Source organism: Cytobacillus gottheilii (assembly GCF_900166665.1).
Classification (GTDB): domain Bacteria; phylum Bacillota; class Bacilli; order Bacillales; family Cytobacillaceae; genus Cytobacillus; species Cytobacillus gottheilii_A.
On record NZ_LT800494.1, the window covers coordinates 2,855,049 to 2,912,719 of the forward strand.

Sequence of the window (57,671 nt, forward strand, 5' to 3'; positions counted from 1 at the left end):
TAAATGAGCAGAAGTTGATTTCCGCTCCAGGCGCTCGCTTTCCGCGGGTGGGCGCTGAGCCTCCTCGTCACTTACGCTCCTGCGGGGTCTCACCTATCCCACTTCTCCCGCAGGAGTCTCGCACCTTCTGCTCCAATCAACGAGTCTTTTATCCAATAGAAAACTTATCCAAAAACAACAAACTTTTAGAAAAGAGCCTTTTTTAACTATATTTTGATTTACATTTATTCAGAAGTCCATGAAATACTCATTATTATTCATCATGTTATTCAGCTTTGTCAAATTTAACCTTAAAACTGAATAATCATTTCATTGAATATTCACTCTACATTCATCTAATTAAGCATCATATTACAGTCTTTAAGAAAATGAAATCGGTGACAAACATCTGTTGCAAAATGTATAACAGTTTTTATAGAAATTCAAGCTTTTTACACAAATTCCTTTATTTTTGACTGTAATTATTTATAAAAAGTTCTATTTTAGCTAAAAAAGACTATTTGCTCTCAAAGATTTTCACTTGTAATTAAGCTCTTCCAGAATGTCTTCTGCCTTCATAATTAACTTTGCTCCTTTTTGGATTAGCTCGTTTGTTCCCTCGGATTGCGGATCAGCTACATTACCTGGAATTGCAAACACGTCTCTGCCTTCATTCAGTGCGGTACTGGCTGTAATGAGAGAGCCGCTTCGCTTCTTGGCTTGTACAACGAGTGTGGCTGAAGATATTCCGCTTATAATGCGATTCCTTTGCGGAAACTGCCATTTCTCAGGCTTTGAATCTGGGGCATATTCAGAAAGCAAAAGATGGTTTCTCATCATATAGTGTGCAAGTGCAGTATTTTCTTTTGGATAAATATGTGAAAAACCGCCCGCGATAACTCCAATTGTACGCCCGCCTTCTTTTATAGCCGTTTCATGCGCAATGGTATCAATTCCAGCTGCTAAGCCACTGACAATCACAACTTGATTCATAATTAATTTTGGAAAAAGATTGTGGATCACTTTATGACCATAGGAAGTTGCCTGCCTCGAGCCAACCACTGCAAGGCAATGCTTGCTCTTTAACAAAGCTAAATTTCCTTTGGCATACAGAATCCAGGGAGGCTGAAATGTTTCTTGTAACCTTTGAGGATAGCATTCATCTGCAACTGTGATAATTTTGATGTAATTTTTTTCATAATGCATGATTTTTTTGGGAATAGTGTCTGCCTGAAGATCATAATTGGCGCTGTTTAAAAATGCGGGGGATTTAAAAAGAGTAGAGAATTGGTGTAAAAAATTGTGGTCATAAATTTGTGATAGAGTGGGATTTAATTTAAGGATATGATAGATGGTCTTCCAGCCGATGCCTCTGCATTGCTGAAGATGAGTTAATCTTCTTGTAAATTCGTCCATTTTGAACCTCCGATTATGTTTTAATCATGCAGAAATAGTCCCCCATTATTTGGAGGACTATTTCTTATTTACATGTTATTAATGTGTCTTACATTGTTCGTAAAGACCTTTTTCTTTTAGTACTTTGATTAAGGTCTCACCCATAACGGAAGGAGTATCCGCTACTTCAATTCCACACTCATTCATAACACGAATCTTCTCATCTGCTGTTCCTTTTCCGCCAGAAATAATCGCACCAGCATGGCCCATGCGTTTTCCTGGAGGTGCAGTGCGGCCGCCAATAAAGCCGACAACAGGTTTAGTCATATTAGCTTTCACCCATTCAGCAGCTTCTTCTTCAGCAGTACCGCCGATTTCACCAATCATAATTACCGCTTTTGTTTCAGGATCTTCATTGAACGCTTCTAATACGTCAATAAAGTTTGTTCCATTAACAGGGTCTCCGCCGATTCCAACAGCTGTTGATTGGCCAAGACCAGCTTGAGTCAGCTGATGTACCGCTTCATATGTTAACGTTCCAGAACGGGAAACAACACCTACATGGCCTTTTGTATGGATATAACCAGGCATGATACCGATTTTACATTCGTCCGGAGTGATAACACCTGGGCAGTTTGGTCCAACTAGACGTGTTTTCTTACCTTCCATATAACGTTCAACCTTGACCATATCCAATACAGGAATATGTTCTGTAATACAGATAGCAAGGTCCAGTTCAGCATCTACCGCTTCTAAAATAGCATCTGCAGCGAAAGGAGCTGGCACATAGATAACAGATGCATTTGCGCCTGTTGCTTTAACTGCTTCACTAACTGTGTTGAAAACAGGTACACCTTCTACTTCAGTGCCACCTTTACCAGGAGTTACACCGCCGACAATTTTTGTACCATATTCAAGCATTTGTTTTGTATGGAAAAGGGCTGTTGAGCCTGTGATTCCTTGAACGATTACTTTTGTATCTTTATTGATAAAAACGCTCACGTTAATTCTCCTTCCTGTTTTCCGGGTTATCTTTTATCACATTTTAATAGTGTATAAGTGTTGTTGGCTAGGCTGTATTCCTAATTCTATTTCATTTAAAATGAAACGAGAAGTAGTTATTTCCACTCCAGGGTGCTCGCTTTCCGCGGGTGGAAGTTGTGCCTCCTCGACGCTTACGCGTCTGCGGGGTCTCAACCTTTCCACTTCTCCCGCAGGAGTCTCGCACCCTTCCGTTCCAATCACTCAGCATATTTTAACCATAAAAAATAATCATTAAGACAGCATTAAAAGAAAGACAGCCTCAGCAGTTTATCCGACTAGGGATACGATTTTTTGTGCTCCGTCAGCCATGGAGTCAGCTGCGATAATATCAATATCTGATTCTGCAAGAATTTTCTTGCCAAGTTCTACGTTTGTTCCTTCTAGACGAACCACTAGAGGTACAGCTAGACCAACTTGTTTTGCAGCTTCCACAACACCTGTTGCGATAATGTCACATTTCATGATTCCGCCGAAAATGTTGACAAAGATACCTTTAACATTTTGATCAGAAAGGATGATTTTGAATGCTTCTGTTACTTTTTCTGCTGTAGCGCCGCCCCCAACATCAAGGAAGTTAGCCGGATCGCCGCCATAATGTTTAACGATATCCATTGTTGCCATTGCAAGGCCGGCTCCATTAACCATACAGCCAATATTTCCATCTAAAGAGATGTAGCTTAGATCGTATTTTGATGCTTCGATTTCTTTCGCATCTTCTTCTTCTAAATCTCTGAAATCCACTACAGCCTTCTGGCGATATAATGCATTTGAATCAAAATTCAGCTTTGCATCTAGAGCCATAACTTTTCCGTCGCCAGTGACAACAAGCGGGTTGATTTCTGCGATCGAACAATCTTTATCAACATAGGCACTGTATAAGCCCATCATAAATTTAACAGCCTGGTTAACTAGTTTAGCAGGAATATTAATATTGAATGCAATTCTGCGCGCCTGATAAGCCGTTAACCCTACAACTGGATCAATTTCTTCTTTGAAAATTTTCTCAGGAGTTTCTTCTGCTACTTCTTCAATCTCAGTACCGCCTTCTTCTGATGCCATTAATGTTACACGAGAAGTAGCGCGGTCTAATACAAGACCGATATAATATTCTTTTTGAATATCGCAGCCTTCTTCAATTAGTAAGCGTTTTACTTCTTTCCCCTCAGGACCTGTTTGATGTGTAACAAGTGTTTTCCCTAAGATCTCGGATGCATATGTACGGACTTCCTCAAGGTTTTTCGCAACCTTAACACCGCCAGCTTTACCCCTTCCGCCAGCATGGATTTGTGCTTTTACCACACAAACGTCTGTGCCAAGTTCTTTCGCCGCTTCAACAGCTTCCTCAACTGTAAAAGCAACCTTTCCATTTGGAACTGCTACCCCGTATTGTCTGAGGACTTCTTTACCTTGATACTCATGTATATTCATTTCCCATCCTCCTATCAAGCTCTTCAAAATTAGACTGCGCTTTCATTTTATAAAATGACACTGGGGTTGTCTAGCATTATAGATGAAATATTTAAATTCTTTACAATTTTAATGCACAAAAGGGGTTTTCCCTTGAAAAATCATTGTTTATGTCCTATAAATAATTTCGCAATATTTTAGTAGAATAAGATTATTCTGTCTTTTTTATTTTTGAAAGTGTTCTCACCTCTCAGTAAAAAGACCCGAACGTTAAGTCAGAAATAAATTCGCTTTTTGTTCGGGTTCATTACTAGCAGACTATTGTCTCAGACTCTTTTTTCCAGCTGCCTTGTCGGCACGATAGATAAATGCAAACACCTCAGCTACAGCCTGATACAGATCCTCTGGGATATTTTCATTGATATTTAGCTTACCGAGCAATTCTACCAATGAGGCGTCCTCCTGAACGGGAATCTCATGTTCTCGTGCTTTTTCTAAAATATTCTCGGCAATATAGCCGCTTCCTTTTGCCGTGATCTTTGGCGCACCTTCATTATTTTGGTCATATGACAATGCAACTGCTGATTTGCGTAGATGTTCATTTTTCATATTCTTATATCCAATCCGCTGAATTTAGGCTGATTCTGTGATAAAAACGATGTTTGCACAGGCTTCTGTGTCTTGTCTGCGCTGGTCTTAAATTCCAGAGCGGAAAGCTTATAGTCATGCTCCATTAACCGCTCTTTTAGAATCGGTATAAAAGGCTGAACTACCGTTTGTAAACCTGGAGTATCATTAATAACAGCCATGTTAATCACTCTTGCCTGCACGCGCAGATCTACAACCGTCTCATGTAATGAATCTAAATTGAGGTAAAATAAAATGCGGCAATGATCTGGGTCGATTTTCCCTTCTGCCGTTTTGCGGCCGCTCCACTGCATCGTCACGTCATTGACTTTCCCTAAAAAAGAAAAAGGAATCTGGTATACATATTGTTGAATAGGTCCAATCTCCTGTGAAAGGAGCTGAAAGCCAGTAATTCTATTAACCACCTTATCTGCTGCATCTCTCAGCGCAGGAGACAGATCGTCATGCAGTTGACTCAGCAGCAGGGATTTAATAGAATCTAAGTTTTTCACACCATCTTCATTAGGCTGCTTTAGAACCTGCATGGCATCATGTTCATGTGATAATCCTAAAAGCTTAATTATGCTCTTCATTTGTTCCCTAAAAAGAGCTGATTCTTCTACAGAGAGAGAGGAATCTTGAACATTGTTCGCTAACAGCGGCAATTCGCCATCAAGCAGCTGCTGACCAATTCGAATGGTGCTATTATTCAGCTGCTGGTTATGAGGTAATAATGCACCAAAATCTTTAACATCAGCTGCAATCTGCTGTAAAACCGGCTGAATTAGTTTTTGCAATGAGTTTGCAGCTATAGGAAGCTGAATGGCATTGGTTCTCACGCTGTTAAGCAGGTTTGTAAGCTCCTGCTGAGGTCCATGCTCTGTCATTAAGTCCTGCAGCTTGGTTAAGTTCATTATGAAATTAGGACGTTCTGAAGGCTGATTACTTCTTAGTACATCACTTAAGGCCGATGCAATCTCGGCTTTACCTGCAGGTAGCTGCTCTGAGATCGTTCGAATGACGCTTGTTAAGGCATTTCCCTCAATGGTGTCTGCCGGCAGAAATCCCAAGGTCTGAAGCTGTTTATAGGCTGCAGAGGATTTATTAAAATCAGCTGAGGTTAGCCATTGTTTCATCAGCTGAGATAACAGCTCCTTCCCCGCTTTTTCCTGAAAGGATTCTGTTAACGTACTTATTGCAGCTGTCAGCTGTGACATTCCCCTTACGGACCCCGTCTGTGATAGCTCTTTTTGCAAATTTTGAAGCAGTGCTGTTATTGAGTCTTGATCGAAAGCAGCTTGTAATGAGGTAAACACTTGCTTTGTAAATGGCAGTTGCCGAGTAAACATTTCTCTTAGTGCTTGGAACCCGTCGGCTTCAGAATGACTGTTTTTCAGCCATTCTGAAGCCTGCTTAAAGGTTTCTGCAGTCAGGGGGAGCTGTTCTTTCGTAAAAAATTGAAGCAGAGAAAGATGCTCTTTAGAAACAGGCAGCTGAAATTGCTGTAAGAGACTTTCCGGAGTAGCTGTGAGCATTCTCCCATTTGCACCTGTACCTTCAAGGACTTTTAAATGAACGGTTCCTTCTCCATTCTGCACTTGAAACCAATAGCGTTCATTGGCTGCAAGCGGTGTTTCCAGCTGGGCGATCACTTTTTGGCCGCCGATTTGCACTTCTGCTGTCTGATTTGGATAATGTTTAATGATTTTTCCACTTACAATCTGACCTGGTCTAAATTGCGCTGCTTTATTTGTGATCGTTTGATCGTTCTTCATAAAAAGGCCTGCAATCCCCATCTGCCCCATTATGTTCACCCTCTTATCTGCTTTTTGCTATATATTCCTTTATCGGAGCAAAACTTTTCCGATGAATATGTAATACGCCGTGCGTTTCAATTCCTTGTAGATGTTCCTTTGTTCCATATCCCATATTGCTTGCAAATCCGTAGCCTGGATATTGTTCATCTAAAGCCTGCATCATGTTGTCTCTTGTTACTTTTGCCACAATGGATGCAGCCGCAATCGAGATTGATCTGCCATCACCCTTAATTATAGCCTCATAAGGATAAGGAACATCCAATTTTACGGCATCAATCAACAGAAAATCCGGCTGTGTCTTTAAAGTGGCTACAGCGGTTATCATCGCTTTTTTTGACGCTTCGTATATATTAATCATATCTATTTCTTCTACCTCTATAACGCCAATACTGACTGCTGCAGCTTGTTCCATGATCGTATGAAAGAAGCACAATCTTTTTTGCTCATTAAGCTTTTTTGAATCATCGATACCTGGGAGATAGAAATCTGCAGGTAAAATGACAGCTGCAGCTACTACAGGACCAGCTAGAGGGCCTCTTCCCACCTCATCAACACCAGCGATGAGCTCATAGCCCTGATTATGGTACTTTTCTTCAAAATGGGTCATTTCTTTAAATTTAGATTGCTCTTTCTTTTCCTGCGCTCTTTTTTTATGCCATGCTGCAAGTAAGGACTGTACCCCTTTGCGCTCATCAGCTGATAACTGCTTTACATATGGGTCGTTCTCATCCTGAACGGTTATTAATTTATTTTTGATTTCCGCTATACTCTGCTTCATATTGCTGCTCCTTTTAAAGCTCTTTCATTTTTTATCGGTTTATACAGCAAAAAATAAAGGCCTTCTTTGTCAGAAGACCCAATTTGCTTTATTCTGATTCTTGATTTAATTCAGATGGCCACTCTAATGAAATCTTACCGAATTTCTCGGAACGAAATTCTCGAATGACAAGTTCGGTCACTTTGTCATAGTCAACAGCGCCGCCGCCCATCAGACAGCCTCTGCGCCTTCCAATTTCATCGAAAAGTTCAACAATGTCTTCCGGAATCTGTTCAAGGCTAAAACGCTCTTTCAGCTTTGCTGGATATTTTTCAGAAAAGAAGCGCAGTGCATAAACCGTTATATCCTGAAGGTTTAAAATGGTGTCTTTGATTGCTCCTGTCAGAGCCAGCTTTAAGCCTACATGTTGATCTTCAAATTTTGGCCATAGAATCCCTGGTGTATCGAGCAATTCCAGCTCTTTTCCTACCTTAATCCATTGCTGTGCCTTTGTGACTCCAGGCATATTCCCTGTCTTTGCAATATTTTTTTTTGCAAGCCGGTTAATGAGCGTCGATTTTCCGGCGTTTGGAATTCCAACGATCATCGCTCTGATTGCCCTAGGTTTAACCCCTTTTGCTTTTAAACGGTCAAATTTTTCCTGCAGAATTTCTTGTGCTGCTGCTGTAATATCCTTCATCCCTTGCCCAGCTTGGGAATTGATCGCGATGGCTTTGATGCCTTTCCCTTTAAAATATTCAATCCACTGCTTTGTTGCATGAGGGTCCGCCATATCCGCTTTGTTTAAGAGAACAAGCCGCGGTTTATGCTGGATAATTTCGTCGATCATCGGATTACGTGATGAATACGGGATACGGGCATCAACAAGTTCAAAAATAATATCCACTAATTTCAGCTTTTCTGTTACTTGTCTGCGCGCTTTTGCCATATGGCCGGGAAACCATTGAATCGTCAATGTGTTCACCTCTTTCTTATAAGCTACCTTCCTCTAGGTGTTAATTCACTAAACGTACATCTTCAATCGGCCAATAAATGACACTTGCTTTTCCAAGTACTTCTTCCATTGGCACTGCACCAATATGTCTGCTGTCTTTGCTGAATCTGCGGTTATCACCCATAACAAATAAATGCCCTTCCGGTACGGTGGTCTCACCGATTTTATCTTCAAGGGTAAACGGCTCTGTTAAAGGACCATCGATAACCTGTGACTTGAATTCGTCCAAATACGGCTCCTCATAGGCTTTGCCGTTCACATATAGGATATCATCCCTATACTCTACCGTGTCGCCTGGCAGACCAATCACGCGTTTAATATAGTCTTTATTTTCCGGTGCATGAAAAACAATAATATCAAAGCGATCAGGTTCACCAACTGTATAGCTGAGTTTATTGACGATCATCCGATCCTGATCCTGCAAAGTCGGCCTCATAGATAAACCATCCACTACGATGGGGGCAAATAAAAAATAGCGGATTACCGCCGCTAAAACAACCGCAATTAATAAAGCCTTCGTCCATTCCCATAATTCATTTTTCTTTTTCGCCATACTCCCACCAGCTTTCAAAAAAATTCTGCTAAAAATAAGTTCAACAAACTTCCTCAAACTTATTGTACAACTGTTTCTCCACATACACACGATGGGAAGCTCTATTTTTTATTATTTAACATTTATGTAATAATATCAAGAAAAGCGGAAGTGGCTTGCTCAGCCCCGACAAGCTTAAGACGAGCTGGCTGAGAGGTTGTTCTTTAACCTCTTAGACAGATTGACTTAAGACCTCGAGGGGCTAGCCACTGCAGCTGGATCAAAGAAAAGCGGAGGGCGTTTGCTCAGGGACGACAAGCTTAAGGCAAGATGGCGTAAAGGTTGTTCTTTAACCTTTAGGACAGATTGACTTAAGACCTCGAGTCCCTAACGCCTGCAGCTGGATCATAGAAAAGCGGAAGTGGCTTGCCCAGCCCCGACAAGCTTAAGACGAGCCTGCTGAGAGGTTGTTCTTTAACCTCTTAGACGGATTGGCTTAAGACCTCGAGGGGCTAGCCACTGCAGCTGGATCATAGAAAAGCGGAAGGCGTTTGCTCAGTCAAACGATTAAGTTTTTCTATTGAAAAAGGAGCTTGATGAACAAGCTCCTTTAGCGTTTTAACATTATCGAATTTCTTTAATACGAGCTTTTTTACCGCGAAGGTTACGCAAGTAGTAAAGCTTAGCACGGCGAACTTTACCGCGACGGATCACTTCAAGCTTCGCGATCTTTGGTGTATGAACAGGGAATGTACGCTCAACGCCTACACCATAAGAGATCTTACGAACTGTGAAAGTTTCACTGATTCCGCCACCACGACGCTTAATCACAACACCTTCGTATACCTGAACACGCTCACGAGTACCCTCAACAATACTTACGTGTACACGTACAGTATCACCAGGACGGAACGCAGGAAGGTCAGAACGAAGTTGTTCTTTTGTGATTTCTTCGATTAATTTTTGCATCGTTTTCAACTCCTCTCGAACAGACGCTCATGCACAACATTTCTATTTGCAGCGGAACATCGTTATAAGACCTCTGCTGAAACTTGTTCAGCCTAAGTCACAAAAAATATCATAGCATATTTACAACGTAACTTCAATGCTATTTATCCTCTTTTTTTATTTCATTCAGCCATTTTTTATGTGTATCTGATAATTCAAGGTCTTCAAGCAAATCAGGTCTTCTTGTATATGTTCTTTTCAGAGACTGCTTTACTCTCCATTCCTCGATATGAGCGTGATTGCCTGATACTAAAACGTCTGGTACTTTCAAGCCTCTAAAATCTGCCGGTCTTGTATAGTGTGGATGCTCAAGCATCCCTGTGCTGAAGGAATCCTTCTGGTGAGACTCTTCATTGCCTAATACGCCTGGAAGAAGCCGGACAACACTATCGATGATCACCATCGCACCAAGCTCGCCGCCTGTTAAAACAAAATCACCGATTGAAATTTCGTCTGTTACAATATGCTCACGGATCCGCTCATCATAGCCCTCATAATGACCACAGATAAAAATCAAATGCTCTTCAGCCGCCAATTCTTCCGCTTTCTTTTGATTGTAGCGTTCACCCTGCGGACATAAAAGGACCACTCTAGGCTTGGCTTCACTGGAAGATTTCACATCCTCCACCGCGTCAAAAATCGGCTGCGGCTTTAAAACCATGCCCGCTCCCCCGCCGTACGGATAATCGTCCACTGTTTTATGTTTATTATCAGCATATTCTCTAAAGTTGACTACGTTGTATTGTGCAGCTTTCTGTTCCGCTGCTTTTTTTAAAATCGAATGGCCAAAAACACCTTCAAACATTTCTGGGAAAAGCGTTAAAACATCAATCTTCATTATGAAAGCAGCCCTTCCATCGGCTCTATAACGATCTGCTTCGTTTTTACATCTACACTTTTCACAACATCCTCGATATAAGGGATTAAAAGTTCTTTACCGCCTTTTCCTTTAATGACCCACACATCATTTGCACCGGGAGAAAGGATCTCTTTAATTTTGCCAATCTCTTCACCGCTTGTTGTTGTCACTTCACAGCCAATAATTTCATGGTAATAGAATTCGTTATCCTCTAAGGCACCAAGCTGATCTTCAGAAACCTTCAGAATGCCGCCTTTCATTTTTTCTATCTCATTAATATTTTCATACCCGTCAAATGTTAAAAGGTCAAAATTTTTGTGTTTTCGATGTGATTTTATAGTAAGCTCAATCGGTTCCTTGGCTTCAGGCATAAATAGGGTAAGATTATTGCCTGGCTTGTAGCGTTCATCTGCAAAGTCCGTTTTCGATATTACCCTTACTTCCCCTTTAATTCCATGAGTATTAACAATTTTTCCGACATTATAATATTTTTGCATCTTGATCACCTCTAGCGAATTTCATCTACAATTCCGTCCTTAATGATAATGGATTTCCTTTCCTGGAACTTATCCCAGGAATCTCCTTCTTTTATCTCCAAGAGTGCTTGTACTTCATCTGATTTTATTTCACTGCCTAAAGGTAGCATATGTAATTGCTGTATTTGAAAATCAAGCAGTTTTTCCTTTTCAGCCCGTTTCTGAATTTCTTTCTCAAACTGATTGCGCAAACTGCTGACTTGATATTTTTTTGTTTTTTCAAGCTTTTTCAACTCGAAATGCAGCTGATCGATTTCTTTTAACAGCTGCTGCCGTTCTGTCTCATATTCTGTTTCCAGCTGATTTTTTGTCGTCTCCGTCAGGACTTGTTTTATGGTCACCGTCTGTATAAGCTTCAATGTGATATCGCCTCCTATTCAAACTAGCTATTCATATTATAACTGAATTTAAAGAGAACTTGTCGATTGGATAGGCCAAGACAGTGACCTGGCTGCACAAATACATACGTCATAAATAACACTGCACCTGAATATTCTTAACCGCTATTTTTTTGAAAACAGAGCTGAAAATTTTATTGTTTCTATAAGAAAAAGGAGGGTTTCCCCTCCTTTTTTCATCTAGCTGCAGTGGCGAGCCACTTCAGCTTTTCTATTATTATTCTCTTATTTCTAAGTAGATTTTCTTTTGTTGTGATGAGCCTGCTGCGTATACAACAGTTCGGATTGCTTTTGCAACCCGCCCTTGCTTTCCGATGACTTTGCCCATGTCATTTTTATTGACAGAAAGCTGGTAGGTTATTCTGTTGTCTTCTTCAAGAACATCTACTTGAACTTCATCCGGAAAATCAACAAGGGGCTTAACAATTGTTTCGATCAGCTCTTTCATCATTCAAGAAATTACTTGCCGTGCTTAGCGTTATGGAATTTCTCCATAATGCCTTCTTTAGAGAATAAGTTACGTACTGTGTCAGATGGCTTAGCACCAGTTTGAAGCCATTTAAGTGCAAGCTCTTCGTTGATATCAACGATTGCAGGCTCTGCAACTGGATTGTAAGTTCCTACTGTTTCAATAAAACGTCCATCACGAGGAGAACGAGAATCTGCTACTACAATACGATAAAAAGGAGACTTTTTTGCTCCCATACGTTTTAAACGAATTTTTACTGCCATTTTAAAATGCACCTCCGAATAGTTTCACACAAGATAGTATATTATCAAGTTCTAATTGGTTTGTAAAGTGTTTTTTCTTTACATAGCTTAAAAAGCTGTTTTTTTTACATTAAAAAGGCTTAAATGGAAGCTTGAAGCCGCCTTTTTTCTTGCCTTTTTGCTGCATTCCTGTCATCTGTTTCATCATTTTTTTCATTTCATCAAACTGTTTCAATAAACGATTCACTTCTGGTACAGTTCTGCCGCTTCCCTTCGCAATCCGCTTGCGTCTGCTCGCGTTGATTGTTTCAGGGTGTTCTTTCTCCGCTTTTGTCATCGATTGAATGATCGCCTCAACATGCGTGATTTGCTTCTCATCGATTTTCATTTTGTCTAATCCCTTGATTTTGCCGGCACCAGGCATCATTTTCAGAAGATCATCGAGCGGTCCCATATTGCGGACCTGTCCAAGCTGTTCAAGAAAATCATCGAGTGTAAATGATGCACTGCGCATTTTCTTTTCAAGCTCTTTTGCTTTTTCTTCATCCACATTGGCCTGCGCCTTTTCAATCAAAGTAAGTACATCGCCCATGCCTAAAATACGGGACGCCATACGTTCAGGATGGAAAGCCTCCAAAGCATCCAGCTTTTCACCTAAACCAACAAACTTAATCGGTGTATTGGTTACAGATCGAATGGAAAGCGCTGCGCCGCCTCGTGTGTCTCCATCCAGCTTTGTTAACACGACACCTGTTAAGCCAAGCAGATCATTAAAGCTTGATGCAACATTTACCGCATCCTGCCCTGTCATTGCGTCAACGACAAGGAAAATTTCATCCGGTTTGGTCAGCTCTTTGATTTGGGTAAGCTCATCCATTAATGCTTCATCGACATGCAGACGGCCTGCTGTATCAATGAGTACATAGTCGTTATGGTCTTCCTTCGCCTTAGCAATAGCCTGTTTAGCAATTTCAACAGGGCTCACTTGATCTCCCAATGAGAAAACAGGCATGCTCAACTGTTTGCCTAGCGTTTCAAGCTGCTTGATCGCTGCTGGACGGTAAATATCTGCCGCAACAAGCATTGGATTTCTGTTATACTTTTTGCGCAACAGGTTGGCCAATTTTCCGGTAGTGGTTGTTTTACCAGCACCCTGCAGACCTACCATCATAATGACGGTTGGCGGCCGGTTGGCAACAGCAATTTTGCTTTGCTCACCGCCCATTAGCTCTGTCAGTTCCTCTTTAACCACTTTAATGACCTGCTGTCCCGGTGTTAAACTTTTCATTACCTCTTGCCCTACAGCACGTTCGCTAACCTTTTTAACAAATTCCTTTACTACTTTAAAGTTAACGTCGGCTTCAAGCAGCGCAAGCCGTACATCACGCATCATTTCTTTGACGTCAGCTTCCCCAATTTTCCCTTTGCCGCGGATTTTCTGAATCGTATTCTGCAGTCGGTCGGCTAAACCTTCAAATGCCATATATGCCGCCTCCTAATCTAATTTCTCAAGCTCTGCAATCGCTTCACCGATTGCTTGCTTTGAAGGATGATCTTCAGCTAAAAGTTCCTTGATTTGTGCAATCAGTTTATTGCGCTCTTGAAATTTTTGCAGCAATAGCAGCTTTTCTTCATATTCTTCAAGCATTGCTTCTGTACGCTTAATGTTATCATAAACCGCCTGGCGGCTAACCTCGTACTCTTCAGCAATTTCACCGAGAGAATAATCATCCAAATAATACAAGGACATGTAGCTTCTTTGCTTTGGAGTTAGCAGCGACTGATAAAAATCATATAAATAATTCATTCTCGTCGTCTTTTCTAACATAAGCATACCCCCTTGTTAAGTGAAAAGCCTTTACATGTTCAGTTTACATAGTTGGAGTAAGTGTGTCAAGAAAAAGCCAAGGAACTGCAGGTTAGATAAGTAAAACGAAAATTCATTTGAAAACAAGAATAATTAACATGTTGTTTAAGCTTCTAAACCAAGCTTTTCACCCTTGCTTGGAATTCAGTTTTTGCAAGGCGATGATAAGCTCGAACTCCTCTTCGCTGCGGATCCTTCCGGTATCATCCTTTCCGCAGAAACACGAAGTTCTCCGCCTCACATCAATCTTGGTTCATCATTTAATTGGAAAGCTGCAATAAAAAACCCAAATGATTATAAATGACTTTCCATAATCATTCGGGCTTGCTGATAGGTTAGAAGCTATGTCCCAGGCTCCAGGGTATCTATTTATTCTTCCTATTTTTCGCATCCAGCAGGCGGTTCATTTTTTCCGCACGTTCTTCGGGTGTCAGCGGCTTTGACTTCGGCTTCTTTGTTTTACTCGTTTTCGCTGATTGAGGCTGTGCGTTCACCTCTGCTTTTGCAGATTTTTCTTCTTTCTTATTCTCTGCCTTTTTAGGTGGTACACCTCTTGGCGGAAGTGAAGCCGTTTGTACATGGTCTCTCTTCTTGGCTCTATTGGCCCATTTTTTCAAAAGAAGAGAATGCCATCCAAACCTCCTGATCGCAATTTCGCAAAAGAAGAGCAGGAAGGCAGCAAGAATAAGCATTTTGCTGAAAGGCTGTATATCATATGAGGTTTCTGCGAGCGGTCGAAAGGCTTCCTCTGGCTGTTCCAGCTTCCTGCCGCCCGTTCCTTCAGCTAGCTTTTCTAACGTCTCTTCATTTGTTCCTTGAATTAAGTATTCATCAGAGTAAGGTATCGTAAAGCCTGTTTGGTACGCATGCAGCTGTCCATTTTCATCTGTTTGTGCAATTGATAAAAAGTACATGCCTGAAGATTCAGGAACAATGATTTCATACTCTCCTGGTGCAACAATATTTGTACTGGCATCAACTTCTTCTCCGTCTTCTGAGATAATCGCCGCTTCAATAGGCAGTGTTTGGCTGGAGTGGGATTCAACTGTTAATACGGTATTTTCAGCTGTTTTATCAACTCTGATACTAAAAGGTTCAGAATCGAATTGAGGCAGCGTTTTTGTCACCATTTCATTTAAAAACTGTGGCCATTTTTCCCATCTCGCCCAATCGCCAGACCACTTGCCGCTAAGATCAGAGGTAAATGCGATCGACTGGCCCATGCCATATCTCCACTGAGCCAAAACAGGATCCTCTTTTTCACTTAAGAGCGGAACCTGCGCCCGGTCTTTAGGTGTTGTAGCAATGTAAGCATTCATTTGCGGCACACCATCAGCCAGCAGTCCCTGCCACTCAGGATAAGGCTGCAGCAGTGGATAAAACGGCTGATCTTCAATATAAGTTCTTGTTGCCATTACCGTCTCACGGGACAAAATACTTGGAATAACAGACGAATCTGTAACATCGTAAAACCGTCCGCTTCCTGATGAAGCCAATTCCTCCAGCAGTGCTCTGTCCGCATCTCCTCCAAGAGCAACAGTAGAAAGAGTAATGTTGCCTTCTTTTCCTTCTTCTATTAAGCTATCATAATCATTGTTTGTCGCAGATTGGCCATCTGTCAGCAGAATAATATGTTTGCGCTGCAGCTTTAAGTCTTCGAGTTCTTCATAGGCCATTTCTAATGAACTATAAATTTCTGTACCGCCTCCAGGTGTGACAGAGCGAATCTTCTCAACTGCTTCTTCTTTATCTTTTAACGGAGCCGTTTCAACAATTTCCCATGGTCTGTCATCAAAGGCAATAAAACCAAGTGTATCTTCCTCACGAAGAAGCTCAACCGATCTTGCTGCCGCTTCCTTGGCAAGTTCGAGTTTATTGCCGCTCATGCTGCCGGAGCGGTCGAGCACGATGATTAAACCAAGCGAAGGCATTTCTTTTTTCCCTTTAATATCCATATCAACAGGCAGCAGCTTTTCAATCGGTGTTTTAAAATAGCCGCCAAGCCCAAAGCTTTCATCTCCGCCAGCCATAACAAATCCGACACCAAATTCTCTGACTGCCTGCTCGATTAGCGTCATTTGCTGCTCGGTAATCGACGTAGCTGCCACATTATTGAACAGGATCGATTGATAAGATAAGTATCCCGATAACGTCGTAGGAAGCTTTTCAGGTGTCAATACATCCGTTTCAAGACCAGAATCTTCAAACACAGACGGCAGCTGTGAGGATTCTTCATTTTGGACAATCAGCAGCTTAGGAGCAGATTGAACCGTTGAGATGGCATGCATGACATTATTTTCAGTAAAGGTATCTCCGGCTGCTGATACTTCCGCCTTAAACACATTCATTCCGCCTTCAGCGGCTTGATATCGAAAGCTATACATATTTGTGCCTTCTTTGACATCCACAGTCTCTTGAATGACTTCCTGATTATTGACAGAAAGACGAATATCCGCTTGTTTTTCTGAATTGCTGTCAATGGTTACCGTAATCGGAACCTCTTCACCTAAATAAATGGACGGTGACAGACTTACATCCGATAAGGCAAGGTCTTCTCCCGTCACACTTGGCAAAGGCATGTAATCAATTTCGATGCCGCGATTGTTCAATAATCGGATCACATCGTTACTCTGACCAATCGTTTCATTTCCATCCGAAAAAACAACGATCCGCCCGCCTGACTTATTCGGAATCATGGAAGAAGCAAACGTAAGTGCGCCTTCCAGATTCGTTTCTGCCATATTAAGCTTTCCATTATATTGCGATATACTGGATGAATCAGCACTGCGATTTTGTTCCAGGGCGATATCTCCGCCAAATGCAGCAATGGCATGGGTATCCTCCGCCCCTTTCTTTGTGACGGCCTCTTCAATCCAGCCTAAAGATACGGAGTCGGCATCCTTTACACTGGCAGAACGATCTGTCACAAATACAACATTTTCCCCTTTTAAAGGAAGCAGCAGCTGAGGGGTGGCTAAGGCGCTAATCAGCAGCACAAACACCAAAGTTCTGATCATGGCAATTACATATGCACCTTGCCTATTGGTTTTCGCCGTTTGTCTTACATATAAATAGATGAAAAGTGCTGCAGGAATCAGTAATACTAAGAGATATGGATACTTAAACTCGATGCCCACGCCTGTACACCTCCCACTCGGCTGCTATGAAGACAAGGGCAATCAGCGTTAGCCAGAACCATAAGGACTCGTTCACATTGGATGCTTCCTTTGCCTCAAGGTTCTTTTCGTTTAACGTAAATGATTGAGCAGCTGAAATTTGTTTTTCTCTTTCATCAAGTGCAACCGCAAAATGATAAATTTGATCTTGAGATACTGCCTGATAGGAACCAGGCTGAACTGGAGCTCGAAAGCTCTCATTTTCTAAATCTAAACTATACAAGTTTTCATCTTCCTGATTAAAAATATCAACAGTTTGCATAACATCGCTGACATTAAGCCATTTTTCTTCACCAGGCTGATAATAGCCAAGAAAATTGGTTTCCTGTGAAAGCATTTCGTATGCATTATATAAAAAGATTGGAAAACCTGGATGCAGCGGCCAATCCGAATCTGCTAAAGAAAAGTTGACTATGATTATAGGCTGTCCATTATGACTTCCTTTTTGGATCAGCGGAATGGTTCCGCTTTGCATAATACTCTCCCAATTTCCTTCAATCGCTTCTGAAGCCTGCATAATATACAGAGAATCATGATCAACATATTGAAGCAACTGATCCTCTTGTACAGTAATCCCTTCGCTCAGCTCTTGTTTATTAGAAGAAGAATGAAAAAAGATCGCTGGCATATTTGGCAGTTCATCTAATGAATCACCTTCTGCGACAATAATTCCCTGCCTATTTCCAGGCTGCCATTCACCATCTGCTGTTTGAATCACCTCGGCTCCAATGGTTTCAAACCCTCGTACAGCAAAAGAATTGATATCTCCCAAACTATAAACCTGTGGCGTTTGATTCGATAAGACAGCTGACAGCTGGTTATCTGCACTGTAAACATCTTCAGTTGAAATGAGTCCTTCATAAAGCGGCAGCTCTTTCAATTCACCAATTTGGATGATTTCTCGTTCACCAGCTTCAATGTCTACCGTCTGTTCAAACAATTGCTGCCCTTCTCCTAAAACAGTGAATCCCGCCTTTTGTTTTTCATCACTTTGATTTTCAATCACAGCGACACCGTTAATGCTGCCGTCCGTTTGGGTTACACCAAATGAAATCAGCGACAGATTCACAGCAGATTCTCCTATATTATGAACCTGTACATAGCGGTCAGAAAGCTCATCGGCGGTCATTTCTTCTTCAACAGTGTCCGAAAAAACATGAATGGCCGATCCCTCTCCTGCCAATGAATTTGCTAAGCGCAAGGCCTCATCCATTGATTCATGGTCATAGGTTAATTCCAGAGAACTTATGACCTCGTTTGCCTTATCTTTATTGCCTTCTTTATTTAACAGGATTTCAGGCTGCTGACCTGCCTGAATAATCGTAACATCCTGCCCCTTCAGCATATCGGTCATTTCAAGCATTTCATTTTTCGCTGCTGAAAAGCGATCGCTCTCCTGAAAATCTGCTGACATTGACGCAGATGAGTCAACGACAAAGATCAGCTCTTCTCCAACAATCATATTCTGCTTAAAAATCGGTCCTGTTAAAGCAAGCATCAGCAAGAAGAGAGCTAGAATCTGCAGCCAAAACAATAGATTATGCTGCATTTTTTTCAGAAATGGCGAAGCCTGCCATTCATTCAGCGTCTGCTGCCAGAGCATATTTGATGAAACCGATTTTTCGGTATATTGCTTGCGGAAAAAATAAAATAAAATGACGGCACCTAAAAACAATGTGAATGAAAAATAAAGCGGACTTATAAACTGCATATCTGACACCTCATCTCATAAGCCCTTTTGCCGGGAGATCTGTAAACAGCACTGACTGCAAATCCCGGTCGTCTGCTGCCAATATGTAATGACCTCCGTACTTTCTGCATAATAGCTCCAACTCTGTATTATGAGCGCGAACTCTATTCTTGTATTCTGTTAAAATGGCAGAATTCATACTCACATTGACAGCAGAATCATTTTCAGCATCCAAAAGCTTTAAGTCCCCGGCATAATCAGGGACCAATTCTTCGATGCTCAAAACCTGCAGCAGCCAGAATTCTTGCTTTAGGGCAGCTAACTTTTGAAAAACCTCCTCCATAACATGAAGAGGTTCAAGCCCATCTGAGATCAGTATGGAAAGCTGCTCCTTCCGGCTGATCACTTGAGGCAATGCTGACCAAAATCCTCCGGCAATTTCGGCTGCCTGCACATGTAATATATCTAAAAACACTTTTCTGCTGTATATCGCTCCTCTTTTTTTCACAGGATGAATATAATCGCCAGATATTACAGCAAAATGCAGCCGGTCATCACTTGAGAGAACGGTGTATGATAGGGCGGCAGCTAATTCACGCGCCATATCCCACTTCTTTACGATCTGCTGCATGGAGGCTGTTCCGTCTAAATAGATGCTGATTGACAATTCCTGTTCATCCAGAAACCGTTTAATATAATGCTTCTGTGTTCTTCCATACACATTCCAATCAATTTGCCTGACATCATCACCAAGCTGATAGGCTCTAAAATCTGAAAACTCGAGGGAAGAGCCAAAACGTGCTGACTGCCTGGTGCCTGCATGCAATCCCCTTTTCTTCGTTTTGACAAGCAGCTTCTTTTTCTGAAGCTTTCCAAGATAGCTGTATGATCTGCTCATTACTGAATCTCTCCAGCTGCCGCCAGAATTTCTTCAATAATTTGATCAGGTGCCACCCCATTTGCTTCTCCTTCAAAATTAAGAATCAGACGATGGCGCAGAACTGGAAATGCAGCTTGTTTCAAATCCCCAATGGATATATGGTAGCGTCCAAGACACAACGCGCGTGCTTTTGCCATTGAAATTAAACTTTGGATACCACGCGGACCACTTCCATACTGCACATATTTCTTAACGCTTTCACTGGCATCCTCTTCATGCGGATGTGTTGCTGAAATGATTCTAACAGCGTATTCAATCATCTCATCCGATACGAGGATTTCTTTCGCTAGCTGCTGAAGCTTGATCACTTCTTCTTTTGCGGCAACGACTTGAAGCTTTTTCGTTTCGGCGCCAGTTGTTCTTTTCACAATTTCCAGCAATTCCTGCTTAGTTGGGTAAGAAACATTTACCTTACACATAAAGCGGTCAGTTTGTGCCTCTGGGAGCGGATACGTTCCTTCCATATCAATTGGGTTTTGTGTGGCTAAAACAAAGAATGGTTTTTCCATTCGTTTTGTTTCCCCCATAATCGTTACAGTTTTTTCCCCCATTGCTTCTAAAAGAGCACTTTGGGTCTTTGGTGTCGCCCGGTTAATTTCATCTGCTAACACGATATTGGCAAAAAGGGGTCCTTTATGAAATGAAAACTGCTGCTTTCCTTCCGCATCTGGCTGAAGCAGCATCGTACCTGTAATATCAGACGGCATAATGTCCGGTGTAAATTGGATACGGGAGAAAGACAGGTCCAAGCATTCTGATATTGTTTTGATCAGCATCGTCTTTCCTAAACCAGGCAAACCCTCTAACAGCACATGCCCGCCTGCAAAAATGCTCCATATGACATGATCAATGACTTCATCCTGTCCAACGATAAAAGATTGAATCTCTTCTTTCACTTTAATATACATTTCACTTGCTTCTGCAAAGCTCTGTGCTTTTTCTTCAATTGCTGACATGTCGTTTCCACTCCTAACTCGGATCAATATTTGTAAAATAATTCTTGACGATATCCTCTAAATCTGCCGGGAGCTTATAGCGATCCGTACTTTCCCGGTATGCCCGCTCATATTCTCCATACACTTCACTGTAAGGACGAATATTCCCCTTTAAAACAGGACCGTCTGCTTCAAATTGCTGTGATGGTGCACCCTGCCCAAGCTTACCATTATCTGTTTCTGTATTGACCTTTCCATCGATATATTCCGGTACGGTAAGCAATTCGCGTGATCCCTGGCCAAGTCCGGCACCATTGCCAGTTCCCGAGCCGGAGCCTGAACCTGAACCTGAACCAGAGCCGGAGCCTGAACCCGAGCCAGAGCCTGAACCAGATCCCGAGCCAGAGCCGGAACCTGAACCTGAACCGGAACCAGATCCTGAGCCGTTTGCTTCACCTTCACCATCACCTTCACCCTCACCATTTGTTTCTTCTCCACCTTGAGAGCTTGAAGCCGAACCTTCTCCGCTGCTTGCATTTGAGGATAAAGCAAGCTGTGACGAAGAAAGACCGCTGGCTGCCAGCTGCTCCTGAAGGGATGTGCCAGCATTTAACAGAGACTCTTGCGCAGCAGCGAGCTGTTCTAAGAACTCTTCTGATTGAAGCAGCTGTTCTAATTGTTCAGCCGCCTTAGCCAGCTCCTCATCAGAAAGCTGGCCAACCTGATCGGTGATGCTTTCCAAAGCCTGCTTTTGTTTATCTGATAGCTTGTCATAATTATCATTTAAATTTTTCATCTCTTTTTTGATTTCTTCTATATCCTTCTGTGCCAGCTTTTCACCGAGGCCCGCCAAATCATTTTGTTTCGCATCTTTTTGGAAATTTTGCAGTGCAGTTTGTTTCTCCTTTGCCTTCAACGCTTGTAATTCCATATTTTTCAGCTGTTTTTGCATTTCCTCCATTGCTTTTTCAGCTGATTTTGTTTCAGCCAGTTTTTCTTTTACCTTTTCAAGCGATTTCTTCACTTCTTTATTTTTTTCTGATTCAATTTTTTCCTCAAGTTCCTTGTTCATTTCGGAAGCAAGTTTGATCTCTTCTTCCCGTTCTTCAGCAGCATTCATTTTGTCGTTCGGGAAGATGTATAAAATGGCTGCACAAGCGAACATAAGCGCAGCTAGCGTGAGCCACTTTGGATAAAATAACATTTTCTTCCTTTTTAAAACGAAGGCTTCTGCTTGCTTCATGTTTCCTACTGCATCAGCAAGCTGAAGCTGTGCCAGCTCTCCAGCATCATTTCGGAAAGAATACGCCGAAATGACTCGGTCATCTGGGACATATTGATTGAATACAAGTGCCGCCTGCTGGTCATCCGGACGTTTTAAAATCACGCGGACCAACAGGGCGAGTATAAACAGAAAAGCTAAACCATAAAGGTAATATCGTAAGAAAGGCAGCGTCACAAATCGTGCAGCTATGAAAAGCAGCAGAACAGCACCTGCCGCAAATATAGACAGCCACTGCAGTTCTTTTAGGGTAAGCAATAGAAATAGCTGGGTTTTTACTGGTTTCAGCAGTTTAGCAAATTGCTGGCGATGATCCATAGCAATCATTCCTTTTCATTTCTTTTCCATTAGCCTTTTTTCATATTTGGACGAAGGTTCTTAATACTAAGGAAAATCGCTCCTGCTGTTATGACTGTGTAGGAAATAAGATAGGCTGCCCATAATGGAAACTCAATGCCCGTCACACTTGTAATTTCTTCAACGATTTCCGGTTCAAAGGTGCCAAAAAGGGCAATAGCCGGATTAAGCATCGCTGTAAAATAAGCAAAAGGCACATGCTGTACGTTAGAAGGATTTCCAGTGTAATTGTAGCCAAGCTGCATCAGCAGCAAAGTCAAAAACGCAGTTCCCCCAGCCAAAAACATCGTTAAACCATAAGCCGTTACCATTGACACAATCGTTTTGCGGATAAGCGTCGAAAATAACACGCCAAGACTGCCAAAAGCCATAATCGTAAACATATAAAAAGCGATTGTCATCAGCATCTGTCCTGGAGAAATTCCTCCGTATAAAAAGACAAAGCTATATAATGGCAAGCTTGCCACAATCAGCAGCAGTAAATACGAAATAGCAGAAACAAGCTTGCTTAAAATGATGCTAGTTGAGCTTTGAGTCGTGGTCAGCATCATATTTAAGGTTTGTCTTTCACGTTCACTGCTGATCACTCCTGCTGTCAAACCAGGTGTAATAAATAAGATCAAAGCAAGCTGCAGCATGCTTAAAAGCATGAACATCATTTTGCTTTCTTCCGGTTTAAATAAGCCAAAGCTATTTGACAGCGATTGAATAAAAACAAAGCCAATAATGATGATTCCTAGTGCCAACAAGTAAAACAATACTCCTAAATAGCTTTTGAATGAGCGGAAGCGCAGCTTGAATTCTTTATTCAAGACTGGATTTATGACGAAGTTTTTCAAGACAGCTCAACCCCCTTTGTAATTTCCATAAAGATATCCTCCAGATCAGCCTCTTCTTCTGCAAAGCTAGTAATCGGCAAATCTTTTAGCATTGCGTTCTTCAGCAGATTCGTCTGTTCCTCTGCACTCCCCTTGTAAATAAAGCGGATCGTGTGGTCATCATCCATTAATTGGACATTAGAGATAAACGGATCATCTTCAAAATAGGACATCGTTTCACGCCTGCTGGATTGCACTTTAACAAAAATAATTTTTTCTCCTCTTAATTTATCTTGAATATCAGCGACCGATCCTTCTGCTACTAGCTTCCCTTGATCGATCACACCGATTTGATCACACATTTCAGCAAGCTCAGGCAAAATATGTGAAGATATTAGAATGGTTTTGCCCATCGTCTTTAATTCTTTTAAAATCTCCCTCATTTCGATGCGGGCACGAGGGTCTAAACCTGATGCTGGTTCGTCTAAAATTAGCACTTCAGGATCATGAATGAGACAGCGTGCCAGGCATAGTCGCTGCTTCATCCCCCGTGATAGCAAGTCAACATATGAATCTCTTTTATGCGATAAATTAACAAGCTCAAGCAGCTGCGGAATCAGCTTTTCTCTTTCCTGATAAGGAATTCCATAGCTCGCTCCGTAAAAATGCAAATATTCATCTGCTTTTAATTGGTCATAGACACCAAAGAAGTCAGGCATATACCCAATTTGCTTTCTCACCTCACGAGGCTCTTTCTGCACATTATAGCCGTTCACATATGCTGTCCCAGAGGAAGGAGCTAAGAGTGTCGCCAGAATGGAAAAGGTTGTGGACTTCCCTGCGCCATTTTGGCCGACAAACCCAAAAACCGTCCCCTTTTCGATCTTTAAATTTAAAGAATCAAGTGCTGTAAACTTTCCATATTCCTTTGTCAAATTCATAATTTCGATCATGGGGCAACTTCTCCTTTGATACTGATATTCGGCATTTGCACATATGGATCTCCGCCAGTGTTTTTCACTAATTTCAGTACAAAAGCGCCTTCTGCAGATATATAGTCATTCACACTTTCACTTTCCTTTAATGTCGCTGTCTTGTCTGATTCAAGCGTCAGCCATTCACCTGTTTTGGCATTTAAGAGTGAATAGTCGATCGTTGGATTTCGAAACGCGAGCTTTAGCTCAGTGAGTGTAATTTCTTTACCTTTCAGCTGCTCTGGCAATTCGAATGTATATTCATACTCGCCATTATCAAGATTCACTTCGTAATTTGATCCGTGTATCATTTCTTCATAAATTTGTCCTGATATTACTTCAAGATCTGTTGTTAAGGCATCCTGCTTTAAGGTAAAGCTGCCGGTAATATTTTGCTGTACATCTGCTGAAGACAGAATCAAATTCATATTATTTTGCTTTTCATTTTTATCGGCTACTGTTATATCGATGACAGGCTGTGTGGTCAGACCTGCAATAACCGGCTTGGCCGTTTTCATATGTTCATTTAGCACATACGTAACAGCAGAATACTCAAGCTGTTCACACTTCACCATGTTGATATCTGTCTGGCCATAATTGATTCCGCCGTATCCATTAGAAGTAGGCTTCATTAGAATGGATTGTTTTAACTGCTTGTTAACCTCCAAGGTCTCTCCGCTTTTTAATGCGCCAAGTTTGACCTTCTGAGAACCAGACCAAATAAAGACCTCTGAAAAGTCATAGTCATAATGATTGGTAATGGTTCCTGTTAGTATTTTGTCTGAAAGTGTTAAATCTGAAGTAAATCCGCCTTCAGTAGGCTGATTCGCTTTTCCATATATCGTTTTGGTGGACCAATAATCTACCTTTGGAAAAATAACCGAATCGGTTTTCACCTGATCAGCGAATATTGCTCCCCTCATCGGATCATAGGTGGAATTGCCTCCGCCTCCGCTTACAGGACGGAATGTTCCGCTAGGATATTCTATGCTATATTCACCGCCTGTATTTGAGAGCAGGGTTGCCGCCTGCAAACCAGCTAATTGATTGTTCTCCTCATAAAACACACCCATTTGATTTAATTGTGCCTGCGAAATCCGATCTTTAGCACCTATTGTAAAAATAATAGCCGCCATTACAATTGAAAGTGCAGGAATTACCCACCAGGAATGCTCCCGTTTATCTATTTTCCTTAAGATGAAATACAGTACAGGAACGACAATCACAATATAAATCGCCAATAGCGTAATAAGCTGTTCAATCGAAACATTTGATGCCGGGAAAAATTCATTCGCTTCCGCAAACTCCCAATATAGCGAATCATAAAAGCCTCCATGCATATTCGCATTTGAGCTTTGACCAGCATCAGTAAACTTTAATAGGTTGACAAACCATGCATCATAGTCCGTCCAGGATGATAAAGGCTCATCCCCAAGCGAAAAGCTGCTTTGCAGTATCATTCCGCTTCCGTAAAGGGAACGTACAACAGCAGGCAGCTCGCCATTTTGAACTAATACCTCTGCCTCTTCAGCCACCTCACCTGTAAAAAATGGCAGCTCATTAAAAGGCAGTTCTTCAATTGATGATCCAAGTTTTAAGAATTGTGAGGAAGCACCTGCTTCTGTATCAGGTTTCATTGGCAGTAAATCATATAATTGGCCATATGTTGCTTGTGCATCTGGTGCCGCCCCGGCAATGAGCGTGCCGCCGACTTTGATCCATTCTTTTAATGCGGTTTGCTGAGCATCCGTAAGCTGTGCTAAAGAAAATTCGTCAACGATTATTGCATCTAACGTTTCAAGCCCCATCGCCTGTACTGGAATTTGTTCTGGCTGTAATTCAGCCATTGTTGCAGATGCTGTCGTTCGCAGCTCCTTAAGACGATCGTAATTTTCACTTAACACACCAATAAATGAGGTGGCATCATCAATAAATTTTGGCTTTACAGCCTTATCCCCTTTATATGTAAGCTGTTTTCCATCCTTCCAATCTCCTTTAAATAAATGAATGGAAGGTTCATTTTGATAATAGGATTGATGATCCTCTGTCATTGCAGGCAGTGACAGCTGAAAGGATCTTGTTTCTCCCGCCGGCACTTCAATTTTCACTGGAATAGAGCCTCCAGAGTTGTAGGAGGGATAAAAGCTGACTAATAGGCTTCCGCTAAAATCCTCTCCTGCATTTTCGATATTTAGTTCAACCGGGAAACCTTCTCCCCTTTTAACTTTTCCATCAAAACCTTCGTCAACCGTAATGGTTAAGCCGGATTCTTCTGCTGCAGTGACTTGCTGCGGAAATAGAAAAGGAAAAAGAAATAACGTACATAATAGCAAAATCAAAATTTTTGTTTTTTTCATCTGCGTACCCCTCCATAGCAATCTTCAATTATATAGACGTATGAAATTGCAATTTGTGTTCAAATTTTTACAATTTTTTCATCTACTTAATAGACGAAAGGGAAGGGATAAACCCCTTCACTTGCTGGGATGTTTTTTTATTAAGCTGTAATGGTATACTTTGTTGCTTGTATAGTGGCATTAAGATTTCCACTCCATCGTACTCGCTTTCCGGCGGGGCGGGTGCTGAGCCTCCTCGTCGCCTTCGCTCCTGTGGGGTCTCAGCTCCCCACTCGTCCCGCAGGAGTCTCGCACGATTCCGTTCCAATCAAAGACAGATTGCGAAAATACCCTTTTAAAAACAAAAGCTTTTAAGAGGAATGTCCCCCCATTCACATCTTAAAGGTTTTATAATTTACATCCCATAACAACAAAAAGACCCGAACCATTTTACAGATCATTGAAAAAACCTGCGAATAGTTCGGGTATTTATTGGCTGAATAAAATGCACAGCTATTAATATTGAAGTATGTTTATTCTTCTTCTTTTTCAACTATGTCTGCGAATAGTCCATAGACGTATTGTTCGGCGTTGAATTCCTGGAGGTCGTCCATTTTTTCGCCTAGGCCGACGAATTTGACGGGAATGTCCAGTTCGTTGCGGATGGCAAGGACGATTCCGCCTTTTGCAGTGCCATCTAGCTTTGTTAGCACAATACCTGTTACATTTGTTGCTTCTTTAAAGGTTTTTGCCTGAAGCATCGCATTTTGGCCTGTCGTGGCATCAAGGGCAAGCAATACTTCATGCGGAGCACCAGGAATTTCACGTTCGATGACTCGTTTAACCTTTTCCAGCTCTTTCATTAAATTGACTTTGTTTTGCAGGCGGCCTGCTGTATCGCAAATAAGGATATCTGCCTGGCGTGATTTAGCTGCCTGCACAGCATCATACATAACCGCAGCTGGGTCAGAACCAGCTCCCTGCTTAATGACTTCAACTCCGACACGCTCTCCCCAGACTTCGAGCTGTTCAATAGCACCTGCACGGAAGGTATCTCCGGCTGCCAGCACTACTTTTTTGCCTTCGTTTTTAAATTTATGTGCTAATTTTCCAATGGTTGTTGTTTTCCCAACCCCGTTAACACCAACAAATAGGATGACCGTTAAATCGCCTTCTTGAATATTTAAAGCAGACGATGAGTTGCCGCCTTGCTCATAGATCTCAACCAGCTTTTCAGAGATAACATCTTGTACTTCTGCAGGGTCTTGGATGTTTTTCCGCTTTACTTCTTGCTTCAGTTCATCCACTAGCTTCATAACGGTATCAAAGCCTACATCTGCCTGAATTAAGATTTCTTCAAGCTCTTCAAAAAAATCTTCATCTACTTTCCGGTAACGAGCCACAAGATCATTTACCTTGCCGGAAAAATTATCACGCGTTTTCGTTAAGCCTTCTTTAAATTTTTCGGTTACACTATCTGTTTGCTTCGTAATCTTTTCTTTTAACTTTTTGAAAAAGCTCATATGGTCACATCCTTTATGATTGGTTTTGTATATGTATGCCAGGGGATATCCCCCGGCTGATTCTTATAGCGGAACCATTTCCCGTGATTCATCAAGTCTTACTGAAACAAGCTTAGAAACACCAGATTCCTGCATCGTAATGCCATATAGAACGTCCGCAAGCTCCATAGTCCCTTTACGGTGGGTGATGACAATAAATTGTGTTTCACCGCTATATCGTTTTAAATATTGTGCATACCGGTGGACATTCGCTTCATCAAGGGCAGCTTCTACTTCATCCAGAATACAAAACGGCACAGGTCTGACTTTTAAAATGGAAAATAATAATCCAATCGCTGTCAAAGCTCGTTCACCGCCTGATAGCAGGCCGAGGTTTTGCAGCTTCTTCCCTGGCGGCTGAGCCACAATTTCAACACCTGTATTCAGAAGGTCGTCTGGATCGGTTAAGCGCAAATCAGCACGTCCCCCGCCAAACAGAGACTGAAACACAGATTCAAAGTGGAAACGGATGCCGTTAAAGGTTTGCTCAAACCGTCTTTTCATTTCAATGTCCATTTCATCGATAACCTGGTATAACGTATCTTTTGCTTCCTGCAAATCGTTCTTTTGCTCAAGAAGGAACTCATAGCGCTCAGAAACACGCTCATATTCCTCGATCGCACCAAGGTTGACGGTGCCCAGTTCTTCGATGGACATTTTAATGAGCCGGACCTTTTTTCGTGCTTCTTCAGCATCAATCGTCAGCGGGTAATCTTCTTTCGCAGCATCAAAGGATAATAAATACTCCTCGCGCAGATGAGCAAGGCGTGTTTCAAGCTCCACATCAATTCGATTGAGTTTTACCTCATCATCTTTAAGCGCAATACTTAATCCTTTATGCGTACGTTTTAATTCTTTCGCTTCAAGCTCTTGGTCCTCCAGCTCTGTCTGCAGCTTTAATCTTTCTGCTCTTCTGCCTGCAATCATGCTGACCGTTTCATTTTTATCCTGCAGCTTTCGGGTAGCCGCTTCTTCAAGCTGCATTTCCCCTGAAGAACTGCTGGTCATTTCGGAAGATAAAAGCTTAAGATCATCCTGGATGAGCGCTAGCTTTTCTGAAGACGAAGACAACTCGTTTGTTGTGTGACTTAATCTTTCTGCCAGACTATTCAGCTGTTCACTTTTTGCAGCCGTGCTGATCTTTAAATCACTTATTTGAGCAAGCAGCGCTTCTTTTGTAGTTTGATCTGTATATTTTCTTTCTGTTAAAAGACGAATCTGCTCATCAAGCTGTGCTGTCTGTGAATCATATTGCTGAAGCTCTTGTTCAAGCACCTTTTGCCTGGAAACGAGTTTGTCTTTATCTTCACTATATTGTGCCTTATCCATATCATAGATAGACAAGCGTTCATTGATCCTTTTTTCCTCGTATTCCACCTCACGAAGATCTTCTTTCCATTTCTGCTCCTGGGAACGCAACTGCTCCCCTTTTTCTTTTAAGATCTCCAATTGATCGGCCTGCTTCTGCAGATCATTCTTCAGCTTTTTCACTGTGGTTTCAAGCGTGGCCGTTTTTTCTTCCATGTCAGTGATTCTTGCTTTAAGCTCTTCTAATTCACTTTTTCTGCTTAAAATGGAAGAGTTTTTTTGCTTAATCGCTCCTCCGGTCATAGAGCCGCCCGGATTTACAACATCTCCATCAAGTGTGACGATTCGGACCCGGTAGGATAGAAGCTTTGCCAAATCATTGGCACCCTTTAGATCTTTGGCTATAACAACATTGCCAAGCAAACTTTCAATGGCTTCAGCATATTTGCTGTTATACTCAATTAAGCTTGATGCCTGTCCAACATAAGCATCATGTTGGGATAGAGCCTGCTGCTGATGTGCCTGCAAAAACTTTGCCTTCATAACATTCAAAGGCAGAAAAGTAGCGCGTCCAAATCCATTTCCTTTTAAGTATTGAATGGCACTGCGGCCATCTTGTTCAGTTTGAACAATAACATGCTGCATCGCTCCACCCAAGGCTATTTCAATCGCTGTTTCATATTGCTTTGGAACAGTGATGAGCTCCGCAACAGCACCTTCAATCCCGTGTAGCTTGTTTCCTCTTGCCTTTAGAACTTCTTTGACACCTTGAAAGAATCCAGAATAATCATCTTCAAGCTCTTCTAGCATTTCCTGTCTTGATTTGCCCTGCTGTAAATATTGATACGCCTGGTAAAGGGTTTTCTCTTGCTTTTCGTAATTGTTTTTTACTGTTTCAAGCTTTTTCTGCCCTTCACGGAACAAATGAATTTGTTCTTCTAATGCCGTGTGGATTTCATTTAGTCCGCTTTCCGCCTTCTGCTTGCGCACAGCAATTAACGAGCGTTCTTCGATGAATTTCTCATTATCATGTTCGAGCTTTTCATTTCTCGCATCCTGCTGGCTTAATTGACGGGATGTCATTTGCATTTCATTTTTGGAAGCAGCTTGTTTATTGAGAATCTCAATATACTCACTTTTTAATGATTCGATCGCTTGTTCGTTATCTTCTGCAAAAAGCTTTAGCTGCTCTTGTTTTTCTGCCAATTCCTTCTTAAGAAGATTTGCTTCTGTTTGCAATTGATCCTTGGATTCCTGCAGTTCATCTTTTTGAACCTGCAGCTGAGTGATCTTTTCTGTTAGTTCTTCAATGGATTTTGCCAGCTGTTCTTTATTTTGCGAGGCATTTTTTTTCCGTTCTTTTAATACTTCTTTTCTTCCTTCAAGCTTCTCGAGCTCCTCACTTGCATGAAGAAGTATATTCTGCAGATCGTTGACAGACTCATCTAAGGCACTCGCATGATCACGCATCTGTTCAATTTTGGCTTCTTTTGCCTGAATGGCGCTTGTCAGCTGCAATTCATCCTGCTGCTGTTTTTCAAGCTGAACAGAGAGCCTCTGCCATTTTTCATGTAAATCTTCTATTTCATACACAGTCAGTGCCACTTCGATCTGCTCAAGCTCTTCCTTTTGCTGCAAGTAATCTTTCGCAATAGATGCTTGAATTTTCAGCGGTTCAACCTGTCCTTCGAGCTCGTGTAATATATCATTAACCCTGTTTAAATTTTCCTGAGATTCAAAGAGCTTGCCTTCTGCTTTTTTCTTTCTTGTTTTATACTTCAAAACACCGGCAGCTTCTTCAAAAATGGTTCTCCGCTCTTCAGGTTTGCTGTTTAAAATTTCTTCCACGCGCCCCTGGCTGATAATGGAGAATGCTTCTTTTCCTAATCCGGAATCCATAAACAGATCAACGATATCTTTTAAACGGCATGGCTGTTTATTAATTAGAAATTCACTGTCTCCAGAACGGTATACCCGCCGTGTAACAGTGACTTCATTGTATTCAATTGGCAGAAAATGATCTTCATTTTCTAATGTTAAGCTAACCTCTGCGAAATTGAGCGGTCTTCTGGAGTCGCTGCCCGAAAAGATGATATCCTCCATTTTTGCTCCGCGCAGAGACTTGGCCGACTGTTCCCCTAAAACCCAGCGGATCGCATCGGTCACATTGCTTTTTCCGCTGCCGTTTGGACCGACGACTGCTGTTACTCCAGGGACAAAATCAATCGCAATTCGCTCGGCGAATGATTTAAATCCCACTATATCAAGCCGTTTTAATAACAAGTTTGCTCCCCCTAGCCTCTCCATCATTCATGCTGAAAAAGTCTGTTAGTTGATATGGTTCTTTAGGACCTGCAAAGCCATTTGGGCAGCATGCTGTTCTGCTTCTTTTTTTGATCGGCCTGTGCCTGTGCCAAGCTCTGCACCGTTTAAAGAAACGGTTGAAACAAATTCCCGGTTATGGGCAGGACCTTTTTCCATTAAAATTTTATATTCGATCGCTCCTGCGCCGTCACGCTGAATCAGCTCCTGAAGCTGACTCTTGAAATCCATCACATGTGAAAAAGCGCCAGCATCTATTTTAGGAAAGACAACTTTTTCAAGAAAGTCTACTACAGTATCAATTCCCTGATCTAAATATAAAGCACCGATAAACGCTTCAAAAACATCCGCCAAAAGGGCTGGTCTGGATCTTCCTCCAGTCATTTCCTCGCCTTTTCCCAACAGGATCAGTTCTCCAAAGGAAAGTTCATTTGCAAATGCAACAAGGGAAGGTTCACATACGACAGCAGCTCTCAGCTTTGTCAGCTCTCCTTCGCTCATCATCGGGTATTTTATATAAAGGAATTTAGAAACAGTCAGTTCCAAAACAGCATCTCCTAAAAATTCCAGCCGTTCATTATCTTCATAAGGCTTTCTGCGATGCTCATTCACATACGACGAATGTGTAAATGCTTGTTTTAACAGTTTTTCATTGCGAAAAATAATCCCTTTTTTTTCTTGAAACTCTTTAAACCTTTTATCATGTGCGCGGGATGATGATTTTTTATCTTTCTCTTTATTGTAATAGCGCATGTCTGCATCCACCTTGTTCCATAATTTATATTTTCCAGGAAACAGCCTGTCAGTGATAGTTTGATTTTAAGCGAAAATGAATAAAAACACAAAGAAACTTGGAAAGCTTATCAGCTCCCAAGTTATGGTAATATCACTGCAGAAACGTATTTACTGTCCGATATTACCTGTTAGCCGCTATAGCCCTAATCAGATGTAGCATCATATTATAAGTTCTCATATGACGCTTCCTTTTCTGAAAAGTAGAAGTAATAGCGGACAATAAACACGATTTAAAAGGAAGAGGGAGTTAATCTCCCTCTTGCCATTTTAGAAAGACGATTACTGCTGTGCTTGTATGTAGTTAACAGCGTCACCCACTGTAGCAATCTTTTCAGCGTCGTCATCAGAGATCTCCATATCGAACTCATCTTCTAATTCCATTACTAGTTCAACTACGTCAAGGGAATCAGCGCCAAGATCATCCTTGAAAGAAGCTTCCAATTTCACTTCGGATTCCTCTACACCAAGACGGTCAACGATAATCTTTGTTACACGTTCTAATACTTCTGCCATGCTTGTTCACCTCCCCTCAAGACATTATAGAGTATTTTAATCAATTAATAAACGTCTATCTTCATTTTTTCAAAGCTGTTATTGCAATCTTTGTGGTCATTACTTTAATATACAAAGATTTCTGCTTCAGAGTACTCGTTTTCCTGCTGGCAGGTGCAGATCAGGAAACGAGCACTTTTCGGTACATTCAACAGTTTTGCCTTATACTCCTGTATTACAAATCTCTAATTAGGCGGAAGAATTCCGCTTAATTCGTAAAATCACTTAATTCTAGAAATAAGGGAAGTATCTCCGCTTATTCTAGTTCCTTCATACGAAGATTGAGAGATTCAATGATTCCTTAATATGAAGACCATGAAGAACAAGGCAAAATAAGTACACATCTTTTCTCTTTTAAATGATTATCTAAGAACAACCATCGCCGGAAGACAAATTACATCACCATACCGCCGTCAATATGAAGGGTTTGTCCTGTCATATAGCGGCTGTCTTCTGATGCTAAGAAAGTAACGACATTTGCAATATCTGATGGCTCCCCAAAGCGGGCAAGCGGGATTTGCTTCAGCATCATCTCTTTCACATCTTCAGCAAGCTGATCGGTCATATCTGTTGTAATAAATCCAGGTGCAACCGCGTTTACAGTAATTCCTCTAGTCGCAAGCTCTTTAGCAGTTGTTTTCGTTAATCCAATCACACCTGATTTCGCAGCAACGTAGTTCGCTTGGCCTGGATTCCCGCTTACTCCTACAATTGAAGAAATATTAATAATTCTGCCGCTGCGCTGCTTCATCATTTGTCTTGTCACAGCTTTTGTGCATAGGAAAACACCCTTTAAATTCGTATTGATGACATCATCCCATTCATCTTCTTTCATGCGCATCAATAGATTGTCTCTTGTGATTCCGGCATTATTAACTAAAATGTCAACCGTGCCAAATTTCTCAATTGCGGCTTTGACCATATCTGTTACTGATTCACTGCTTGCTACATCACATTGAATAGCAAAGGCGTCAGTGCCCAATGCTTTAATTTCATCAACTACTTCATTAGCGCGCTGTTCACTTCCAGCATAGTTAACGACGACATTGGCACCCTGGCGTGCTAGCTCCAAAGCAATCTCTTTCCCAATTCCGCGAGATGCCCCTGTTACGATTGCCGCTTTTCCCTGCAGTTTCATCGTGTTTCCTCCTTTAATGCTTCCAATGCTGCTAAACATGATGCTTCATCGGACACAGCATACGTTTTGATTGATCGATCGATTTTCTTCACTAGACCGGAAAGAACTTTTCCAGGACCCATTTCAATAAATGTATCCACACCTAATGCAATCATCTCCCGAACTGAATCTTCCCAAAGAACAGGTGAATACAGCTGCTCCACTAGATTGGTTTTAATATCTTCGGGTGAAGTCATTGTTTTTGCATTCACATTTGCCACTACAGGAATGGTTGCTTCTTTTACATCCATCCCCTCAACAACCGATTGAAACTTCTCTGCGGCCGGTTTCATTAATGATGAATGAAACGGTCCACTCACTTCAAGCGGCAGCACACGCTTTGCTCCAGCTTCTTTTGCTTGAGCAGACGCCAGTTCGATGCCTTTTTTTGAGCCTGAAATGACAATTTGGCCAGGACAATTTAAGTTCGCGAGCTGGACAGCATTGCCTTCTGCTGTTATTTTCGCTGTTACCTCTGCAAGCTTATCACGATCAAGTCCTAAAACAGCTGCCATGGCACCTTCACCATTTGGAACTGCTTCTTCCATTAGTTCACCGCGTTTTCGAACCGCGATCACTGCATCTTCAAATGATATTGCTCCAGCTGCGACTAAGGCAGAATATTCTCCTAAGCTATGGCCAGCAACATAATCTGCTGTGATGCCCTTATTTTGAAAGAAGCTTAGAATTGCCATGCTTGTTGTTAATAAGGCAGGCTGTGTATTTGCTGTTAATGTCAGTTCAGCTTGCGGCCCTTCAAAAATAATGGATGAAAGCGAAAATTGTAATGCTTTATCCGCTGCATCAAAGAAAGCTTTTGCCCCTTCGTTTGTTTGCGCTAATTCATGCCCCATTCCGACTGTCTGAGATCCTTGTCCAGGAAATACAAAGGCGATTTTCCCCATAGTAATCCTCCTATAATCCAACTATATGTATATCAATTGTTCTGTTCTAATACTTCTTTAATGGTTGCCGCCACATTGTTTTGCACCATGTCTCTTGTCTGTCTGACTGCACTGAATAAGGCATCTGCATTTGATGAGCCATGCGCCTTAATGACAGGAGCCTTCAGCCCAAACAGCGCTGCACCGCCATATTCGGCATAATCCATCTTTGATTTAAGTTCACGCAAATCAGGCATAATTAGTGCGGCAGCCATTTTACTTTTGAAGCTGCTCGACAAAGTCGTTTTTAACATTTTAAAGACCGAGAGAGCAGTGCCTTCAATGGTTTTTAACACCATATTGCCTGTAAATCCGTCTGTGACAACTACATCTGCTGCACCATCAAGCAAGTCACGCGCTTCAACATTTCCGATAAAATGAAGATCACTTTGGTTTTGTAATAGGTCGTATGTAGCTTTCGCCAGTTCATTGCCCTTTTTTTCTTCTGTGCCAATATTTAAAAGTCCTACCCGAGGTTTCTGAACACCTCTGACTTTTTCTGCGTAAACTGAACCCATCACCGCATATTGAACCAAATGCTCTGCTTTAGCATCAACATTTGCCCCGACATCCAGCAATACAAAGCCTTCTCCGCCGATGGTCGGCAATGTTGGAGAAAGAGCTGGCCGCTCAATGCCTTCAATTCTTCCGACAATAAACAATCCTGCTGCCATTAAAGCACCAGTGTTTCCGGCTGAAATACACGCATCTGCTTCTCCATCTGCTACCTGCTGTGCTGCCATGACCATTGAAGCGGTCTTTTTCCGTCTCACTGCCCGAACAGGCTCGTCTGTAGCTAAAATAACATCATCAGTATGTATAATGGATATTCTCTCATTCGTTGTTAATAACGGTTTGATCTGCTTTTCATCCCCAACAAGATTAATCTGCAAATCAGAGTATGTTTCAATGGCTTTTAATGCACCCAGGACGATTTCCTTTGGCGCATGATCGCCCCCCATTGCATCAATGGCTATTTTCATGTTCATTCATCCTTTAGCATTATTTTTTGATCTGAACATATCAAACTCACCTTTAAATACATGTTCAGTGTTCACATAACAGTTCACTTCTACTGCTGTACGCCCTGTATCATGATCAATGTGAACAACTTTTGCTTTCGCAACCACCCGTTCGCCTTCTTTCACAGCTCTGGTAAATTGAATATTTGCTTTGGCTGTTAATGCAAGTTCATCATCAATAACGGCAACAGCAAGCGAGTTGGCTTGAGCAAAAAGATGGTGGCCCCGCGCTATGTTATTTCTTTGAAAAACATGTTCCCGTTTTACATCAAATAACGAAATAGCTGTTTTATCCAGCTCAATATCAATAATCTCACCAATGACTTCCTCAATCGGCAAGGACCGTACTTCATCATCGAAGCGATTTTCAGCCACATGTTTAATTCGTTCCCTTAATTCAGGAATCGATAGTTCCAGCCTGTCCAATCGGATGGTCTGTACACTCACTGTAAACTTCTCTGCCAGCTCCTCATCCGTTATAAAAGGATTTTCTTTTATAGTCTCAGCTAATAGAAGCTGTCTTTCTTTTTTATTTCTCCTCATATCATCACACCGTTCGAGATATTAAGACTAGGTACTAATAGTAGTATATAATTGATCATTCCTTTTTGCAAGGAAAAATAAGCACTTCCGCCCTATTTCCCTTGCCGTGGTTAGTCTAATTTTTCTCCTTCCAGCACACCGCTATTCTTCAAATATTGTCTAAGCTCTGCAAATTCTTCATCATGCCAAAACGTGTCTGACTGGATTAAATGCGTGGCATCATTTCTGGCAGTTTCTAACGCACGATAATCGTGAACCATATCGGCAACCTTGAATTCCGGCAAACCGCTTTGTTTTCTGCCAAAGAAATCACCAGGTCCGCGCAGCTCCAAATCCTTTTCACTTAAAACAAAACCATCATTTGTCTCAGTCATTATTTTCATCCGTTCCTTGCCAACCTCTGATTTAGGATCGGCCAGCAAAATACAATAAGATTGCTGGTCTCCCCTTCCCACTCGTCCGCGCAGCTGGTGGAGCTGAGAAAGACCGAATCTTTCCGCATCATAAATGACCATCATGGTTGCATTCGGAACATTAACCCCTACCTCTACAACCGTTGTCGAGACAAGGATCTGCACTTCATTTCGGCTAAACGCCTGCATAATCGCATCTTTTTCATCAGGATGCAGTCTTCCATGCATTAACCCTGCGTGATAGCGGCTGTGAAAGTATTGCATCATCGTCGCATGCACATCAATTGCATTTTGGACATCCAGTTTATCAGATTCTTCAATGAGCGGACAAATAACGTATACCTGTCTATTCTTATCTAGTTCCTTTTCCATAAACCGCAGAACACGGTCAAGCATGTCAGGTTTGGCCCAATAGGTCTCAATGGCCTTACGTCCTGCTGGCATTTCATCAATAATCGAGACATCCATCTCGCCAAAAGCCGTAATAGCTAATGTGCGGGGAATGGGTGTAGCTGTCATAAATAATACATCAGGACTTTCCCCTTTTTCCCGTAAAATCCGGCGCTGGTTGACACCAAAACGATGCTGTTCATCTGTAATAACAACCCCAAGCCTCTTAAACACCACTTCTTCCTGAATAAGTGCATGAGTGCCAATTAAAATATCAATTTCGCCCTCTTTTAACTTCTCCAGTATTTCTCTGCGTTTTTTTCCTTTTACAGAGCTTGTGAGCAATTCGCATGTCACGCCTAATGGAGAGAGCATTTCTGTTAAGGATGTGGCATGCTGATCAGCCAGAATTTCTGTTGGAACCATGAGTGCCCCTTGAAAACCAGCAGTTTTACTTGCGTATAATGCAATTGAAGCCACAGCCGTTTTCCCGGAACCTACGTCTCCCTGCAGCAGACGATTCATCCGGAATGGCGATTTCATGTCTGTTAAAATTTCATTTACAACCCTCTTCTGTGCATTTGTCAGTGAAAAAGGCATCGAATCGATATAGAGATTAAGCTCTTGTAAATTATATTGTTGAGAAACACCATTTGAATGCTCTCTCTCTATTTTCCTTAGTGCCTGCATTTTCAGCTGAAAATAAAAGAACTCCTCATAAACAAAACGCCTGCGTGCCTGTTTTAAGTCATTGCCTCCTGAGGGAAAATGCATGATCTGCAAGGCTGTTTTACGGTCCAGAAGCTTATAAGAGGATAGAAAGCGCTCTGGCAGCATCTCTGATATATACTCCCCGAATTGAGAGAATGCAAGGTTAATAAATCTTCGCAATCCTTTTACGGTGACCTTTCCTTTCACTGCATACACCGGTTCAAAGTCCTTGTCACTCGAGTACGGACCAGCGTGAAGTTCATTAACTGTGATCATTTGACGATGCTGATCCCATTTTCCAGTTAATGTGACGCTGCTGTTTAAGGCAATTTTATTTTTTAAATAAGGCTGATTAAAGACGACAGCTTGAACAAGCACTCTGCCAACAAGTACTCTCAGCGTCAATCTCGAACGTTTTCTGCCATAGTACATCAAGCTCGGTTCACTATGAACGATTCCTTCAACCGTAATGCGCTCTTCATGTTTAATATTTTCTAAATCCTTTAAACGATAGTCTTCATATCTAAATGGAAAATACTCCAGTAAATCAGATACCGTATGAATATTCATATCGGCAAGTGCTTCAGCCGTTTCACCGCCAATTCCTTTAACGACTGTCACTGGCTGTTTCAATATTTCATCATTTACCATGTCACGTGCGGTCACTTTTGTGCAGATAGGATCCTGCCGTGCAGCCGCTGAACCTCCCCAACCTTAATGTAATCTATTATTTTCTTTCTTTCCTGTAGCATACCATAAACACAAACAGCCGTTCCATTTCTAAAAGGTTCATTACTGAACACTTTCCGAATTTTCATGATGAAGGGATATTCTTTTTGAAGAGTGACAAAAACACGGCTGAAACGAAACTAAAATACTATTTATCAAACACGAATATTCAATGACATCGTTTGGCTATTTAACCAAGTCCGTTCCATTTCGCTGCGGCCCCTGTTTTTTCGTGGGATCACAAGCTGAGCCTCCTCGAAGCAAAGCTTCTGCGGGGTCTCACCCTTTCCTCTATTGCCCGCAGGAGTCGAGGGGCCTCCGCTCCATTTCACTCATGTTGAATGATTAGAAACTCAAAAAAACGGCAGCCTAGTCAGCTGCCGTTTGAATTCACTTATTCAATTGCAAAGATAAAAGCGTATAATGGCTGTTTGCCATCATGAACTTCAATTTCGACATCGCCGTATTGTTCTTCTACAAAGCTTACAAGACGGTCAACATCTTCCTGTGAAGCGTCTTCCCCTTTAAGGATCGTAAGGATCTCAGCATCTTCGTCAATCATTTTAGCAAGAAGGTCGGACGCAGCCTGAACTTTGTCTTTGTTTTTGACAACAATTTTTCCTTCTTCAATGCCCATGAAGTCGTCTTTTTCAATTTCAAGACCGTCAATACTTGTATCACGGACAGCAAATGTGATTTGGCCAGTCTTTACATGCTGTAATGCACTTTTCATTCCTTGATCGTTTTCTGAGAGCTCTGCACTCGGATTAAAAGCAAGTAATGCAGACATCCCCTGCGGCACTGTTTTTGACGGAACAACAAGTGCTTCCACTTCCGAAACCTCTGCTGCCTGTTCAGCGGCCATCACAATGTTTTTATTGTTCGGCAGGATGATGACTTTTTTTGCATTTACATCTTTGATCGCCTTAACGATATCTTCCGTGCTCGGATTCATCGTCTGACCGCCTTCAATAACAGCGTGAGCGCCAAGACTTCTGAATAGGTCAGCAATTCCGCTGCCCATTGAAACTGTCACAATTCCGTATTCTTTTTGTTCTTCCGGTTTTTTTGCTTCAGGAGCAGATGCCGGCTCATCGAACAAAAGATTTGAATGCTGCTGGCGCATATTTTCAATTTTCATGTTGATTAAGCTTCCATAGCGCTGGCCATAAGAAAGACAGTCGCCTGGCTGTTCAGAGTGAATATGGACCTTAACAAGCTCATCATCTGCAATGACCAGCAGGGAATCGCCATATTTACTTAAATCCTGGCGGAACTTTTCTTCTTTAAATGGTTGTTTAGAAAGCTTTTCATCCTCAAACTTCACCATAAACTCAGTGCAATATCCATACACAATATCTTCTGTGTTCATATGGCTTTGTACACTTTTATGATGCTCAGCGCTAACAAGCTCATCCATTTTCGGCAGATTTTGCGGGGCTTCAGGCAGTTCTTCTCCCTTTAGCTCAGCTAAAAAGCCTTCGTATACGAAAACAAGCCCTTGACCGCCGCTGTCGACAACGCCAACCTCTTTCAGCACTGGAAGCAAGTCAGGAGTGCGATTTAAGGAAGCCTTCGCTTCTTTTACAATCGCTTCCATAATAAGAATGAGATCATCCTCTGTTTCAGCAGCTGCAACCGCTTTTTTTCCAGCATCCTTTGCGACTGTTAGAATGGTTCCTTCTACCGGCTTCATAACTGCTTTATATGCAGTAGCCACACCAATATCAAATGCTGCGGCAAACTCTTTTCCGTTAATTGTTTCTTTATGTTCAATCGCTTTTGAAAAACCACGGAATAATTGAGATAGAATAACACCTGAATTACCACGGGCACCCATTAATAGGCCTTTTGATAGCGCAGCGCCTACCTTGCCAATGTGGGAATTCACATTATTTTTAACTTCCTTTGCACCGGAAGTCATCGACAAATTCATATTTGTTCCAGTATCTCCATCCGGAACAGGGAAAACATTTAATGCATCCACCAATTTAGCATTTGCTGACAGGTGGTTAGCACCTTGCAAAATCATTCGCGCAAATTGTTTTCCATCTAAAACTTTAGTTGACACAAATCTTTCCTCCTCACTACGGGTTAGTTACACGAACTCCCTGAACGAAAATATTTACAGAGTCTGTACTAAGGCCGACCGTTTTGTCCAATGTATATTTTACTTTTGATTGAACATTGTGAGCAACCTCGGAAATTTTCGTTCCATAACTTACAATAATATACATATCAATATGTACTTCATCATTTTCCTGGCGAACGACGACTCCGCGTGTAAAATTTTCTTTGCGCAAAATATCGGTTAAACCATCTTTTATTTGATTTTTGGATGCCATCCCTACGATTCCATAACAATCCACAGCAGCTCCTCCTGCGATTGTAGCGATTACATCATTTGAGATATCAATTTGCCCAAAATTCGTTTTTAATTCGATGGACATAATTCGTTCCCCCTTTTTGAAATACCTTTTCGAAAAGTGAAAGTTACAAGAGACAGATTTTCCGCTTTTAAGCTCTTCACACTATTCATACAGAACATTGTACTATATGAGCACCATTATTAAAAGTTATACTTTCTACTTCTTAGTATAGCTTGTCCGAATTCATTGTATGTCAAGGAAATTTTCTTGAAAGCAACGAGTTCAGCTATTGCAAGGATTGTAAATGTATGATAAATTATTAAAGTATCTTTTAATGGCCGGAAACAGTTTACTGTTTTCTCATTAATACAGATGGATCTAACAAATTGCAAATAAAAGCATGAAGGATCTTTCAGCTTTGGTTAGTAAGGAGGGAAATTACATGCCACGCAAATGTGTTGTAACTGGTAAAAAAACAACTTCAGGCAATGCTCGCTCACATGCTATGAACGCTAACAAGCGTACTTGGGGCGCAAACCTTCAAAAGGTTCGCATTCTTGTAGACGGTAAGCCTAAACGTGTTTGGGTTTCTGCAAGAGCACTTAAATCAGGTAAAGTAGAACGCGTATAATAGTAAAGCCATTCATGATCGCTTCACAGCTGATCATCAGGCTTAATTAATATGCGAAAGGACATCTTCATGGATGTCCTTTTTTCATTTTTATAGGAACATATTTACGAAAAAACAGCTTCGCTTTATATCTCTGCACATTTTTCTTGATAAAAAATAACAGCACCTTGCAAAGGTGCTATTAGAGTGGGAGTCTTCTGCCTTATTTATCCTTTTTTAAATGTCCCCAGCATGGCGCGGACAATCCCGCCCAAAAATTTTGGCAGTTTAATTGTATAAAATCTCATTCTTTATGTCCCTCCTCACAAGTCATGCCTTGCCCATAGTTGCCAACTTTCTGCTATTGCCGCTTGCTGCCTCACTTTAAAACACAGATCATGATAATTATAAATCATTGCTCCTTATCACCATTAATATGCCTTGTTTATAAGAAAAAGTACCAGAATCATTAACAAGTTCATTACTAATACATAGTGTCGAGCTCATAGGAATATGACAGTCGGTTAACGGATATTTAAATCCTTTAAGCGTTAGCCCGCTAACATCACCAGAGATTGGAATAAAAGAAATGTATTTATATTCGCTATCTCTATGAATGACATGGGTATCAGGTTTAGTCATATAGATTTTATTTTGAACATCAATAATCTCTACTGATAGAGCTGCATGTTTATTTAACGGCTTTAATAGCAATTGTACATTAGCGAAGAAATGATCCATTCTTCCACCTGTTGCCCCAAATAATCGGATTCTCTTTGGATTCTCGGAAAGAGCCCAGTTCAGCGCATGCTCCATATCTGTTTCATCTTTTTCTGGTCGAAAACGGTGAATGCTTTTTACATTTTTCTCTATGACTGCCCATTCCTCGTCCGAAACTGAGTCAAAATCGCCAAAAGCGCGAAAAGGCCGTATGTTCTGTGAGAGCAGTGTAAAAACGCCTTTATCCACACCAATCCAAACATCTTCTTCTAAATGGTATTTTTCAAATGATGGCAGCGTATCAAGCGGTCCCCCTGCAAGAATATTAATATTCATTTTGCCCTCCTAAGTGACTTATTTTTGAAGTTATATTTTTCTTTTAGATCTGTATTCCCTTTTCAGCATAGAATTCAACTTGTTTTTTTGTTGAGAAAATTTGTATTTGCAAGCCCTGTAAGGCATACGACTAAGCTGTGCTGCACGTATACTTTGATTAGCAGGTTCTTACACTTTTCATTTATGTATTAAAAAAGCCAGCCTGGCTGCGGCTGACTTCAGAGATGCTGGAAAACCTTATACACGCAAGGCTGCAATAGCTTTTGCACGATCTTTTTCATTGAAAACGGCTGATCCAGCAACAAGTACATTGGCACCTGCTTCAACACAAAGCTTAGCTGTCTCTGCATTGACACCGCCATCAACTTCAATTTCAATATCAAGATTTAATTCATCAGCCCATTGTCTGATTGCCGCTATTTTCGGCAGGACAGAAGAAATGAACTTTTGGCCGCCGAAGCCCGGGTTCACGGTCATTAGAAGGACCATATCCACATCTTCAAGGATTGGTTTAATCATTTCTGCCGGTGTTGCCGGATTTAAGACCACGCCTGCTTTTACTCCATATGATTTTATAAGCTGGATGGTCCGGTGTAAATGGATACATGCTTCTACATGGACGGTAATGTAGTTTGCCCCAGCGGCAGCAAATGCTTCAATGTATTGATCAGGCTGTTCAATCATCAGATGAACATCCAGGGGAAGCTCGGTGATCGGACGTATTGCTTCCACTACAAGCGGTCCGATTGTGATATTCGGAACATAGTGTCCGTCCATTACATCGACATGAATATAATCCGCTCCTCCTGCTTCAACGTCCTTAATCTCCTCACCTAATCGCGCAAAATCCGCAGATAAAATGGATGGCGCTATTTTCACCATAATTAATACCTCGGCTTTCTGTCCTTTATTTCTTCTAAAAAGCTTGTATAATGCTCATATCTGTATTGAGGCAGGCTTCCCGTTTCAACCGCTTCCTTAACAGCACACTTTGGCTCTTTCATATGAAGACAGCCGCGAAATTTACATTGCTCACTGAGCACTTCAATATCGGGGAAACAATAGTTTAGATCTTCTGCTTCAATTTCCATAAATTCTAAAGAGCTAAAACCCGGCGTATCTGCCACATGCCCATCACCAACAGGAATCAGCTCAACATGTCTGGTTGTATGCTTTCCCCTGCCGAGATGAGTTGAAATATCATCCGTTTTTAGCTCAAGATCTGGTCTTAATGTATTGAGCAATGAAGATTTTCCTACACCTGATTGTCCTGCAAATACGGAGATTTCCCCCTCTAATAAAGGGAGAAGCTCCATGATGCCTTCTTCCGTTTCAGAAGACGTCAGCAGCACCTCGTAGCCTGCCTTACGATAATCTTCTGCATAGGAATAGATCTTTTCTTTTTGCTCACCTGTTGTTAAATCCATCTTTGTAATGCAAATTATCGGTCTAATATGATTGAATTCAACCAGAACGAGAAAACGATCCAGCAGAGCCGTGCTAAAATCAGGCTCAACTGCAGAAAACACGAGAATAGCTTGGTCCACATTGGCAATTGGAGGTCTCACTAATTCATTTTTCCGCTCTTTCACTTCTAAAATATATCCCTCTTGATCGTTTTCAGCCTGATAGACAACCTCATCACCAACAAGGGGTGTTATTTTATTTTTCCGGAACACACCTCTGCCTCTGCATTGAATGATGTCTCCGTCGTCCAGTACATAATAAAATCCGCTCAGCGCCTTAATAATTTTTCCTTCAGGCATAGCAGCACTCCTTACTTCTCATTATTCAGGATATGGCACTGTTTTTTCCACCAGCACAGTATTATCTCGGATGATTTTGTATCCTGCATTTGTTCCATGAGCAATATTAAGCTGTATACTGATTCTTTTATTCTCCGTAATAGTAAATACATCCGCTACTTCTGTCATATTCCGGTCCGCATCTTCAATGTATAACGTAATTTCCTGCTCAGCACCCTCCTCTAAAGGCTCATATGGAATATCCACTTCCTCAATTACTTCTTTAAGCGGAAGTTCTTCTACACCTTTAGAAAGGACAACATTTACAGTACTTCCCTTTGCCAAATCGGTACCGGCAGCTGGATCCTGTGAAATGACAAGTCCTGCAGGGACACTATCATGATACTCTTCTCTCGCGATGTTCACCTTTAAGCCGGTAGAGCCTGCATACTCTTCAAGTCCTTTGTTATTATAACCACTCAAATCTTTTAATGTCACAGGTTTAGGACCAATACTTACGGTAAACTCCAGCTCTGTCTCCCCTGGTACAACCAAGTCGCCTTCTGAGAAATTCTGTTCAATAATAATGCCAGCTTCTTCATCACTATTGATTTCATTTTTTACAATGTCTTGGAATTCTTCATTCTGAAGCTTTCGTTCAACTTCCGAAAATGATTGTCCTACATAATCTTGCAGTTCAAATTGTTCTTTTCCAATGCTTTCATAAATATCAATTTCTTTACCTTCTTTAGCCATACTCCCTGCTTTTGGTTCCGTTTTAATGACAAATCCTGCTTCAATTTCTTCATCATTAACCGTAATCGTTTCTCCAATGGTAAAACCAGCAGCGATTAGCTGATCGAGGGCATCATCAATATTTTCCTCCGTAACATCCGGCACTTCAATATCTTTGGGAGAAAGCAGATCCGGCAACACAAAAACAGCTAAAAGACCAAGAATGATTAAACCGAAGAACACTGATATTAAAATGACTGGCCATTTGCTTTTCTTTTTCTTCTTTTCTTTCTTGGATAGACCGTCCGCTGAAGCAGGCTGAGCTTGCTTCACAGCAGCATCCTTTCCGTGTATAAGCGTTTCTTCTGACGGAGGATACATCTTATCAGATGAAATCACAGGGATCGCTTTTGTAGCATCGTCATCCTGTGCAATATGAAATTTGGGTTCGTTTGCACGTTCTGGATTCAGTGCCGTTGCGAGATTCTCTTCCATTTCCTCAACAGAATGATAACGCTGGAAAGGATCTTTCGCAGTAGATTTCAATACAATGTTTTCCACGCTCTGCGGAATATCCGGGTTCCATCTGCGCAATGAAGGCGTTTCTGATTGCAGATGCTTTAAAGCAATCGAAACGGCAGATTCACCAGAAAACGGCAGCCTGCCCGTAAGCAATTCAAACATAACAATTCCTAGCGAATAGATATCTGACTTATGATTCGCCATCCCGCCGCGTGCTTGCTCGGGAGATAAATAATGAACAGAGCCCAAAACGGAATTGGTTTGGGTAATGCTTGTGGCACTTAAAGCCATCGCAATGCCGAAATCCGTAATCTTAATATTTCCGCTATTGTCAATTAGGATATTGTGGGGCTTTATATCCCGATGGATAATATGGTTTTGATGAGCATGTGAAATAGCACTTGTCAGCTGCTTCATGATCTCTAATGCATCATCAATGCGAACAGGGCTTGCTGTTTGTATGTATTGCTTCAAAGTTTGTCCTTTAACATATTCCATGACAATATAATAAATATTATCTTCTTCTCCAACATCATAAATGCTTACAATATTAGGATGTGCGAGACTTGTAGCAGACTGTGCCTCCCGGTGAAAACGGCGAATAAACTCTTCGTCATCAACAAAATCAAGACGAAGCATTTTCACGGCAACATCACGGTCCAGGATCATATCATGAGCAAGATAGACATTTGCCATGCCACCTCCGCCAATCATATCCAAGACTTTATAGCGGCCGCTGATTCTTTTTCCAATCATCACAACCTATCACCCTCTTCCAGGTACATCATCAAATTCAATGATGACTAGAGTGATATTATCTTCGCCGCCATATTGATTAGCTAGATCAATAAGCTGTGCTGCCTGTTCCTCAAATGAGACATCCTGCACTAAAATTTCTTTCATTTCGTTTTCAGAGACTTTATTTGAGAGTCCATCTGAACAAAGAAAGAGCTTATCTCCCTCTTCAAACATAATTGTCATGATATCCATTTTAATGCTCGGTTCTGTCCCAAGGGCTCTGAGTACCACGTTTTTCATTGGATGATGCTCAGCATCTTCCTTTGATATTTCCCCTTGGCGCACTAATTCATTAACCAGTGAATGGTCATCTGTCAGCTGCTGAAAGCCGGTTTCATTTAGAATATATCCCCGGCTATCACCTACATTTAAAATCGTCGCAAAACGATTTGTACAAATGGCAGCAACAACTGTCGTACCCATTCCTTCACATTCAGACTCAGCGCTGGCATGCTCAAATAGGATTGTATTAACATCCTCAATGGTTGCTTTCAGCCACTGTTCAGCCTGTTCAGCCGTTTGAATAGAAGAAGACTCTTTAAAACGTTCACCAATATTCTCAATGGCCATAAGGCTTGCGACATCGCCGGCGCGGTGACCGCCCATGCCATCTGCTACGATGGCAAGGCGCTGTCCGCTGGCATTCTCAAAAATTCCGCCATTATCTTCGTTATGCTGCCTTACTTTACCTCGATCTGTCTTAAAAACAGCCTTCATACGATCATCACCTCGTCTCTTCAGTTCTCTCCTTCGCACGAAGTTGTCCACATGCTGCGTCAATATCATGACCTTGCTCACGGCGAATCGTTACATTTACTCCATGTTTCTTCAATGTTTTTTCAAATTCGAAGATCTTTTCTCTTGGCGTTCTCACATAATCTCTTTCAGGCACATAGTTAACCGGAATTAAATTGACATGGCACTTTACGTCTTTAATTAGCTGAGCTAGCTCTTCAGCATGCTCCACTCCATCGTTTACACCGCCAAATAATCCATATTCAAAGCTGACACGGCGGCCTGTTTTTTGAATATAGTAGCGAATTGCTTCCATCAGATCCGGAAGCTTGTATGCTCTATTTATTGGCATCAAACGGCTTCTAATTTCTGTATTTGGAGCATGCAGTGAAATGGCAAAATTGATTTGCATATTTTCATCAGCAAATTTATAGATTTTTGGAATGATTCCGCTCGTTGAAACCGTAATATGACGAGCACCAATATTTAAGCCCTGATCATGATTGATAATTTTTAGGAATGACATCATGGAATCATAATTGTCAAACGGTTCACCGATACCCATGATCACAACTGAGCTCACTCTTTCATCCGTCTCATCTAATGCCTGTTGTACTTTTACGACCTGAGCAACGATTTCTCCTGCTTCTAAATTACGTTTTAACCCTCCAAGTGTGGAAGCGCAAAACGTACAGCCGATTCTGCAGCCAACTTGAGTGGTCACACAGATTGAGTTACCGTACTCATGTCTCATCAAAACGGTCTCAATTGAATAGCCATCGTGAAGTTCAAATAAGAACTTGATCGTTCCGTCAGATGATTGCTGCTGAATTAGCGTATTTAATGTAGTAATTGTAAACTGTTCCGTCAAATTTTCGCGTAGTGACTTGGATAAATTCGTCATATCCTCGAACGCTGTTACTCTTTTTGTATAAAGCCAATCAAAGATTTGTTCAGCTCTGAAAGCTTTTTCGTTGTGATCCTTTAACCAATCTTTCAGCTCGTGCAGCTGCAAAGAATAAATGGAAGGCTTCTGTTCTGTTGCTGTTTTGTCTTTTGTTGCTTGTACCATTTATTGCACCTTCTTTCTTAGACAGGCTATATAAAAGCCGTCTGATCCTATATCTTGCGGAAGTATTTGCAGTTCAAAATCTGTTACTAAAGGCTTGATTGCCTCTGGCATTCTGGATTTTAACGCTGCATCCGCTTCAAAGTCTTGATGTTTTTGTAAAAATGCTTCTAACGTTTTCTCGTTTTCTTCCTTGTCAATTGTACAAGTACTATAAACTAGGATACCACCTTTTTTTAATAGTGGGGCAGCAGCGGTTAATAAATTCAGTTGGATGTTATGAAGATTTGTTAGATCTTCTTCTTTTTTTGTGTATTTCATATCAGGCTTTCTTCTCATGACACCTAGCCCTGAGCAAGGAGCATCGAGCAGAATCCGATCAAAGCTTTCTGCTTCAAAATGGTCCTGGACTGTTCTGCTATCCAATGCTTTCGGCCTAATATTCGCAAGTCCTAATCTGCTTGCATTATCACTGATAAGTTTCACTTTATGCTCATGAAGGTCAAGCGAAACGAGGGTGCCGCTATTTTCCATCCGTTCAGCAATATGAGTTGATTTTCCACCAGGAGCGGCACATGCATCAAGAATGGTTTCATTCTGGCTGGCGCCAAGAGCGTAAGCTGCAAGCATCGAGCTCTCATCCTGTATGGTTAGATAACCTTCTTTAAATGCATTGGAGCGGGCTAAATTTCCGCGTTTACACTTAATGGCCACAGGAAGAACCGGACTTTCTTCGACTTCAAACCCTTCATCAAGGAGCATCTTGAGCACTTCTTCTCTTGTTGCCTTTACTGTATTGACTCTGGCTGTTTGCAATGGCGCGGTAAGATTCAGTAAACACATTTCTCTAGTTTTTTCTAAGCCGAGTTGTTCAGCCCAGCGTTTCACCAGCCAGATTGGATGGCTTGTTTCAATTGAGATTCGTTCAATCGGATCTTTTATAGCATCCAATGAAGGAACACCACTGCGCTGAAAATTCCGCAAAACGCCATTAACAAGGCCCGCAATGCCTTTATGCCCTCGCTTTTTTGCCAATTCAACCGCTTCATTTAAGGCAGCATGATCAGGAATTTTGTCTAAATAGACAAGCTGATAAACTGTCAAACGAAGAAGCTGGATCACCCAGCCTTCCAGCTTTTTGCTGTTCTTAATAAAAGGGTGCAGGAAGTAGTCTAGTGTCATCTGGCGCTGCAGTGTTCCATATGTGATTTCTGTTAGGAGTGCAGCATCCTTTGCATTTAATTCGTTTTTGTTAATCGCATTATTGAGAAGAAGATTGCTGTATGATTGATTTTTTTCAATAGCAGTTAAGAGCTCAAGTGCTGTTTCCCGCACATTTTTCTTTGCTGTCTTTTTCATGAATGATCCCCTAGGACAAAGCCTTTTGCAAGCTTAGAGCCAGCACCTCTTAAATATTGTCCAGCATCCATCTTTTTCTTCCCTGAGGGCTGCAGTTCAACAATTTTAATGGCGGTTTGATTCCCGGCAGCTACCGTCAGTCCTTCGTCGTCCGCTGCTAAAATCGTTCCTGGTTCTAAAGCTTGATCTACTGCTGTTTTTTCTGCTTTCCATACTTTTAATACCGTTCCCTCTACTGTCGTATAAGCAACGGGCCATGGATTTAAACCGCGAATATGATTGTAGATGTCTTCACCATTTTTCGTCCAATCAATTTTTTCCTGCTCACGCTTAATATTGGAAGCAAAAGTCGCTTGGTTATCGTCTTGAACGATTGGTTCCAATTCACCGTTTATGAGCTTTGGCAGTGTTTCGGAAAGAAGCTTGCAGCCCGTCTCACTTAATTTATCGTGAAGTGTTCCAACATTATCGTCTTCTGTAATGGTTACTTCCGCTTGTGTTAATATATCGCCTGCATCTAATTTTTCAGCCATATACATAATGGTAATGCCTGTTTTTTCTTTCCCCTGCATGATTGCATAATGAATCGGCGCTCCGCCGCGCAGTTCCGGCAGAAGTGATGCATGAACATTAATACAGCCAAACTTAGGCGCATCCAGCAGTGCCTTAGGTAAAATTTGACCAAATGCAGCCGTAACGACCAAATCAGGCTGTAAATCTAAAATAGGCTGCAGTTCTTCTGGATTGCGGATTTTTTCAGGCTGATAAACCGGAATGCCTCTTTTTACAGCTTCAGCTTTCACCGGTGGTGGCGTCAACACTTTTTTCCTGCCAACAGGACGGTCTGGCTGAGTCACCACAGCAATTACATCATAACCATCATTTATAAGCTGCTGCAGAATAGGGACTGAAAAGTCTGGCGTTCCCATGAAAATAATTTTTGTCATTCCTCTTCCATCCCTTCAAGTTCGTGTTCTTCTATATATCTTGAAACCTTGGATGTAAACAGAATGCCATTCAAATGATCAATTTCATGCAGGATCGCTCTTGCTAAAAATCCTTCTGCTTCAAGCTTATAGAATTTCCCAGTCCGGTCCTGCGCTTTAATCTTAACTACTTCTGGTCTTGACACTTCTCCATATAGTCCTGGGAAACTTAAACAGCCTTCCACATCGGTATCTTCGCCTGCTGTTTCAACGATAACAGGATTGATCATTTCAATGGTACCTGTTTCATCATCTATGTCAACAATGGCCACTTGAATATTCAGTCCAATTTGCGGGGCAGCGAGTCCTACTCCATCAAATTCAATCATTGTATCATACATATCGTTTAGAAGTTTTGTTAATTTTTTATCAAATACTTTAACAGGTTCGCACTGTTCCTCTAAAATAGGATCAGGGTGCATAACGATTTTTCTAATTGCCAAAATGTATTTCCTCCAACTCTATCGTAACGCGTGTTTCACAGCGCTTTGTTCAGTTAATGTGCATTACATACTGTTTTTCTGTAGTTTTCACAAATTTCTATAAGTTCATAAGTGTTTCTTTGAAATTAGATTAAACACTATGAAATAGCAGGGATTTCCACTTCATGGTACTCGCTTTCCGGCGGGGCGGGTGCTGAGCCTCCTCGTCGCTTGCGCTCCTGCGGGGTCTCAGCTCCCCACTCGTCCCGCTGGAGTCTCGCACCATTCCGTTTCAATCAACATGTAGTCTGCTAATTGACTCGATTTTAATAAAACAGTCATCCTTTTTATAAACTGTTTTTAACTTAAATGTTCATAGATTTCCACTTCAGCGCACTCGCTTTCCGGCGGGGCGGGTGCTGAGCCTCCTCGTCGCTTGCGCTCCTGCGGGGTCTCAGCTCCCCACTCGTCCCGCAGGAGTCTCGCACCATTCCGTTTCAATCAACATTTAATCTGCTGATCGACTCGATTCAATTAACAGTCATCCTTTTTATAAACTGTTTTTAACTTAAATGTTCATAGATTTCCACTTCAGCGCACTCGTTTTCCGGCGGGGCGGGTGCTGAGTCTCCTCGTCGCAATGCTCCTGCGGGGTCTCAGCTCCCCACTCGTCCCGCAGGAGTCTCGTACCCTTCCGTTTCAATCAACATTTAATCTGCTAAATATACTTTTAAAAATGTAAAACCACCGTTATTTATAAATGGCTTCTACATTAAGATAAACGGGTTTACGTCTATGGATATTTGCAGGCCGCCGGTGGCTATTTCTTGCTGGTATTGGTCGAGTACCGTTTTTAGAGCGCCATTTAGCTGTGGTTCCCGTTTGTATTTTACCAGACATTGATATCGATATCTATTGTTGATGCGGGGAATTGGCGATGCAACTGGCCCAAGGACAACTGCTTCGTCTGATAGTTTTGTTCGTACCCATCCTGTTATTTTTTCTGTTACTGCCACAGCTTTCATCAGCTGTTCATGGCTGACTGTAATTAAGGATATATAATAGAAGGGCGGATATTTATGAATTTTGCGGATCATCATTTCCTTATCATAAAAACGGTCATAATCCTGCGTACCAGCCAATTCTACACTATAATGCTCAGGTGTGTACGTTTGAATGATCACTTCGCCCTCAAGTTCATGCCTGCCCGCTCGTCCGCTCACTTGCGTTAAGAGCTGAAAGGTTTTTTCGGAAGACCGAAAATCAGGCAAATGCAGCATTGTATCTGCTGAAAGAACGCCTACAAGCGTGATGTTCGGAAAATCAAGTCCCTTGGCAATCATTTGTGTGCCAAGCAAAATATCTGCATGTCCCTGCTGGAATTGGTCCAGCAGCTTTTCATGTGCGCCTTTTCTGCTTGTCGTATCCACATCCATCCGGATAACTTTTGCCTCTGGCAGCACCTTCACTAGCTCTTCTTCGACCTTTTGTGTACCCGTGCCAAAATAACGGATATGCTCACTCCCGCATTCTGGGCAAGAGGAAGGAACATGGTCCTCATGTCCGCAATAATGGCATTTCATTTGCCTGCTGTATTGATGATACGTTAATGAGATATCACAATTTGGGCAATTGATGACATAACCGCAGTCTCTGCACATAACAAAGGATGAATGACCCCGTTTGTTTAAAAATAAGACAGTCTGTTCTTTTTTCTCAATTCGCTCTCTTAATTTTTCAAGCAGCACTCTGGAAAACATGGAACGGTTCCCTTCGCGCAGCTCCTCTCTCATATCAATAATATTAACACCTGGAAGCGCTTGGTTGTTCATCCTCTTTGGCAGCTTGAGCAGCTTGTACACACCTTTTTGGGCTCGTGCAAATGTTTCAAGAGCAGGAGTTGCACTGCCAAGCACAACTGGACAGCGATACGTTTTCGCCCTTTCAATCGCCACATCTCTGGCATGGTACCGGGGGTTTTCCTCCTGCTTATAGCTTGTTTCATGTTCTTCATCAATAATAATAATGCCAAGGTTCTCAAAAGGAGCAAAAATGGCAGAACGTGCTCCTACCGCAACACTGACTTCCTTGCGCTGAATCTTCCGCCATTCATCATATTTTTCTCCAGCAGAAAGTCCGCTGTGCAAAACAGCCACTTTGTCGCCGAATCTGCCTTTAAATCTAGTAACCATTTGCGGAGTTAAAGAAATTTCAGGAACGAGCACAATCGCTTCTCTGCCTTGTTCGAGCACACGCTGAATGGATTGCAAATATACTTCCGTCTTTCCGCTTCCTGTCACACCATATAGAAGAAACACATCATGCTCATGCTGCTCAACAGAATGCCAGATTGGAATAATCGCTTTATGCTGCTCCTCTGTTAAGGAAAGCGGGACCGTACTAGAAAACTGGCGCTCCGCAAAAGGATCTCTATACACCTCTAAATAGGTTTCAGACAGCATTCCTTTTTTTACAAGTCCTTTGATGACTGCTGAAGACACTTCTAATACGTCTTCGATTTCTTTTTGAAATACAGGTCCTTCCTGTTCGAGAAAATAGGATAATACTTCTTTTTGTTTTGCTGCATTTGCTGGCAGCGAATCGATCCAATCTTGGAGCAGAGCACGCTCTGAACAATAGATGGCCTTTAATTTCTTCTTTTTCACGCGTTCTTTTACTTCATATATTAGTTCAATGCTTCCGTCTGCTACCGCTTTTTGCAGCGTGCGCAATGATGCATGGCTTGTTGCTTCATCCCAACTGATCGTCTCATGATGTGAGAAAAGCATTTTTATAGAAGGATCTAAATGATCTGTTAGATCAATTCGTTTCAGCTTTTTTTCATATTTCGCTTTTAACGCGGCCGGAAGCATTGCTTGATAAGCAGAAATCTTATAGCTGAGGGTGTGATCCGAAAGCCAATCTCCAAGGGAAAGCAATTCCTTATTTAAAATTGGATTTAGATCCATTGGCTCGATCAGTTCCTTTAAGGAGTTGAATGCTGACTCTGCCTTAATATCAACAACAAAGCCTTGAATTTTTCTTGGACCAAAAGGAACGATTACCCGCATTCCAGGTTTAATGAGATCAATAAGGTGATCTGGGATCAGATAATCAAAGGGCTTGTCCGTTTGTTTAGCTGGAACATCTACAATGACACGTGCAACATTCATTACTCATGTTCTCCCAATAGCTGGATAGCTTCTTCTAGTATCTTCATCGCTACTGTTTTTTTATCTAGGAGCGGCAGTTCAATTACACTTCCGTCCTTTTTATAGAGAGTGACAATGTTTGTATCTGTTCCAAATCCTGCACCTTCTGTTTTCACGTTATTCGCAACGATCATATCAGCATTCTTCTTTTTCAGCTTTTTGGAGGCGTATTCCTCAAGATGATCCGTTTCAGCAGCAAATCCAATTAAGAGCTGATTCTTCTTCTTTTGCCCCAATTCAAATAAAATATCTTTTGTTCGCTCAAGCTGGAGTACTTCTTCGCCAGGCTGTTTTTTCATTTTATGATCAGATGCGTTTTTGGGTCTGTAATCGGCCACTGCTGCGGTTTTGACTACAATGTGCGCATCATCATATTCCTGCAATACCGCTTGGTACATTTCTTCCGCACTTTCTACGCTCACAACTCTAACACCAGCTGGAGGCTGAATGGAAACTGGGCCTGAAATAAGGGTCACATTCCCGCCAAGCTGTTTAGCAGCTTCTGCAATAGCGTAGCCCATTTTTCCTGACGAATGATTGGTCAGATAGCGGACGGGATCAATTTTCTCCCGGGTTGGTCCGGCAGTAACCACAATTTTTTTACCTGAAAGAGGTTTATTGGAATTAGAAAAATATGATTTCATATGTTCAACAATTTTCTCCGGCTCTTCTAGTCTGCCTTTCCCAATATAACCGCAAGCAAGATAGCCTTCACTAGGTTCTATATAGGAATAGCCAAAGTCAGCTAATGTTTGAATATTTTTTTGAACTGCTGGATGAGCGTACATATGAACATTCATGGCAGGTGCTATCCAGATCGGCGCTGTTGCCGCCAGCAATGTAGTCGAAATCATATCATCAGCAATGCCGTTTGCCAGTTTTCCAATCATGTTTGCTGTTGCAGGGGCGATTAAAATAAGGTCAGCCCAATCCGCAAGATCGATATGTGCAATCACTTTTGAATCTTTTTCATCAAATGTATCGTAATAGACATCATTTCGCGACAATGCTTGGAACGTGAGAGGTGCAACAAAGTTTTGGGCTGAATCGCTTATGATCACTTTAACGTCTGCACCCGCCTGTGTAAGCTTGCTAGTGAGCGCCGCTGCTTTGTATACGGCAATCCCGCCAGTTACACACAGCAGAATCTTTTTTCCATTAAGCATGTTCGTTCCCCCCATTTAAACAGATCAACATTCTTTTCTCTATTATCCTCGAACCATGGATTTATTTCATCTATTTCATTTTATGCTGCTGTGAAAATTCGACAGTCTTTACATTCCTTCATATCAAGTTATAAAGGGCAGTAACGCCTTTTATATTCTCTGTTTTCAAAAACAGGCAATAAAAATAACAACCTTGATGAGAGGTTGTTATTTCGAGGTTTTTCCTTTGCTGTATGTGTAGGCTGAATCGTATTTAAGTCTACAGCATCAACAGTATCTTATAACAGCAGGACAGGTATTACAATCAATCTGTAACGTCTTCTTTAAGGCGGTAAAGCAATTCGTCTGCATTAATTTCTTCCAGAGCTTTTCCTACGTTTTTATGAGAAACATAGTTGCTGAGCTGGTACTCTGGATTCACTTGAAGCTGGCGAGCGCGTTTCGCTGCTACAGATACTAAGGAATATTTAGAATCAATTTTTGTCATTAAGGAATCAATAGATGGATCAAGCATGTTTATTCTACCTCCAGCATTTTAATATATCTTGGCTCTACTCGTTCTCTGCGGCAATGTTCTGCCACAACAATTGCTTTAATTCTTTCACAAGCGAGATCAATTTGATCATTTTCAACCACATAATCGTATAAATTCATCATTTCGATTTCTTCTTTTGCCGCATTCATGCGGTTGTTGATGACATCAATGGTTTCTGTTCCTCTTGTCACAATTCTATTTTTCAATTCAGACAAGCTTGGAGGAACGAGAAAGATGAATAATCCGTCAGGGAATTTCTCGCGTACTTGGCGTGCACCCTGCACTTCAATTTCAAGAAAAACATCCTTCCCCTGATTGATGGTTTCTCTCACATAATCTACAGGTGTACCATAATAATTGCCTACAAACTCTGCATATTCCAGCAATTTATCATCTTTAATCAGCTGTTCAAAATCTTCTCTTGATTTGAAAAAATAATCCACGCCATCCACTTCGCCTTCACGCGGGTTTCTGGTTGTCATGGAAATGGAATATTCGAAAGCTGTGTCAGGCTGGGAAAAAATTTCTTTCCTGACTGTTCCTTTGCCGACACCTGATGGACCGGATAGGACGATTAGTAAGCCTTTGTCATTTTTCATCCTGTTCTATCCTTCCTCTACAATTTCATCGCGATCATATAATCTAGCCGCAACCGTTTCTGGCTGTACAGCCGATAGAATCACATGGTCACTGTCCATCACAATGACAGCTCTTGTTCTTCTCCCATATGTCGCATCGATTAAAGATCCCCGATCACGAGCATCTTGAATGATTCTTTTAATAGGTGCAGACTCAGGGCTGACGATGGATATAATTCTATTGGCAGAAACAATGTTTCCAAAGCCAATATTAATTAATTTGATTGACATAGCTTCCTCCAATCATCAGTTATTTATTTTTGCCGTTAAAGGCCGTTCATAAACAACTTCTATTCAATATTTTGCACTTGTTCCTTCATTTTTTCCAGCAGGCTCTTCATTTCTACCACTTCAGAGGCAATATGCGCATCATTTGCTTTTGCCCCGATGGTATTGGCTTCCCGATTCATTTCCTGCAGGAGAAAATCGAGTTTTCTGCCTATAGAGCCTTCTGTATCCAAGGTCTGGCTGAATTGCTGAATATGGCTTTGCAATCTGGTTAGCTCCTCATTAATATCGGATTTATCCGCAAATATAGCGGCTTCAGCTGCGATTCGTGATTCATCCAATTCTCCTGCCAGATACTCTTGCATTTTCTTTTTTAAGCGTTCCTCGTACTTTTGTACGACAGAAGGTGCATACTCATTTAATTGAGAAACACAATTTTTCAGAAGTGAAAGCAGGTTAAGGAAATCCTTTTTCAATTCTTCTCCTTCTGCCATTCGCATAGCAACAAGCTGTTCGCACGCTTCCTCAACGGCCTCTATAAACAGAGGTTCGAATTCA

The 57,671-nt window shown here is 41.6% G+C and carries 54 protein-coding genes (1 of these 54 only partly in view); 2 read left to right on the forward strand and 52 right to left on the reverse strand.

Annotation, left to right across the window (positions count from 1 at the left end; all coding sequences use genetic code 11):
• Window positions 1-206: hypothetical protein (locus tag B7E07_RS23930; protein ID WP_218970426.1), on the forward strand; the 206-nt coding region annotated here is incomplete at its 5' end.
• Between the two features lie 310 nt (window positions 207-516).
• On the opposite strand, the gene dprA is transcribed toward B7E07_RS23930, so the two are convergent.
• The 36 genes from dprA to B7E07_RS14255 form a co-directional block, all read right to left on the reverse strand.
• The gene (dprA, locus tag B7E07_RS14085; protein WP_080846460.1) at window positions 517-1,395 is read right to left on the reverse strand and encodes a DNA-processing protein DprA; all 879 of its coding nucleotides are present in this window, start codon (window positions 1,393-1,395) and stop codon (window positions 517-519) included.
• A gap of 78 nt (window positions 1,396-1,473) precedes the next feature.
• Entirely contained in the window at window positions 1,474-2,376 is a 903-nt protein-coding gene (sucD, locus tag B7E07_RS14090; RefSeq protein WP_080846461.1) for a succinate--CoA ligase subunit alpha, read from the reverse strand.
• Window positions 2,377-2,685: 309 nt separating this feature from the next.
• Window positions 2,686-3,846: an ADP-forming succinate--CoA ligase subunit beta gene (gene sucC / locus B7E07_RS14095; protein ID WP_080846462.1), complete on the reverse strand. Its 1,161-nt coding sequence runs from the start codon at window positions 3,844-3,846 to the stop codon at window positions 2,686-2,688.
• Between the two features lie 297 nt (window positions 3,847-4,143).
• Window positions 4,144-4,434: an EscU/YscU/HrcU family type III secretion system export apparatus switch protein gene (locus B7E07_RS14100; RefSeq protein WP_080846463.1), complete on the reverse strand. Its 291-nt coding sequence runs from the start codon at window positions 4,432-4,434 to the stop codon at window positions 4,144-4,146.
• Window positions 4,431-6,227 (reverse strand): hypothetical protein, encoded by a 1,797-nt coding sequence (locus tag B7E07_RS14105; RefSeq protein ID WP_218970427.1) that lies wholly within the window; start codon window positions 6,225-6,227, stop codon window positions 4,431-4,433. The genes B7E07_RS14100 and B7E07_RS14105 overlap by 4 nt, the downstream gene beginning before the upstream one ends.
• Before the next feature lie 43 nt (window positions 6,228-6,270).
• Window positions 6,271-7,047 (reverse strand): ribonuclease HII, encoded by a 777-nt coding sequence (locus tag B7E07_RS14110; RefSeq protein WP_080846465.1) that lies wholly within the window; start codon window positions 7,045-7,047, stop codon window positions 6,271-6,273.
• Between the two features lie 88 nt (window positions 7,048-7,135).
• On the reverse strand, window positions 7,136-8,002 hold the full coding sequence (ylqF, locus tag B7E07_RS14115; RefSeq protein WP_080846466.1) for a ribosome biogenesis GTPase YlqF: 867 nt from the start codon (window positions 8,000-8,002) through the stop codon (window positions 7,136-7,138).
• Between the two features lie 40 nt (window positions 8,003-8,042).
• Window positions 8,043-8,594: a signal peptidase I gene (lepB, locus tag B7E07_RS14120; protein WP_080846467.1), complete on the reverse strand. Its 552-nt coding sequence runs from the start codon at window positions 8,592-8,594 to the stop codon at window positions 8,043-8,045.
• A gap of 603 nt (window positions 8,595-9,197) precedes the next feature.
• A complete protein-coding gene (rplS, locus tag B7E07_RS14125) occupies window positions 9,198-9,542 on the reverse strand; it encodes a 50S ribosomal protein L19 (RefSeq protein WP_066446651.1) in 345 nt (114 codons plus the stop codon).
• A gap of 139 nt (window positions 9,543-9,681) precedes the next feature.
• Window positions 9,682-10,419: a tRNA (guanosine(37)-N1)-methyltransferase TrmD gene (trmD, locus tag B7E07_RS14130; RefSeq protein ID WP_080846468.1), complete on the reverse strand. Its 738-nt coding sequence runs from the start codon at window positions 10,417-10,419 to the stop codon at window positions 9,682-9,684.
• A complete protein-coding gene (rimM, locus tag B7E07_RS14135; protein WP_080846469.1) occupies window positions 10,419-10,937 on the reverse strand; it encodes a ribosome maturation factor RimM in 519 nt (172 codons plus the stop codon). Before rimM ends, trmD begins: the two co-directional genes overlap by 1 nt.
• An 11-nt stretch (window positions 10,938-10,948) precedes the next feature.
• Window positions 10,949-11,335, reverse strand: a complete 387-nt coding sequence (locus B7E07_RS14140) for a YlqD family protein (protein ID WP_080846470.1) — start codon at window positions 11,333-11,335, stop codon at window positions 10,949-10,951.
• 256 nt (window positions 11,336-11,591) lie between these two features.
• Window positions 11,592-11,822 carry a KH domain-containing protein gene (locus B7E07_RS14145; RefSeq protein ID WP_080849201.1) on the reverse strand — a complete coding sequence of 77 codons (231 nt, stop codon included), beginning with the start codon at window positions 11,820-11,822 and terminating at the stop codon, window positions 11,592-11,594.
• An 11-nt stretch (window positions 11,823-11,833) separates the two neighbouring features.
• Window positions 11,834-12,106 (reverse strand): 30S ribosomal protein S16, encoded by a 273-nt coding sequence (gene rpsP, locus B7E07_RS14150; protein ID WP_066446665.1) that lies wholly within the window; start codon window positions 12,104-12,106, stop codon window positions 11,834-11,836.
• A gap of 109 nt (window positions 12,107-12,215) precedes the next feature.
• A complete protein-coding gene (gene ffh / locus B7E07_RS14155; protein WP_080846471.1) occupies window positions 12,216-13,568 on the reverse strand; it encodes a signal recognition particle protein in 1,353 nt (450 codons plus the stop codon).
• A gap of 12 nt (window positions 13,569-13,580) precedes the next feature.
• The gene (locus B7E07_RS14160) at window positions 13,581-13,913 is read right to left on the reverse strand and encodes a putative DNA-binding protein (RefSeq protein ID WP_080846472.1); all 333 of its coding nucleotides are present in this window, start codon (window positions 13,911-13,913) and stop codon (window positions 13,581-13,583) included.
• 404 nt (window positions 13,914-14,317) lie between these two features.
• The gene (locus tag B7E07_RS14165) at window positions 14,318-17,089 is read right to left on the reverse strand and encodes a VWA domain-containing protein (RefSeq protein WP_080846473.1); all 2,772 of its coding nucleotides are present in this window, start codon (window positions 17,087-17,089) and stop codon (window positions 14,318-14,320) included.
• Entirely contained in the window at window positions 17,073-18,839 is a 1,767-nt protein-coding gene (locus tag B7E07_RS14170) for a vWA domain-containing protein (RefSeq protein WP_080846474.1), read from the reverse strand. Before B7E07_RS14170 ends, B7E07_RS14165 begins: the two co-directional genes overlap by 17 nt.
• Window positions 18,840-18,849: 10 nt before the next feature.
• The gene (locus B7E07_RS14175; protein ID WP_080846475.1) at window positions 18,850-19,716 is read right to left on the reverse strand and encodes a DUF58 domain-containing protein; all 867 of its coding nucleotides are present in this window, start codon (window positions 19,714-19,716) and stop codon (window positions 18,850-18,852) included.
• Window positions 19,716-20,714, reverse strand: coding sequence for an AAA family ATPase (locus tag B7E07_RS14180; RefSeq protein ID WP_080846476.1), 999 nt, complete (start codon window positions 20,712-20,714; stop codon window positions 19,716-19,718). The genes B7E07_RS14175 and B7E07_RS14180 overlap by 1 nt, the downstream gene beginning before the upstream one ends.
• 13 nt (window positions 20,715-20,727) lie before the next feature.
• Window positions 20,728-22,293, reverse strand: coding sequence for a hypothetical protein (locus B7E07_RS23790; RefSeq protein WP_257391457.1), 1,566 nt, complete (start codon window positions 22,291-22,293; stop codon window positions 20,728-20,730).
• A gap of 29 nt (window positions 22,294-22,322) precedes the next feature.
• A complete protein-coding gene (locus tag B7E07_RS14190; protein WP_080846477.1) occupies window positions 22,323-23,171 on the reverse strand; it encodes an ABC transporter permease in 849 nt (282 codons plus the stop codon).
• The gene (locus tag B7E07_RS14195) at window positions 23,168-24,103 is read right to left on the reverse strand and encodes an ABC transporter ATP-binding protein (protein ID WP_080846478.1); all 936 of its coding nucleotides are present in this window, start codon (window positions 24,101-24,103) and stop codon (window positions 23,168-23,170) included. Before B7E07_RS14195 ends, B7E07_RS14190 begins: the two co-directional genes overlap by 4 nt.
• Entirely contained in the window at window positions 24,100-26,481 is a 2,382-nt protein-coding gene (locus B7E07_RS14200) for a hypothetical protein (RefSeq protein WP_080846479.1), read from the reverse strand. The genes B7E07_RS14195 and B7E07_RS14200 overlap by 4 nt, the downstream gene beginning before the upstream one ends.
• 512 nt (window positions 26,482-26,993) lie before the next feature.
• Complete coding sequence (ftsY, locus tag B7E07_RS14205) at window positions 26,994-27,983, reverse strand: signal recognition particle-docking protein FtsY (protein WP_080846480.1); 990 nt, start codon at window positions 27,981-27,983, stop codon at window positions 26,994-26,996.
• A gap of 63 nt (window positions 27,984-28,046) precedes the next feature.
• Window positions 28,047-31,613 (reverse strand): chromosome segregation protein SMC, encoded by a 3,567-nt coding sequence (smc, locus tag B7E07_RS14210; protein WP_080846481.1) that lies wholly within the window; start codon window positions 31,611-31,613, stop codon window positions 28,047-28,049.
• A 45-nt stretch (window positions 31,614-31,658) separates the two neighbouring features.
• Complete coding sequence (gene rnc, locus B7E07_RS14215) at window positions 31,659-32,405, reverse strand: ribonuclease III (protein ID WP_080846482.1); 747 nt, start codon at window positions 32,403-32,405, stop codon at window positions 31,659-31,661.
• 321 nt (window positions 32,406-32,726) lie between these two features.
• Complete coding sequence (locus tag B7E07_RS14220) at window positions 32,727-32,960, reverse strand: acyl carrier protein (protein WP_066446707.1); 234 nt, start codon at window positions 32,958-32,960, stop codon at window positions 32,727-32,729.
• Between the two features lie 433 nt (window positions 32,961-33,393).
• The gene (fabG, locus tag B7E07_RS14225; RefSeq protein WP_080846483.1) at window positions 33,394-34,137 is read right to left on the reverse strand and encodes a 3-oxoacyl-[acyl-carrier-protein] reductase; all 744 of its coding nucleotides are present in this window, start codon (window positions 34,135-34,137) and stop codon (window positions 33,394-33,396) included.
• Window positions 34,134-35,081 carry an ACP S-malonyltransferase gene (gene fabD, locus B7E07_RS14230; RefSeq protein WP_080846484.1) on the reverse strand — a complete coding sequence of 316 codons (948 nt, stop codon included), beginning with the start codon at window positions 35,079-35,081 and terminating at the stop codon, window positions 34,134-34,136. Before fabD ends, fabG begins: the two co-directional genes overlap by 4 nt.
• Window positions 35,082-35,113: 32 nt before the next feature.
• A complete protein-coding gene (gene plsX / locus B7E07_RS14235) occupies window positions 35,114-36,103 on the reverse strand; it encodes a phosphate acyltransferase PlsX (protein ID WP_080846485.1) in 990 nt (329 codons plus the stop codon).
• A gap of 6 nt (window positions 36,104-36,109) precedes the next feature.
• On the reverse strand, window positions 36,110-36,685 hold the full coding sequence (gene fapR, locus B7E07_RS14240) for a transcription factor FapR (RefSeq protein WP_080846486.1): 576 nt from the start codon (window positions 36,683-36,685) through the stop codon (window positions 36,110-36,112).
• A gap of 110 nt (window positions 36,686-36,795) precedes the next feature.
• Window positions 36,796-38,850: an ATP-dependent DNA helicase RecG gene (recG, locus tag B7E07_RS14245; RefSeq protein ID WP_080846487.1), complete on the reverse strand. Its 2,055-nt coding sequence runs from the start codon at window positions 38,848-38,850 to the stop codon at window positions 36,796-36,798.
• An 11-nt stretch (window positions 38,851-38,861) separates the two neighbouring features.
• Entirely contained in the window at window positions 38,862-39,017 is a 156-nt protein-coding gene (locus B7E07_RS23935) for a hypothetical protein (RefSeq protein WP_218970428.1), read from the reverse strand.
• Window positions 39,018-39,322: 305 nt separating this feature from the next.
• Window positions 39,323-40,999, reverse strand: a complete 1,677-nt coding sequence (locus B7E07_RS14250; protein ID WP_080846488.1) for a DAK2 domain-containing protein — start codon at window positions 40,997-40,999, stop codon at window positions 39,323-39,325.
• A 16-nt stretch (window positions 41,000-41,015) separates the two neighbouring features.
• Complete coding sequence (locus B7E07_RS14255) at window positions 41,016-41,378, reverse strand: Asp23/Gls24 family envelope stress response protein (RefSeq protein WP_066446730.1); 363 nt, start codon at window positions 41,376-41,378, stop codon at window positions 41,016-41,018.
• A gap of 361 nt (window positions 41,379-41,739) precedes the next feature.
• Here B7E07_RS14255 and rpmB point away from each other — a divergent pair, with 361 nt between their 5' ends.
• Window positions 41,740-41,928, forward strand: a complete 189-nt coding sequence (gene rpmB, locus B7E07_RS14260; protein WP_019381740.1) for a 50S ribosomal protein L28 — start codon at window positions 41,740-41,742, stop codon at window positions 41,926-41,928.
• 206 nt (window positions 41,929-42,134) lie between these two features.
• On the opposite strand, the gene spoVM is transcribed toward rpmB, so the two are convergent.
• The 16 genes from spoVM to B7E07_RS14340 form a co-directional block, all read right to left on the reverse strand.
• Complete coding sequence (gene spoVM, locus B7E07_RS14265; RefSeq protein ID WP_019381739.1) at window positions 42,135-42,215, reverse strand: stage V sporulation protein SpoVM; 81 nt, start codon at window positions 42,213-42,215, stop codon at window positions 42,135-42,137.
• Window positions 42,216-42,312: 97 nt separating this feature from the next.
• Window positions 42,313-42,963 carry a thiamine diphosphokinase gene (locus tag B7E07_RS14270; RefSeq protein WP_080846489.1) on the reverse strand — a complete coding sequence of 217 codons (651 nt, stop codon included), beginning with the start codon at window positions 42,961-42,963 and terminating at the stop codon, window positions 42,313-42,315.
• Between the two features lie 237 nt (window positions 42,964-43,200).
• Window positions 43,201-43,845 (reverse strand): ribulose-phosphate 3-epimerase, encoded by a 645-nt coding sequence (rpe, locus tag B7E07_RS14275; protein WP_080846490.1) that lies wholly within the window; start codon window positions 43,843-43,845, stop codon window positions 43,201-43,203.
• A gap of 2 nt (window positions 43,846-43,847) precedes the next feature.
• On the reverse strand, window positions 43,848-44,729 hold the full coding sequence (gene rsgA / locus B7E07_RS14280; protein ID WP_080846491.1) for a ribosome small subunit-dependent GTPase A: 882 nt from the start codon (window positions 44,727-44,729) through the stop codon (window positions 43,848-43,850).
• 21 nt (window positions 44,730-44,750) lie between these two features.
• Window positions 44,751-46,721 carry a Stk1 family PASTA domain-containing Ser/Thr kinase gene (gene pknB, locus B7E07_RS14285; protein ID WP_080846492.1) on the reverse strand — a complete coding sequence of 657 codons (1,971 nt, stop codon included), beginning with the start codon at window positions 46,719-46,721 and terminating at the stop codon, window positions 44,751-44,753.
• 9 nt (window positions 46,722-46,730) lie between these two features.
• Window positions 46,731-47,480: a Stp1/IreP family PP2C-type Ser/Thr phosphatase gene (locus B7E07_RS14290; RefSeq protein WP_080846493.1), complete on the reverse strand. Its 750-nt coding sequence runs from the start codon at window positions 47,478-47,480 to the stop codon at window positions 46,731-46,733.
• Between the two features lie 7 nt (window positions 47,481-47,487).
• Window positions 47,488-48,570 (reverse strand): dual-specificity RNA methyltransferase RlmN, encoded by a 1,083-nt coding sequence (gene rlmN, locus B7E07_RS14295; RefSeq protein WP_080846494.1) that lies wholly within the window; start codon window positions 48,568-48,570, stop codon window positions 47,488-47,490.
• Entirely contained in the window at window positions 48,571-49,926 is a 1,356-nt protein-coding gene (gene rsmB / locus B7E07_RS14300; protein ID WP_080846495.1) for a 16S rRNA (cytosine(967)-C(5))-methyltransferase RsmB, read from the reverse strand. It lies immediately after the preceding gene.
• Window positions 49,923-50,873, reverse strand: coding sequence for a methionyl-tRNA formyltransferase (fmt, locus tag B7E07_RS14305; protein WP_080846496.1), 951 nt, complete (start codon window positions 50,871-50,873; stop codon window positions 49,923-49,925). Before fmt ends, rsmB begins: the two co-directional genes overlap by 4 nt.
• Window positions 50,870-51,355 carry a peptide deformylase gene (gene def / locus B7E07_RS14310; RefSeq protein WP_080846497.1) on the reverse strand — a complete coding sequence of 162 codons (486 nt, stop codon included), beginning with the start codon at window positions 51,353-51,355 and terminating at the stop codon, window positions 50,870-50,872. The genes fmt and def overlap by 4 nt, the downstream gene beginning before the upstream one ends.
• Before the next feature lie 746 nt (window positions 51,356-52,101).
• Window positions 52,102-54,507 (reverse strand): primosomal protein N', encoded by a 2,406-nt coding sequence (gene priA / locus B7E07_RS14315; RefSeq protein WP_080846498.1) that lies wholly within the window; start codon window positions 54,505-54,507, stop codon window positions 52,102-52,104.
• On the reverse strand, window positions 54,507-55,712 hold the full coding sequence (gene coaBC / locus B7E07_RS14320) for a bifunctional phosphopantothenoylcysteine decarboxylase/phosphopantothenate--cysteine ligase CoaBC (RefSeq protein ID WP_080846499.1): 1,206 nt from the start codon (window positions 55,710-55,712) through the stop codon (window positions 54,507-54,509). Before coaBC ends, priA begins: the two co-directional genes overlap by 1 nt.
• 304 nt (window positions 55,713-56,016) lie before the next feature.
• Window positions 56,017-56,226 carry a DNA-directed RNA polymerase subunit omega gene (rpoZ, locus tag B7E07_RS14325; protein WP_080846500.1) on the reverse strand — a complete coding sequence of 70 codons (210 nt, stop codon included), beginning with the start codon at window positions 56,224-56,226 and terminating at the stop codon, window positions 56,017-56,019.
• A 2-nt stretch (window positions 56,227-56,228) separates the two neighbouring features.
• On the reverse strand, window positions 56,229-56,846 hold the full coding sequence (gene gmk, locus B7E07_RS14330) for a guanylate kinase (protein ID WP_080846501.1): 618 nt from the start codon (window positions 56,844-56,846) through the stop codon (window positions 56,229-56,231).
• Between the two features lie 6 nt (window positions 56,847-56,852).
• The gene (gene remA / locus B7E07_RS14335; RefSeq protein WP_066446766.1) at window positions 56,853-57,116 is read right to left on the reverse strand and encodes an extracellular matrix/biofilm regulator RemA; all 264 of its coding nucleotides are present in this window, start codon (window positions 57,114-57,116) and stop codon (window positions 56,853-56,855) included.
• Between the two features lie 59 nt (window positions 57,117-57,175).
• A protein-coding gene (locus B7E07_RS14340) for a YicC/YloC family endoribonuclease (protein ID WP_080846502.1) crosses the window boundary here: on the reverse strand, window positions 57,176-57,671 show its 3' portion. 374 nt of this gene lie beyond the right edge of the window; only the last 496 of its 870 coding nucleotides appear in the window; its start codon lies off the right edge, out of view — the gene reads right to left on this strand; the stop codon is at window positions 57,176-57,178.

Excerpts from the sequence above, each read along its gene's own strand:
- dprA (WP_080846460.1), bottom strand. The coding sequence starts at position 1,395 with ATGGACGAATTTACAAGAAGATTAACTCATCTTCAGCAATGCAGAGGC.
- sucC (WP_080846462.1), bottom strand. The coding sequence starts at position 3,846 with ATGAATATACATGAGTATCAAGGTAAAGAAGTCCTCAGACAATACGGG.
- B7E07_RS14100 (WP_080846463.1), bottom strand. The coding sequence starts at position 4,434 with ATGAAAAATGAACATCTACGCAAATCAGCAGTTGCATTGTCATATGAC.
- B7E07_RS14105 (WP_218970427.1), bottom strand. The coding sequence starts at position 6,227 with ATGAAGAACGATCAAACGATCACAAATAAAGCAGCGCAATTTAGACCA.
- B7E07_RS14110 (WP_080846465.1), bottom strand. The coding sequence starts at position 7,047 with ATGAAGCAGAGTATAGCGGAAATCAAAAATAAATTAATAACCGTTCAG.
- lepB (WP_080846467.1), bottom strand. The coding sequence starts at position 8,594 with ATGGCGAAAAAGAAAAATGAATTATGGGAATGGACGAAGGCTTTATTA.
- rplS (WP_066446651.1), bottom strand. The coding sequence starts at position 9,542 with ATGCAAAAATTAATCGAAGAAATCACAAAAGAACAACTTCGTTCTGAC.
- trmD (WP_080846468.1), bottom strand. The coding sequence starts at position 10,419 with ATGAAGATTGATGTTTTAACGCTTTTCCCAGAAATGTTTGAAGGTGTT.
- rimM (WP_080846469.1), bottom strand. The coding sequence starts at position 10,937 with ATGCAAAAATATTATAATGTCGGAAAAATTGTTAATACTCATGGAATT.
- B7E07_RS14145 (WP_080849201.1), bottom strand. The coding sequence starts at position 11,822 with ATGAAAGAGCTGATCGAAACAATTGTTAAGCCCCTTGTTGATTTTCCG.
- rpsP (WP_066446665.1), bottom strand. The coding sequence starts at position 12,106 with ATGGCAGTAAAAATTCGTTTAAAACGTATGGGAGCAAAAAAGTCTCCT.
- ffh (WP_080846471.1), bottom strand. The coding sequence starts at position 13,568 with ATGGCATTTGAAGGTTTAGCCGACCGACTGCAGAATACGATTCAGAAA.
- B7E07_RS14160 (WP_080846472.1), bottom strand. The coding sequence starts at position 13,913 with ATGTTAGAAAAGACGACGAGAATGAATTATTTATATGATTTTTATCAG.
- B7E07_RS14170 (WP_080846474.1), bottom strand. The coding sequence starts at position 18,839 with ATGCAGTTTATAAGTCCGCTTTATTTTTCATTCACATTGTTTTTAGGT.
- B7E07_RS14175 (WP_080846475.1), bottom strand. The coding sequence starts at position 19,716 with ATGAGCAGATCATACAGCTATCTTGGAAAGCTTCAGAAAAAGAAGCTG.
- B7E07_RS14180 (WP_080846476.1), bottom strand. The coding sequence starts at position 20,714 with ATGTCAGCAATTGAAGAAAAAGCACAGAGCTTTGCAGAAGCAAGTGAA.
- B7E07_RS23790 (WP_257391457.1), bottom strand. The coding sequence starts at position 22,293 with ATGGATCATCGCCAGCAATTTGCTAAACTGCTGAAACCAGTAAAAACC.
- B7E07_RS14195 (WP_080846478.1), bottom strand. The coding sequence starts at position 24,103 with ATGATCGAAATTATGAATTTGACAAAGGAATATGGAAAGTTTACAGCA.
- B7E07_RS14200 (WP_080846479.1), bottom strand. The coding sequence starts at position 26,481 with ATGAAAAAAACAAAAATTTTGATTTTGCTATTATGTACGTTATTTCTT.
- ftsY (WP_080846480.1), bottom strand. The coding sequence starts at position 27,983 with ATGAGCTTTTTCAAAAAGTTAAAAGAAAAGATTACGAAGCAAACAGAT.
- rnc (WP_080846482.1), bottom strand. The coding sequence starts at position 32,405 with ATGCGCTATTACAATAAAGAGAAAGATAAAAAATCATCATCCCGCGCA.
- B7E07_RS14220 (WP_066446707.1), bottom strand. The coding sequence starts at position 32,960 with ATGGCAGAAGTATTAGAACGTGTAACAAAGATTATCGTTGACCGTCTT.
- fabG (WP_080846483.1), bottom strand. The coding sequence starts at position 34,137 with ATGAAACTGCAGGGAAAAGCGGCAATCGTAACAGGGGCATCTCGCGGA.
- fabD (WP_080846484.1), bottom strand. The coding sequence starts at position 35,081 with ATGGGGAAAATCGCCTTTGTATTTCCTGGACAAGGATCTCAGACAGTC.
- plsX (WP_080846485.1), bottom strand. The coding sequence starts at position 36,103 with ATGAAAATAGCCATTGATGCAATGGGGGGCGATCATGCGCCAAAGGAA.
- fapR (WP_080846486.1), bottom strand. The coding sequence starts at position 36,685 with ATGAGGAGAAATAAAAAAGAAAGACAGCTTCTATTAGCTGAGACTATA.
- recG (WP_080846487.1), bottom strand. The coding sequence starts at position 38,850 with ATGGTAAATGATGAAATATTGAAACAGCCAGTGACAGTCGTTAAAGGA.
- B7E07_RS23935 (WP_218970428.1), bottom strand. The coding sequence starts at position 39,017 with ATGAAAATTCGGAAAGTGTTCAGTAATGAACCTTTTAGAAATGGAACG.
- B7E07_RS14255 (WP_066446730.1), bottom strand. The coding sequence starts at position 41,378 with ATGTCCATCGAATTAAAAACGAATTTTGGGCAAATTGATATCTCAAAT.
- rpmB (WP_019381740.1), top strand. The coding sequence starts at position 41,740 with ATGCCACGCAAATGTGTTGTAACTGGTAAAAAAACAACTTCAGGCAAT.
- spoVM (WP_019381739.1), bottom strand. The coding sequence starts at position 42,215 with ATGAGATTTTATACAATTAAACTGCCAAAATTTTTGGGCGGGATTGTC.
- B7E07_RS14270 (WP_080846489.1), bottom strand. The coding sequence starts at position 42,963 with ATGAATATTAATATTCTTGCAGGGGGACCGCTTGATACGCTGCCATCA.
- rpe (WP_080846490.1), bottom strand. The coding sequence starts at position 43,845 with ATGGTGAAAATAGCGCCATCCATTTTATCTGCGGATTTTGCGCGATTA.
- rsgA (WP_080846491.1), bottom strand. The coding sequence starts at position 44,729 with ATGCCTGAAGGAAAAATTATTAAGGCGCTGAGCGGATTTTATTATGTA.
- pknB (WP_080846492.1), bottom strand. The coding sequence starts at position 46,721 with ATGATTGGAAAAAGAATCAGCGGCCGCTATAAAGTCTTGGATATGATT.
- B7E07_RS14290 (WP_080846493.1), bottom strand. The coding sequence starts at position 47,480 with ATGAAGGCTGTTTTTAAGACAGATCGAGGTAAAGTAAGGCAGCATAAC.
- rlmN (WP_080846494.1), bottom strand. The coding sequence starts at position 48,570 with ATGGTACAAGCAACAAAAGACAAAACAGCAACAGAACAGAAGCCTTCC.
- rsmB (WP_080846495.1), bottom strand. The coding sequence starts at position 49,926 with ATGAAAAAGACAGCAAAGAAAAATGTGCGGGAAACAGCACTTGAGCTC.
- fmt (WP_080846496.1), bottom strand. The coding sequence starts at position 50,873 with ATGACAAAAATTATTTTCATGGGAACGCCAGACTTTTCAGTCCCTATT.
- priA (WP_080846498.1), bottom strand. The coding sequence starts at position 54,507 with ATGAATGTTGCACGTGTCATTGTAGATGTTCCAGCTAAACAAACGGAC.
- coaBC (WP_080846499.1), bottom strand. The coding sequence starts at position 55,712 with ATGCTTAATGGAAAAAAGATTCTGCTGTGTGTAACTGGCGGGATTGCC.
- rpoZ (WP_080846500.1), bottom strand. The coding sequence starts at position 56,226 with ATGCTTGATCCATCTATTGATTCCTTAATGACAAAAATTGATTCTAAA.
- gmk (WP_080846501.1), bottom strand. The coding sequence starts at position 56,846 with ATGAAAAATGACAAAGGCTTACTAATCGTCCTATCCGGTCCATCAGGT.
- remA (WP_066446766.1), bottom strand. The coding sequence starts at position 57,116 with ATGTCAATCAAATTAATTAATATTGGCTTTGGAAACATTGTTTCTGCC.